General features: G+C 53.4%; 47 protein-coding genes and 1 riboswitch. Of the genes, 28 read left to right on the top strand and 19 right to left on the bottom strand.

Annotated elements, in window-relative coordinates:
- Positions 1-44: 44 nt before the first annotated feature.
- Entirely contained in the window at positions 45-2405 is a 2361-nt protein-coding gene (gene lptD / locus FDX19_RS17865) for an LPS assembly protein LptD (protein ID WP_137383750.1), read from the bottom strand.
- Positions 2406-2855: 450 nt separating this feature from the next.
- Between lptD and djlA the strand changes: the two genes are divergently transcribed.
- Positions 2856-3671, top strand: a complete 816-nt coding sequence (gene djlA / locus FDX19_RS17860; RefSeq protein WP_137383749.1) for a co-chaperone DjlA — start codon at positions 2856-2858, stop codon at positions 3669-3671.
- 84 nt (positions 3672-3755) lie between these two features.
- Here djlA and rluA read toward each other — a convergent pair whose 3' ends face one another.
- The 6 genes from rluA to araB all read right to left on the bottom strand — a co-directional run bounded on the left by rluA (position 3756) and on the right by araB (position 13967).
- Positions 3756-4415 carry a bifunctional tRNA pseudouridine(32) synthase/23S rRNA pseudouridine(746) synthase RluA gene (gene rluA / locus FDX19_RS17855; RefSeq protein WP_137383748.1) on the bottom strand — a complete coding sequence of 220 codons (660 nt, stop codon included), beginning with the start codon at positions 4413-4415 and terminating at the stop codon, positions 3756-3758.
- Positions 4416-4426: 11 nt separating this feature from the next.
- Positions 4427-7333 carry an RNA polymerase-associated protein RapA gene (gene rapA / locus FDX19_RS17850; RefSeq protein ID WP_137383747.1) on the bottom strand — a complete coding sequence of 969 codons (2907 nt, stop codon included), beginning with the start codon at positions 7331-7333 and terminating at the stop codon, positions 4427-4429.
- Positions 7334-7510: 177 nt separating this feature from the next.
- The gene (gene polB / locus FDX19_RS17845; protein WP_137383746.1) at positions 7511-9862 is read right to left on the bottom strand and encodes a DNA polymerase II; all 2352 of its coding nucleotides are present in this window, start codon (positions 9860-9862) and stop codon (positions 7511-7513) included.
- Positions 9863-9952: 90 nt separating this feature from the next.
- Complete coding sequence (gene araD, locus FDX19_RS17840; RefSeq protein ID WP_137383745.1) at positions 9953-10648, bottom strand: L-ribulose-5-phosphate 4-epimerase; 696 nt, start codon at positions 10646-10648, stop codon at positions 9953-9955.
- A 96-nt stretch (positions 10649-10744) separates the two neighbouring features.
- Positions 10745-12247 carry an L-arabinose isomerase gene (gene araA, locus FDX19_RS17835; RefSeq protein WP_137383744.1) on the bottom strand — a complete coding sequence of 501 codons (1503 nt, stop codon included), beginning with the start codon at positions 12245-12247 and terminating at the stop codon, positions 10745-10747.
- A gap of 10 nt (positions 12248-12257) precedes the next feature.
- The gene (gene araB, locus FDX19_RS17830) at positions 12258-13967 is read right to left on the bottom strand and encodes a ribulokinase (protein WP_137383743.1); all 1710 of its coding nucleotides are present in this window, start codon (positions 13965-13967) and stop codon (positions 12258-12260) included.
- Between the two features lie 339 nt (positions 13968-14306).
- Between araB and araC the strand changes: the two genes are divergently transcribed.
- Both araC and FDX19_RS17820 read left to right on the top strand, forming a co-directional pair.
- A complete protein-coding gene (gene araC, locus FDX19_RS17825; protein WP_137383742.1) occupies positions 14307-15152 on the top strand; it encodes an arabinose operon transcriptional regulator AraC in 846 nt (281 codons plus the stop codon).
- Between the two features lie 119 nt (positions 15153-15271).
- Positions 15272-16039 carry a DedA family protein gene (locus tag FDX19_RS17820; RefSeq protein WP_137383741.1) on the top strand — a complete coding sequence of 256 codons (768 nt, stop codon included), beginning with the start codon at positions 15272-15274 and terminating at the stop codon, positions 16037-16039.
- Positions 16040-16083: 44 nt separating this feature from the next.
- Here the strand turns inward: FDX19_RS17820 and thiQ are convergent, their stop codons facing one another.
- The 4 genes from thiQ to sgrR all read right to left on the bottom strand — a co-directional run bounded on the left by thiQ (position 16084) and on the right by sgrR (position 21417).
- Positions 16084-16782: a thiamine ABC transporter ATP-binding protein ThiQ gene (thiQ, locus tag FDX19_RS17815; RefSeq protein WP_137383740.1), complete on the bottom strand. Its 699-nt coding sequence runs from the start codon at positions 16780-16782 to the stop codon at positions 16084-16086.
- Positions 16766-18376 (bottom strand): thiamine/thiamine pyrophosphate ABC transporter permease ThiP, encoded by a 1611-nt coding sequence (gene thiP / locus FDX19_RS17810; protein WP_137383739.1) that lies wholly within the window; start codon positions 18374-18376, stop codon positions 16766-16768. Before thiP ends, thiQ begins: the two co-directional genes overlap by 17 nt.
- The gene (gene thiB, locus FDX19_RS17805) at positions 18352-19335 is read right to left on the bottom strand and encodes a thiamine ABC transporter substrate binding subunit (RefSeq protein WP_137383738.1); all 984 of its coding nucleotides are present in this window, start codon (positions 19333-19335) and stop codon (positions 18352-18354) included. The genes thiP and thiB overlap by 25 nt, the downstream gene beginning before the upstream one ends.
- 157 nt (positions 19336-19492) lie before the next feature.
- Positions 19493-19715, bottom strand: a riboswitch (TPP riboswitch).
- Between the two features lie 46 nt (positions 19716-19761).
- Positions 19762-21417 (bottom strand): HTH-type transcriptional regulator SgrR, encoded by a 1656-nt coding sequence (gene sgrR, locus FDX19_RS17800; protein ID WP_137383737.1) that lies wholly within the window; start codon positions 21415-21417, stop codon positions 19762-19764.
- A 99-nt stretch (positions 21418-21516) separates the two neighbouring features.
- On the opposite strand from sgrR, the gene sgrT reads away from it, so the two are divergent.
- Complete coding sequence (gene sgrT, locus FDX19_RS17795) at positions 21517-21639, top strand: glucose uptake inhibitor SgrT (RefSeq protein WP_137383736.1); 123 nt, start codon at positions 21517-21519, stop codon at positions 21637-21639.
- 115 nt (positions 21640-21754) lie between these two features.
- Positions 21755-22933 (top strand): sugar efflux transporter, encoded by a 1179-nt coding sequence (locus FDX19_RS17790; protein ID WP_137383735.1) that lies wholly within the window; start codon positions 21755-21757, stop codon positions 22931-22933.
- Between the two features lie 90 nt (positions 22934-23023).
- Here FDX19_RS17790 and leuD read toward each other — a convergent pair whose 3' ends face one another.
- The 5 genes from leuD to leuL form a co-directional block, all read right to left on the bottom strand.
- Entirely contained in the window at positions 23024-23629 is a 606-nt protein-coding gene (gene leuD, locus FDX19_RS17785; RefSeq protein ID WP_137383734.1) for a 3-isopropylmalate dehydratase small subunit, read from the bottom strand.
- A 10-nt stretch (positions 23630-23639) separates the two neighbouring features.
- Positions 23640-25040 carry a 3-isopropylmalate dehydratase large subunit gene (leuC, locus tag FDX19_RS17780; protein WP_137383733.1) on the bottom strand — a complete coding sequence of 467 codons (1401 nt, stop codon included), beginning with the start codon at positions 25038-25040 and terminating at the stop codon, positions 23640-23642.
- Between the two features lie 2 nt (positions 25041-25042).
- Positions 25043-26134 (bottom strand): 3-isopropylmalate dehydrogenase, encoded by a 1092-nt coding sequence (gene leuB / locus FDX19_RS17775; RefSeq protein WP_137383732.1) that lies wholly within the window; start codon positions 26132-26134, stop codon positions 25043-25045.
- Positions 26134-27705, bottom strand: a complete 1572-nt coding sequence (leuA, locus tag FDX19_RS17770; protein WP_137383731.1) for a 2-isopropylmalate synthase — start codon at positions 27703-27705, stop codon at positions 26134-26136. Before leuA ends, leuB begins: the two co-directional genes overlap by 1 nt.
- 89 nt (positions 27706-27794) lie before the next feature.
- Entirely contained in the window at positions 27795-27881 is an 87-nt protein-coding gene (leuL, locus tag FDX19_RS25710; RefSeq protein WP_075551415.1) for a leu operon leader peptide, read from the bottom strand.
- A 641-nt stretch (positions 27882-28522) separates the two neighbouring features.
- On the opposite strand from leuL, the gene leuO reads away from it, so the two are divergent.
- From leuO to mutT, 23 genes are all read left to right on the top strand, one after another.
- Positions 28523-29470 carry a transcriptional regulator LeuO gene (leuO, locus tag FDX19_RS17760; RefSeq protein WP_137383730.1) on the top strand — a complete coding sequence of 316 codons (948 nt, stop codon included), beginning with the start codon at positions 28523-28525 and terminating at the stop codon, positions 29468-29470.
- A 319-nt stretch (positions 29471-29789) separates the two neighbouring features.
- Positions 29790-31514, top strand: a complete 1725-nt coding sequence (gene ilvI / locus FDX19_RS17755; protein WP_137383729.1) for an acetolactate synthase 3 large subunit — start codon at positions 29790-29792, stop codon at positions 31512-31514.
- 2 nt (positions 31515-31516) lie between these two features.
- Positions 31517-32008 (top strand): acetolactate synthase small subunit, encoded by a 492-nt coding sequence (gene ilvN, locus FDX19_RS17750; RefSeq protein WP_003829566.1) that lies wholly within the window; start codon positions 31517-31519, stop codon positions 32006-32008.
- Positions 32009-32272: 264 nt separating this feature from the next.
- A complete protein-coding gene (cra, locus tag FDX19_RS17745) occupies positions 32273-33277 on the top strand; it encodes a catabolite repressor/activator (protein ID WP_137383728.1) in 1005 nt (334 codons plus the stop codon).
- A gap of 611 nt (positions 33278-33888) precedes the next feature.
- Positions 33889-34347 (top strand): division/cell wall cluster transcriptional repressor MraZ, encoded by a 459-nt coding sequence (mraZ, locus tag FDX19_RS17740; protein ID WP_005124560.1) that lies wholly within the window; start codon positions 33889-33891, stop codon positions 34345-34347.
- Between the two features lies 1 nt (position 34348).
- Positions 34349-35290, top strand: a complete 942-nt coding sequence (gene rsmH / locus FDX19_RS17735; protein ID WP_137383727.1) for a 16S rRNA (cytosine(1402)-N(4))-methyltransferase RsmH — start codon at positions 34349-34351, stop codon at positions 35288-35290.
- Positions 35287-35652, top strand: coding sequence for a cell division protein FtsL (gene ftsL / locus FDX19_RS17730; protein ID WP_000625651.1), 366 nt, complete (start codon positions 35287-35289; stop codon positions 35650-35652). Before rsmH ends, ftsL begins: the two co-directional genes overlap by 4 nt.
- A 15-nt stretch (positions 35653-35667) precedes the next feature.
- Positions 35668-37434, top strand: coding sequence for a peptidoglycan glycosyltransferase FtsI (gene ftsI, locus FDX19_RS17725; RefSeq protein WP_016151691.1), 1767 nt, complete (start codon positions 35668-35670; stop codon positions 37432-37434).
- Positions 37421-38908 carry a UDP-N-acetylmuramoyl-L-alanyl-D-glutamate--2,6-diaminopimelate ligase gene (gene murE / locus FDX19_RS17720; RefSeq protein ID WP_137383726.1) on the top strand — a complete coding sequence of 496 codons (1488 nt, stop codon included), beginning with the start codon at positions 37421-37423 and terminating at the stop codon, positions 38906-38908. Before ftsI ends, murE begins: the two co-directional genes overlap by 14 nt.
- Positions 38905-40263, top strand: a complete 1359-nt coding sequence (gene murF, locus FDX19_RS17715) for a UDP-N-acetylmuramoyl-tripeptide--D-alanyl-D-alanine ligase (protein WP_137383725.1) — start codon at positions 38905-38907, stop codon at positions 40261-40263. The genes murE and murF overlap by 4 nt, the downstream gene beginning before the upstream one ends.
- Positions 40257-41339: a phospho-N-acetylmuramoyl-pentapeptide-transferase gene (mraY, locus tag FDX19_RS17710; protein ID WP_137383724.1), complete on the top strand. Its 1083-nt coding sequence runs from the start codon at positions 40257-40259 to the stop codon at positions 41337-41339. Before murF ends, mraY begins: the two co-directional genes overlap by 7 nt.
- Before the next feature lie 2 nt (positions 41340-41341).
- Positions 41342-42658 (top strand): UDP-N-acetylmuramoyl-L-alanine--D-glutamate ligase, encoded by a 1317-nt coding sequence (gene murD / locus FDX19_RS17705; RefSeq protein ID WP_137383723.1) that lies wholly within the window; start codon positions 41342-41344, stop codon positions 42656-42658.
- Positions 42658-43902, top strand: coding sequence for a cell division protein FtsW (ftsW, locus tag FDX19_RS17700; protein ID WP_137383722.1), 1245 nt, complete (start codon positions 42658-42660; stop codon positions 43900-43902). The genes murD and ftsW overlap by 1 nt, the downstream gene beginning before the upstream one ends.
- Positions 43899-44966, top strand: coding sequence for an undecaprenyldiphospho-muramoylpentapeptide beta-N-acetylglucosaminyltransferase (gene murG / locus FDX19_RS17695; RefSeq protein ID WP_137383721.1), 1068 nt, complete (start codon positions 43899-43901; stop codon positions 44964-44966). Before ftsW ends, murG begins: the two co-directional genes overlap by 4 nt.
- A 51-nt stretch (positions 44967-45017) precedes the next feature.
- Entirely contained in the window at positions 45018-46493 is a 1476-nt protein-coding gene (murC, locus tag FDX19_RS17690) for a UDP-N-acetylmuramate--L-alanine ligase (protein WP_137383720.1), read from the top strand.
- Positions 46486-47406: a D-alanine--D-alanine ligase gene (locus tag FDX19_RS17685; protein WP_137383719.1), complete on the top strand. Its 921-nt coding sequence runs from the start codon at positions 46486-46488 to the stop codon at positions 47404-47406. Before murC ends, FDX19_RS17685 begins: the two co-directional genes overlap by 8 nt.
- Position 47407: 1 nt before the next feature.
- Positions 47408-48241, top strand: a complete 834-nt coding sequence (ftsQ, locus tag FDX19_RS17680) for a cell division protein FtsQ (protein WP_137383718.1) — start codon at positions 47408-47410, stop codon at positions 48239-48241.
- Positions 48238-49500, top strand: a complete 1263-nt coding sequence (gene ftsA, locus FDX19_RS17675) for a cell division protein FtsA (RefSeq protein ID WP_003018755.1) — start codon at positions 48238-48240, stop codon at positions 49498-49500. The genes ftsQ and ftsA overlap by 4 nt, the downstream gene beginning before the upstream one ends.
- A gap of 185 nt (positions 49501-49685) precedes the next feature.
- The gene (ftsZ, locus tag FDX19_RS17670) at positions 49686-50837 is read left to right on the top strand and encodes a cell division protein FtsZ (protein WP_003018753.1); all 1152 of its coding nucleotides are present in this window, start codon (positions 49686-49688) and stop codon (positions 50835-50837) included.
- A gap of 100 nt (positions 50838-50937) precedes the next feature.
- On the top strand, positions 50938-51855 hold the full coding sequence (gene lpxC, locus FDX19_RS17665; protein ID WP_048212691.1) for a UDP-3-O-acyl-N-acetylglucosamine deacetylase: 918 nt from the start codon (positions 50938-50940) through the stop codon (positions 51853-51855).
- Between the two features lie 283 nt (positions 51856-52138).
- Positions 52139-52645, top strand: coding sequence for a secA translation cis-regulator SecM (secM, locus tag FDX19_RS17660; RefSeq protein WP_061067247.1), 507 nt, complete (start codon positions 52139-52141; stop codon positions 52643-52645).
- A gap of 60 nt (positions 52646-52705) precedes the next feature.
- Complete coding sequence (secA, locus tag FDX19_RS17655; RefSeq protein ID WP_137383717.1) at positions 52706-55411, top strand: preprotein translocase subunit SecA; 2706 nt, start codon at positions 52706-52708, stop codon at positions 55409-55411.
- 56 nt (positions 55412-55467) lie between these two features.
- The gene (mutT, locus tag FDX19_RS17650; protein WP_137383716.1) at positions 55468-55857 is read left to right on the top strand and encodes an 8-oxo-dGTP diphosphatase MutT; all 390 of its coding nucleotides are present in this window, start codon (positions 55468-55470) and stop codon (positions 55855-55857) included.
- 166 nt (positions 55858-56023) lie between these two features.
- Here mutT and yacG read toward each other — a convergent pair whose 3' ends face one another.
- Genes yacG through coaE form a run of 3 tightly spaced genes read right to left on the bottom strand, consistent with a single transcriptional unit; the run spans position 56024 to position 57591 of the window.
- Positions 56024-56218 (bottom strand): DNA gyrase inhibitor YacG, encoded by a 195-nt coding sequence (yacG, locus tag FDX19_RS17645; RefSeq protein ID WP_005124648.1) that lies wholly within the window; start codon positions 56216-56218, stop codon positions 56024-56026.
- Positions 56219-56227: 9 nt separating this feature from the next.
- Complete coding sequence (gene zapD, locus FDX19_RS17640; RefSeq protein ID WP_137383715.1) at positions 56228-56971, bottom strand: cell division protein ZapD; 744 nt, start codon at positions 56969-56971, stop codon at positions 56228-56230.
- Positions 56971-57591 (bottom strand): dephospho-CoA kinase, encoded by a 621-nt coding sequence (gene coaE / locus FDX19_RS17635; protein WP_137383714.1) that lies wholly within the window; start codon positions 57589-57591, stop codon positions 56971-56973. Before coaE ends, zapD begins: the two co-directional genes overlap by 1 nt.
- Positions 57592-57671: the final 80 nt, after the last annotated feature.

Genomic DNA, 57671 nt, shown 5'->3' with positions numbered 1-57671 from the left:
ATTTCAATTAACCGCAATGCGGATTACGTTGTAAATCAATCAGATCATAAAGAGCTTTGATACGGCAAAATGTTCGAACGCAGCATCTGGTTGGTGCCAAGGCCATAGTTAGAGCTCAGGCCGCGCAGTTCGATATTAAAGCCGATCGAGTTGTCATATACCGCGTGTTTCTGGGTGTCATCCCAACCATTCAGCTTACGTTCGTAGCCGACGCGAATGGCATAACAGCAGGAGTTGTACTGCAGGCCCAGCATGGAATCCGCCACTTTGTTCACATTGGTATCGAAGTAGTAAGCTCCGACGATTGACCAACGCTCAGCGATCGGCACGCTCGCCACTGCACCCACCTGAGAAATCCCGTTTTTATACTGATCTGCCGTAGAGTAATACGACGGCAGGGTCGCCTGGATATATTCCGGGCTGGCATAGCGGTAGTTCAACTGCAGCATACGGTTTTCGTCGCGACGGTACTCGATGCTGCTGCTGCTGGTGGCGATACTGTCCAGACGTGTGTCGTATTGTATCCCACTGCGTAAACCCCAACGATCGGAGATGCGCCAGTAGGTATCGCCAGCCCATACCAGTGAACCGGTTTTGTCGTCATTCTCCCATTTAATGTTGTCATCGCCAGTGCGAGACTCGGTGAAATAGTAGATTTGACCCACAGAAATATTAAAACGTTCAATGGCCGCGTCATCATAAACGCGAGATGTGACACCTGTCGTTACCTGGTTTGCGGAGGCAATACGGTCCAGGCCGCCATAGGTGCGGTCACGGAACAGGCCGCTGTAGTCAGATTGCAGCAGGGAAGAGTCATAGTTATAGATATGACTTTGGTTGCGATACGGCACATATAAATACTGCGCACGCGGCTCCAGTGTCTGGGTATAGCCTGGCGCCAGCATTTCCATATCACGTTCGAAGACCAGCTTACCGTCAACTTTGAACTGCGGCATGACGCGGTTAGCGGAATCGTCGAGTTTATTTACGTTACTCGGATTGTTGTTATACCAGTCCAGATTGGTCTGCTGGTAGTGCGTCGCCATCAGTTTCGCTTCAGTGTTGATACTCCCCCACTGATTGGATAGCGGCAGGTTGATGGTCGGCTCAAGGTGAACACGCGTCGCTTCTGGCATGTCGTCATTGGTATTGACGAAATGCACCGCCTGTCCATAAATACGGGTATCAAATGGACCAACGTCATTCTGATAGAAGTTGACGTCTAACTGTGGCTGAGCGGAATAACTGCTGTTGTTCTGATCGTCAAAGACCTGGAATTGTTTAGTTGAGAGCGTTGCATCAAAGTTTTGCACCGCATAGCCGACGCTGAATTTCTGTGTCGCATAACCGTCGGTACTGGAACCGTACTTATTGTCAAAATCATTAAAGTAGCTGGAGTCGCTGACTTTGGTATAGTCGACGTTGAAACGCCACACCTGGTCCATCACACCGGCGTGTTGCCAGTAAAACAGCCAGCGGCGTGAATTATCATCATTCGGATGTTCGTCGTCGTAGACCCGGTCGGAATTCAGGTAGTCGAGTTCCATCAGACCTGCGCCCGCCTGGGTCAGGTAACGGAATTCGTTCTCCCACATCACGCCGCCACGGCGATGCATATAATGCGGCGTAATGGTGGCGTCCATGTTGGGCGCGATATTCCAGTAATACGGCAGGTAGAACTCAAAATAGTTCTTGGTGGAGTATTTTGCGTTCGGGATCAAGAAACCGGAACGGCGCTTATCGCCGACAGGTAGCTGCAAATAGGGGCTGTAAAACACCGGAACCGGGCCCAGTTTAAAACGGGCGTTCCAGATTTCAGCGACCTGTTCTTCACGGTCATGGATCACTTCACTACCGACGACGCTCCAGGTATTGGAACCCGGAAGACAGGAGGTAAAACTGCCGTTTTCCAGAATGGTATAGCGATTCTCACCGCGCTGTTTCATCAGGTCCGCTTTCCCGCGCCCCTGGCGTCCCACCATCTGGTAGTCACCTTCCCAGACGTTGGTGTCTTTCGTATTCAGGTTTGCCCAACCCTTTGGTCCCTTCAGAATGACCTGGTTGTCATCATAATGGACGTTGCCCAGCGCATCGACGGTACGAACGGGAGCGGGTTGACCTTCGGCCTGCTTCTGATGAAGTTGCACTTCGTCGGCTTGTAGGCGGCTGTTACCCTGCGCAATATCCACGTTGCCGGTAAACACGGCGTCATCAGGGTAGTTCCCTTTCGCGTGATCGGCATTGATGGTGACAGGTAACTCATTGGTATCGCCCTGCACCAGAGGACGGTTGTAGCTTGGCACGCCCAACATGCATTGTGAGGCGAGATCGGCTGCCAGACCCTGTTGACTATAGAGGGCGGTGGCAATCATGGTGGCCAGAAGAGTGGGAATACGTTTTTTCATACGTTGTATTTATTGTTCCATCATCAGTAGCGTCGCGCGTGACAAACGGTCACAGCCTAACTTATCTCATCTTCACTTCGCTAGTATTAATCCTGCCCATTTTATACCCGCCACCTTTCAAGCTGCATATTCGTTGTCTTCCTCGTTTTCCCCAGTTACCTGCACTGTAAAGCGCCAGGGGATGCCGTGAGGGCCATCTTGAACCCTCTTTGGAGGCTGTCTGCAGTTGTGCAAATTCGTTCCAGACGAATTTGTCCCTGCGTAGTCGCCTTGTCGTAACTCGAAATCCAACGGGTATAGCGTTTGTGGTGTTAGGCACGGCATTGAATGACAGGTATGATAATGCAAATTATAGGCGATGTCCCACAATTGACCGCAGCCGTAAAACGGTAAAAGCACCTTATATTGTGGGACATAGCCTGGCCAAGAGCATAAAGATTTGGGGAATGTATGCAGTATTGGGGAAAGATTATTGGTGTGGCCGTGGCCTTAATGATGGGCGGCGGCTTCTGGGGTGTGGTGTTAGGCCTGTTAGTTGGCCATATGTTCGACAAAGCCCGCATGCGCAAAATGGCATGGTTCGCCAACCAACGAGAGCGTCAGGCGCTGTTTTTTGCCACCACTTTTGAGGTGATGGGGCATCTGACTAAATCCAAGGGACGTGTTACTGAGGCGGATATTCATATCGCCAGCCAGTTAATGGACCGCATGAATTTGCACGGTGATTCGCGTACTGCGGCGCAGCATGCTTTCCGCGTGGGAAAATCAGACAATTACCCATTACGTGAAAAGATGCGTCAGTTTCGTAGCGTCTGTTTTGGCCGCTTCGATCTGATCCGCATGTTTCTGGAAATTCAAATTCAGGCCGCGTTTGCCGATGGTTCTCTGCATCCTAACGAGCGTGAAGTGCTGTACGTCATCGCTGAAGAACTGGGGATTTCGCGTACCCAGTTTGATCAGTTCCTGCGTATGATGCAGGGTGGTGCGCAGTTTGGCAGCGGATATCAACAGCAATCTGCGGGCGGCGGCTGGCAGCAGGCGCAACGCGGACCCACGCTGGAAGATGCCTGTAACGTGTTGGGGGTAAAAGCAACAGATGATGCAACCACCATTAAGCGCGCCTATCGTAAACTGATGAGCGAGCACCATCCGGACAAGCTGGTCGCAAAAGGCCTGCCGCCAGAAATGATGGAAATGGCGAAGCAAAAAGCGCAGGAAATTCAAAAAGCTTACGAGCTAATTAAAGAACAGAAAGGCTTTAAATAATCGTTATGCCGCGCCTTATCCGGCCTACGTTAATAACTGTAGGCCGGGCAAGCGAAGCTCCCCCGGCATAAATGGGAACTGAATTTAAAAATCCGCCGGGACTTTAAACGTCATACTGTTGCCGTATTCGGGATGGGTGATGGTTAACATCTCTGCATGCAGCAGCAGTCTCGGTGCCATTGCCAGCGCCTCCGGTGGCGCATAGAAGCGGTCACCCAGAATCGGATGTCCTAACGCCAGCATATGCACGCGTAGCTGATGGGAACGTCCAGTAATGGGTTTGAGCACGACCCGGGCGGTATTATCCGCGGCAAACTCCACAACTTCGTATTCTGTTTGCGCGGATTTTCCGGTCTCATAACACACCTTTTGCTTTGGCCGGTTGGGCCAGTCACAAATCAGTGGTAAATCAACCAGGCCCTCGGCAGGTGCGGGATGTCCCCACACCCGCGCCACGTACTGCTTCTTCGGCTCACGCTCGCGAAACTGGCGTTTAAGTTCGCGCTCTGCTGCTTTGGTCAGCGCTACTACAATCACGCCGCTGGTGGCCATATCCAGACGATGTACGGATTCGGCTTGTGGATAATCGCGCTGAATACGTGTCATCACGCTGTCTTTGTGCTCATCCAGGCGACCCGGTACGGACAACAAGCCGCTTGGCTTGTTGACCACCATAATGTGCTCATCCTGGTACAGGATAACCAACCAGGGTTCCTGCGGCGGATTGTAGTTTTCCATCCCCATTTTCAGCTCCGTTACTGATGCGTCACGACGATCAGGCGTAGCGCATCCAGTCGCCAGCCAGCCTGATCGAGGCTTTCCATCACCTGCTGACGGTTGCTTTCTATGGCTGCAAGCTCGTCATCACGGATGTTCGGGTTCACGGCTCGTAGCGCTTCGAGGCGCGACAGTTCCGCAGTCAGTTTCTCATCTGCTTCTTTACGTGCAGCATCGATCAGCGCTCGGGCCGATTTTTCTACCTGCGCTTCACCGAGTTGCAGAATGGCATGAACATCCTGCTGCACGGCGTTGACCAGTTTGCTGCCGGTGTGGCGGTTAACGGCGCTGAGCTGACGGTTAAAGGTTTCGAATTCAACCTGGGCGGCAAGGTTATTGCCGTTTTTATCCAGCAGCATGCGTACCGGCGTTGGCGGCAGGAAGCGGTTTAACTGCAACTGTTTTGGCGCTTGCGCTTCAACAACGTAGACCAGTTCAACCAGCAGAGTGCCGACCGGTAATGCTTTGTTTTTCAGCAACGAAATGGTGCTGCTGCCGGTGTCGCCGGAGAGGATAAGATCCAGGCCGTTGCGGATCAGTGGATGTTCCCAGGTAATAAACTGCGCGTCTTCACGCGACAGAGCGACATCACGCTCAAACGTAATGGTGCAGCCATCTTCCGGCAGTCCTGGGAAATCAGGCACCAGCATGTGATCGGACGGCGTCAGCACGATCAAATTGTCGCCACGGTCATCCTGATTAATACCAACGATATCAAACAGGTTCATGGCGAAGGCGATCAGACTGGTATCGTCGTCCTGTTCTTCAATACTTTCAGTAAGCTGCTGAGCTTTTTCACCACCGTTAGAGTGGATCTCCAGCAGACGGTCACGCCCTTGCTCCAGCTGTGCTTTCAGTGCGTCGTGTTGTTCGCGACAGGTTTTGATCAGATCGTCAAATCCATCGGTATTTTCAGGCTCAGCCAGGTAGCCGATCAGATGGTTATAAACCGTATCATAGATGGTACGACCGGTCGGGCAGGTGTGTTCGAACGCATCCAGACCTTCGTGGTACCAACGCACCAGCACGGACTGCGCGGTTTTTTCCAGATAAGGGACGTGGATTTGAATATCATGCGCCTGGCCAATACGATCCAGACGGCCGATACGTTGTTCCAGCAGATCCGGGTTAAACGGCAGGTCAAACATCACCAGATTGCTGGCGAACTGGAAGTTACGGCCTTCTGAGCCGATTTCAGAACACAGCATCACCTGGGCACCGCTATCTTCTTCGCTAAACCAGGCCGCAGCACGGTCGCGCTCAATGATCGACATCCCTTCATGGAACACGGCGGCGCGGATACCTTCGCGCTCGCGCAGCACTTGCTCAAGTTGCAACGCGGTGGTGGCCTTCGCGCAGATCACCAGTACTTTCTGTGAACGGTGGCTGGTCAGGTAACCCATCAGCCATTCAACGCGCGGATCAAAGTTCCACCAGGTACCGGTATCACCTTCAAATTCCTGATAAATCTGTTCCGGGTAGAGCATGTCGCGAGCGCGATCTTCCGCGCTCTTACGTGCGCCCATAATGCCCGATACTTTGATGGCTGTCTGGTATTGGGTTGGCAGCGGCAGCTTGATGGTATGCAGTTCGCGTTTCGGGAAGCCTTTCACACCATTACGGGTGTTACGGAACAGCACGCGGCTGGTGCCGTGTCTGTCCATCAGCATCGAAACCAGTTCCTGACGCGCGCTTTGGGCGTCATCACTGTCACTGTTCGCAGCCTGTAATAGCGGCTCAATATCCTGTTCGCCAATCATGTCGCCGAGCATGTTTAGCTCATCGTTACTCAGCTTGTTGCCAGCCAGCAGCATGGCAACCGCATCGGCAACCGGGCGATAATTTTTTTGTTCTTCAACGAACTGGGCAAAATCGTGGAAGCGGCTTGGGTCCAGCAGGCGCAAACGCGCAAAGTGACTTTCCATGCCGAGTTGTTCCGGCGTTGCGGTCAGCAGCAGGATACCCGGCACGCGCTCTGCCAGCTGTTCAATGGCCATATACTCGCGGCTGGGCGCATCTTCGCTCCATACCAGGTGATGGGCTTCATCGACAATCAACAGGTCCCATTCCGCATCACACAGATGCTCCAGACGTTGTTTACTACGACGGGCAAAGTCCAGAGAGCAGATAACCAGTTGCTCAGTTTCAAACGGGTTGTAGGCGTCGTGCTGCGCTTCTGCATAGCGTTCGTCATCGAACAGCGCGAAACGCAGGTTGAAACGGCGCAGCATTTCGACCAGCCACTGGTGCTGTAAAGTTTCAGGAACGATGATCAGTACGCGCTCGGCAGCACCAGACAGCAGTTGCTGATGCAGGATCATCCCGGCTTCAATGGTTTTGCCTAGGCCAACTTCGTCTGCCAGTAACACGCGAGGCGCATGGCGGCGGCCGACATCGTGGGCGATGTTAAGCTGGTGTGGGATCAGGCTGGTGCGCTGACCGCGCAGGCCACTCCACGGCATGCGGTACTGCTCGCTTTGAAATTTACGCGCACGATAGCGCAGTGCGAAGCGGTCCATACGGTCAATCTGGCCAGCAAACAGGCGATCCTGCGGTTTACTGAACACCAGCTTGCTGTCGAGCAGCACTTCACGCAGCATGACGCCAGTTTCTTCGGTATCGAGGCGAGTTCCGATATAAGCAAGCAGGCCGTTTTCTTCTTTTACTTCATCGACATGCAGTTGCCAGCCTTCATGGCTTGTTATCGTATCGCCAGGATTGAACATCACGCGGGTCACGGGGGAATCACTGCGCGCATACAGACGGTTTTCGCCCGTCGATGAGAAAAGTAAAGTGACGGTTCGCGCATCCATGGCGACAACGGTACCAAGTCCCAATTCGCTTTCTGTATCGCTGATCCAGCGTTGACCAAGTGTAAAAGGCATATGTGTTCGGCTCTATATCTTTAATTGCAGGCAATGCTCGTCATTTTTCGGGCTAGCCCGAGGTTTTGAGAGCATACGACCCCGCTACCAGGCTAATAAATCAGTGGTAGTGGTGTTAAATGGGTCCAGGAATGGAAAGGGCGCTATGGTACTGGATGGCGGCGGTTTCGTCACGCGTCAAAATAACCCCAGTTGTCCTGTGAGTAGTGTAGCAAAATTATCATCAATAAAGGGAAGAATTCCCTCGGCAACCGGCTGGATTTGGCGAGTCAGATAGTGCTCGTAATCGAGTGCAGATTGCTGATAATCAACAGGTTCTGGGCCATTTGTCGTCCAGACATATTTAATCGTTCCACGATTCTGATACTGCGGCGGACGCCCCAGTTTGACATTCTGCTCATCGGCGAGACGTGCGGCGCGAACGTGCGGCGGAACATTCCGCTGATATTCGCTCAACGGGCGGCGCAGACGCTTACGGTACACCAGTTGTTCATCCAGTTCACCCGCCATCAGACGGCTGATAGTCTCGCGAACGAACTCCTGATAGGGCTCGTTACGAAAAATTCGCAGGTACAACTCCTGCTGAAACTGCTGGGCCAGCGGTGTCCAGTCGGTTCGTACCGTTTCCAGTCCCTTAAACACCATTCGTTGCTCAGCACCATCCTGAATCATCCCGGCGTAGCGTTTTTTGCTGCCGGTATCGGCACCGCGAATGGTCGGCATTAGGAAGCGACAAAAATGGGTTTCAAACTCCAATTCCAGCGCGCTGGTCAGATTTTGCTGCTTCAGCGATTGCGCCCACCAGTTATTGACATAGCTCACCAACTCACGACCAATTCTGGCGGCATTCTCTTCCGTGTGCGCACCTTTGAGCCAGACAAAGGTCGAGTCAGTATCGCCATAGATGACATCGTAACCCTGTGCTTCTATCAGCGCTTTAGTCTGGCGCATGATCGCATGGCCGCGCATGGTGATCGACGAGGCCAGCCGCGGATCAAAGAAGCGACAAGCTGTGGTGCCAAGTACGCCATAAAACGCATTCATGATGATTTTTAGCGCCTGCGAGAGCGGTTTATTGCCGTGGCGTTTCGCTTCGTCGCGCCCGTGCCAGATTTGGGTAACAATCTCCGGCAGGCAGTGCTTTTCGCGGGAGAACCACGCGTCGAGGAACCCTTCGGTGCTGTACAACGGGTCCGGATGTGCCATCCCTTCAATAAGTCCCACGGGGTCGATCAAGAAAGTACGGATAATTGAGGGATACAGGCTTTTGTAATCCAGCACTAATACAGAGTCGTACAAACCCGGGCGCGAGTCCATCACGTAGCCGCCGGGGCTGGCATGAGGGGGAACTTCCCCCAGATTGGGCGCAACGTAACCGGCGCGGTGCATCCGCGGCAAGTAGAGGTGTCCGAAAGCGGCAACCGAACCGCCGTGCCGGTCGGCAGGCAGACCGTTTACCGTCGAACGTTCCAGCAGAAACGGCATGATCTCGGTTTTATGAAAAATACGCGTGACCAGCTCACAGTCTTTGAGGTTGTAAGTGGCAAGAGCGGGCTTATCCTGAGCAAAACGGCGGTCAATTTCGTCCATTCTGTCCCAGGGATTATCGATCGACTTCCCTTCGCCAAGGAGTTCCTGCGATACCGTTTCCAGCGAGAATGACGAGAAATTCCAGAATGCGGATTTGAGTGCCTCAATGCCGTCAATAATCAGACGCCCTTTGGCCTGCGCGAAAAAAACACCGTTTTTAAAACCGTGTTCACGCCACTCCAGTTCGCTGTTGTCGCGACCAAAACGCAGTGGGATACGATAACGTTCAGCATGATTTTGCAGGACGCGTAAATCGAACTGCACCACGTTCCAACCGATTATCACATCGGGATCGTGACAGGCAATCCAGTCGTTAAGTTTTTCCAGCAACAGCGGGCGGCTGGCGACGTACTCAAGTTCAAAATCTAGCCGGGAGGCATCGCCATTCGGCGGGCCGAGCATATAGACATTACGCTGCCCGCAACCTTCAAGGCCAATGCAGTACAGCTCGCCGTGACGCGTTGTTTCGATATCCAGCGATACCCATTTTAACGGTGGTCGGTAGTCCGGGTTCGGCTTCAGCCGCGCATTAATCAGCGTTCCGTCATGCTTGTCGCCTTCGACCCAAACCGGGGAGGTAATAAAGCGTTCCATCAGATAACGTTCTGGTGGACGCACATCGGCCTCGTAAACCGTCACACCATTTTCACGCAGCAGTTTTTCCAGCCGCATAAGCTGGCGGTGCGAACGGCAATACAGGCCCGAAACGGGCTGGCGGTGGAAATCTTGTAACTGAAGTGGCGTCAGACGATAGCCGTTCTCTGTACGTAATAATGACGTTATGCGAGGCGTCTGGTGTGTGGGGACAAACGCGACGGATTCCTGTGGCGCAAGCGTAACCCGCAGTGGCCCATTGTCTGTTGCCAGCCAGAATGAAACCTCTGTCCCCTGCGGGGTATCCCGCCAGTGTCGGGTTAAAATAAAACCAGCCTGCGCCACGCTGCGTATCCGTCAAAAAACCAGGCATTATTATAGCCTGGTTCTGATAGATTGGCTGTGATTTTATACAGTTGTCATGTTCGACAGTGGTTACTGTCCGTAATACGCTTTAGCGCCATGTTTACGCAAGTAATGTTTATCCAGCAACGTTTGTTGCATATCCGGTAACTGCGGTGCGAGTTGGCGACAGAAGATGCCCATATAGGCGACTTCTTCCAGCACAATCGCGTTATGTACTGCATCCTCGGCATTTTTTCCCCACGCAAACGGACCGTGAGAATGCACCAATACGCCAGGCATCTGTGCTGCGTCAATCCCTTGTTTCTCAAAGGTTTCGACAATCACATTCCCGGTTTCCCACTCGTATTCACCGTTAATTTCTGCATCGGTCATTTTTCGCGTGCAGGGGATGGCGCCATAGAAATAGTCCGCATGCGTTGTACCCGTGGCCGGGATTGACTGGCCCGCCTGCGCCCAGATGGTTGCGTGACGAGAATGGGTGTGAACAATGCCGCCAATCGTCGGGAATGCCTGGTATAGCAGACGGTGCGTTGGTGTATCAGAAGAGGGTTTTTTCTGGCCTTCCACCACTTCGCCTGTTGCGATACTGACAACGACCATATCGTCGGCAGTCATGACGCTGTAATCGACACCGGATGGTTTAATCACAAATACGCCGCGTTTGCGATCGACGGCGCTAACGTTGCCCCAGGTCAGGGTGACCAGATTGTGCTTAGGCAGCGCCAGATTGGCTTCCAGTACCTGACGTTTAAGATCTTCTAACATGTTAACTCCTGAATGCCGGATAGTGTTCGCTTATCCGGCCTACAGCGGTTTGCAGGCCCGGTAAACGAAGTGCCACCGGGCAATCCGTTTCGACAATTAACGTTTGAACCCGTAATACACTTCGTTCCAGCGCAGCGCGTCCTTAAAGGCCGGCAGGCGGGTGTCGTTATCGATCACTGCGATCTCGATATCGTGCATTTCAGCAAACTGACGCATATCGTTCAGATCCAACGCGTGGCTAAAGACGGTGTGATGTGCGCCGCCGGCGAGGATCCAGGCTTCAGATGCGGTTGGTAGATCCGGCTGGGCTTTCCACAGTGCGTTTGCCACCGGCAGTTTCGGCAGGTCGTGCGGCGTTTGCACCGTGTCGATGCAGTTAACCAGCAGACGATAGCGATCGCCGAGATCGATCAGGCTGGCAACAACAGCAGGGCCGGTTTTAGTATTGAAGATCAGGCGGGCTGGATCGTCTTTACCACCAATGCCGAGGTGTTGTACGTCGAGGATCGGTTTCTCTTCCACCGCGATAGACGGGCACACTTCCAGCATGTGCGAGCCGAGCACCAGATCGTTGCCCTTCTCGAAGTGGTAGGTGTAATCCTCCATAAATGAGGTGCCGCCCTGCAGACCGGTTGACATCACCTTCATGATGCGAAGCAGAGCGGCAGTTTTCCAGTCGCCTTCGCCCGCAAAGCCGTAGCCCTGCTGCATCAGACGCTGTACGGCCAGACCCGGAAGTTGTTTCAGGCCGTGCAAATCTTCGAATGTTGTCGTAAAGGCGTGGAATCCGCCCTGTTCCAGGAAACGCTTCATGCCGAGTTCAATACGCGCCGCTTCCAGCACGTTTTGACGTTTGTCACCGTGGATCTGAGTGGCCGCTGTCATGGTGTAGGTGCTTTCGTACTCGTCGATCAGCGCGTTGATTTCGCCGTCGCTGATTGCGTTCACCACCTGTACCAGATCGCCCACGGCCCAGGTATTTACTGAAAAGCCGAATTTAATTTGCGCCGCCACTTTATCGCCGTCAGTGACCGCAACCTCACGCATATTGTCGCCAAAGCGGCACACTTTCAGGTGACGGGTGTCCTGTTTGGAGACGGCCTGGCGCATCCAGGAACCGATACGTTCGTGTGCCTGTTTATCCTGCCAGTGACCGGTGACCACGGCATGCTGCTGACGCATACGCGCGCCGATGAAACCGAACTCACGGCCGCCGTGCGCGGTCTGGTTCAGGTTCATAAAGTCCATATCAATGCTGTCCCATGGCAGAGCAGCGTTAAACTGGGTGTGGAACTGCATCAGCGGTTTATTGAGGATCGCCAGGCCGTTGATCCACATTTTGGCCGGGGAGAAGGTATGCAGCCAGACCACCATCCCTGCGCAGCGATCGTCATAGTTGGCGTCACGACAAATAGCGGTGATTTCGTCAGGCGAGGTACCCAGCGGTTTTAAGACCAGTTTGCAGGGCAGTTTAGCTTCAGTATTCAGTGCGTTAACGACGTGCTCGGCATGTTGGGTTACCTGACGCAGTGTTTCAGGGCCATACAGATGCTGGCTACCAATCACAAACCACACTTCATAGTTATCAAAAATCGTCATTGTCGTGTCCTTAATGTGTCAGGGTTGCCTGGTTTACCGGTGTTTTTTGCGCCGGCATGGCAGTCGGAAGGTATTGTTGTTCAGCGCTTACTGCCCATTGCTGGTAGCGGCGGTAAAGCTGTTCAAAACGTTGAGCCTGTTCTGGGCGAGGTTGCATCGTCTTTTCTACGGCGCTCGCCATTTTTTGTTGGGCGGCGGGAATATCTGCGTGGACCTTAGCGGCAACGGCGGCGAAGATTGCGGCACCGAGTGCGCAGCACTGGTCGGAAGCAACGATTTGTAGCGGACGGTTCAGCACGTCGCAGCAGGTCTGCATGATGACCGGGTTTTTACGCGCGATACCGCCCAATGCCATGACGTTGTTGACCGCAATGCCTTGTTCGGTAAAGCATTCCATGATGGCGCGTGCGCCAAACGCCGTGGCGGCAATCAGACCACCAAACAGGGCCGGAGCATCGGTCGCAAGGTTCAGGTCGGTGATAACCCCTTTCAGACGCTGGTTCGCGTTTGGCGTACGGCGGCCATTGAACCAGTCAAGCACCACCGGCAAATGATCCAGCGATGGGTTTTTTGCCCACGCTTCGGTCAGTGCAGGCAGCAGCTGTTTTTGGCTGGCTTTAATCTGGGTTTTCAGTTCCGGATGTTGTGCCGCAAGCTGATCCAGCGGCCAGCTCAAGACACGGCTAAACCAGGCATAGATATCGCCGAAAGCAGACTGACCCGCTTCCAGGCCGATAAAGTGTGGGACGACGCTGCCATCAACCTGGCCGCAAATCCCTTTCACCGCGCGTTCACCCACGCTTTGCTTGTCGGCAATCAGAATGTCGCAGGTCGAGGTGCCGATGACTTTTACCAGCGTATTGGGTTGTGCACCGGCGCCTACGGCGCCCATATGGCAGTCAAATGCACCGCCTGAAATGACGACACTTTCCGGTAGTCCCAGACGCTGTGCCCACTCGGCGCACAGGGTGCCAACCGGCAGGTCAGCGGTGACGGTGTCGGTAAACATCGGGTATTGCAGATGGCGGTTGATGACGGGATCGAGTTCATCAAAGAAACTGGCTGGTGGCAGTCCGCCCCAGCTTTCATGCCACAGTGATTTGTGTCCGGCGCTGCAGCGTCCGCGGCGAATATCCTGCGGGCGTACGGTATTCGAGAGCAGGGCTGGAACCCAGTCGCACAGCTCAATCCACGAGACCGCTTCCTGTGCGACAGCGCTGTCCTGACGGGTAACGTGCAGGATTTTTGCCCAAAACCATTCGCTGGAATAAATGCCACCGATATAACGGGAGTAATCGACTTTGCCCGGTGTGTGGCACAGGCGGGTAATTTCTTCAGCTTCTTCGACTGCGGTGTGATCTTTCCACAGCACAAACATGGCGTTCGGGTTGTCAGCGAATTCAGGACGCAGCGCCAGCACGTTGCCGTCGGCATCAATGGGTGCCGGAGTCGAACCGGTGCTGTCAACGCCAATCCCGACCACTTCCGCACGTTGCTCAGCGCTCAGTTCGGCCAGCACGGTTTTCAGTGCCGCTTCCATGGATTCGATGTAGTCGCGCGGGTGATGGCGAAACTGATTGTTTGGGCCGTCGCAATATTGCCCTTCCTGCCAACGCGGGTACCACTCTACGCTGGTGGCGATTTCTGCGCCGGTGGCACATTCCACCGCTAAAGCACGTACTGAATCACTACCAAAATCGAGGCCAATTGCAATCGCCATCGTCTTACTCCATCCAAAAATACGGGTATGGATAAACAGTAGATAGTGGGGATAAAAACCGTCAGGCAGGATCCGCTAATCTTATGGACTAAAATGCTGTGACATTAGAAAGTGTGACGCCGTGCAAATATTCAATGTGGACATTTCTGCCGTACTTATAGACACTTTTGTTAGCTGTTTTTGTCGTTGGCATCGTACAGGTTTTTAACAAAGTGCTTTTCACAAGCGGGGTTGATGGTCCATTGCTGATGTCATAGCGGCGTGCAGGGACGGCGGTGATGAAGTCTCACACAATATGGACAAATTGTTTCTTATCAGAACAGAGGGAGTATTGAAATTATGGCTGAACCGCAAAACGATCCCCTGCTGCCTGGGTATTCGTTTAATGCGCATTTGGTGGCGGGTTTAACCCCCATTGAGGCGAACGGGTATCTGGATTTTTTTATCGACAGGCCGTTGGGTATGAAAGGTTATATCCTGAACCTCACCATCCGAGGTGAAGGGGTCATCAATAATCAGGGGAAGCAGTTTGTCTGTCGACCTGGCGATATTTTGCTGTTCCCACCCGGCGAGATTCACCACTACGGACGCCATCCCGATGCCAGTGAATGGTACCACCAGTGGGTCTACTTCCGACCACGTGCCTACTGGCAGGAGTGGCTGGCCTGGCCGGCAATCTTTGCCCAGACCGGTTTTTTCCGCCCGGACGAGGCGCACCAGCCGCATTTTAACGAACTGTTTGGACAAATCATTCATGCCGGACAGGGGGAAGGACGCTATTCCGAACTGCTGGCGATAAACCTGCTGGAGCAATTATTGCTCAGACGTATGGACGCGATTAACGAATCACTGCATCCGCCGATGGATAACCGCGTGCGCGATGCCTGCCAGTACATCAGCGATCATCTGGCGGACAGTAATTTTGATATTGCCAGCGTTGCGCAGCACGTCTGCCTGTCGCCGTCCCGGCTGTCGCATCTCTTCCGCCAACAGCTTGGAATTAGTGTACTAAGCTGGCGCGAGGATCAGCGTATCAGCCAGGCCAAGTTATTGCTGAGCACCACACGTATGCCTATTGCCACGGTGGGTCGCAATGTTGGCTTTGACGACCAACTCTATTTCTCCCGCGTTTTCAAAAAATGTACCGGTGCCAGTCCGAGTGAGTTTCGCGCTGGATGTGAATAAAAAGTGAATGATGTGTCCTGAAAGTTGTCATAACTCGCAATCTATTCAGACAATTGATGGCTTGACGAAGTTGAGAAGGGTTTGCAGAATCCCTGCTTCGTAAATCTGACGGACACATTATGCAAGCATTGCTGGAACACTTTATTCTCCAGTCCGCCATGTACTCTTTGATAGCTGTGCTTCTGGTGGCTTTTCTAGAGTCTCTGGCGCTGGTTGGCCTGATTCTACCTGGCACCGTGATGATGGCGGGGTTGGGCGCCTTAATTGGCAGTGGTGAACTGAATTTCTGGCATGCCTGGCTTGCGGGCATCGTTGGCTGCTTGTTGGGAGACTGGATCTCCTTCTGGCTGGGCTGGCGCTTTAAAAAGCCGTTGCACCGTTGGTCCTTCATGAAAAAGAACAAGGCGTTGCTGGACAAGACCGAACACGCGCTACACCAGCACAGCATGTTTACTATTTTGGTGGGGCGTTTTGTGGGCCCGACGCGTCCACTGGTACCGATGGTGGCAGGCATGCTGGATCTGCCCGTCGCCAAATTCATCGTCCCCAATATCATCGGCTGTGTGCTGTGGCCTCCGTTCTATTTCCTGCCGGGGATTCTGGCGGGCGCGGCAATCGATATTCCTTCTGATATGCAGAGCGGAGATTTCAAATGGCTGCTGCTGGCGACTGCACTGCTGCTGTGGGTGGGTGGCTGGCTGTGTTGGCGACTGTGGCGCAGTGGCAAAGCGGCTGTCGATCGCTTAACCGCATATTTACCGCGTGGCCGCCTGCTGTATCTGGCGCCGCTGACGCTGGGGATTGGCGTAGTCGCGCTGGTGGCGTTATTGCGTCACCCACTGATGCCGGTGTATCTCGATATTTTGCGCAAAGTGGTGGGTTACTGACGATTCCTTTGCCGGATGGCGGCTTCGCCTTATCCGGCAACGCATTATGCTTTAATGCCCAATAGCGCCGAGGCGCTGGCGTTGCCGCTTAACAGATCGTCCGTTTTGCCCTGCCATGCAATGCGCCCATCGGCGACCACAATTGAACGTGGTGCAATGCGTGCCGCATCTTCAACGCTATGGGAGACCATCAGCATCGTCAGTTGTTTGTCACGACAAACCTCGGCAACCAGCGATAGCATCTCCTGGCGCAACGCCGGGTCGAGTGCAGAGAACGGTTCATCAAGCAGTAAAACAGGTTGCTCGCGAACCAGACAACGCGCCAGCGCCACACGTTGCCGTTGACCGCCGGAAAGCTCGCCGGGAAGCCTGTCCAGCAGGTTATCAAGACCCATTTGTTGGGCGATGTGCTGTAGTTTCTCATGCTGAGACGCGTTCAGTTTTAATCCCGGATTCAGACCCAGGCCGATGTTTTGCTGCACGTTCAGATGGCTGAACAGGTTGTTTTCCTGAAACAGCATGGAAACAGGACGACGAGAGGGCGGTGTGGCGGTGTGATCTTCGCCTTCAATCATCATTGTGCCGCTGGCAGGCGTCAGAAAGCCGGCAATCAGATTCAATAGCGTGCTTTTCCCGGCGCCGCTTGGCCCGAGCACCGCGATCTGCTCACCGCGCGCTACCGATAATGTGAAACGCATGGGTAAGTGGTGATAAAGCCATGTAATATCAATCAGTTTTAACATTTCGTCCCGGCAATTTCTCAATAACGGTAAACAGCGTGAAGCATAGGATCAGCAGCAATAACGCCGTAACCGCGCCATCCTGACTGCGGTAAGATCCAATCTGCTGATACAAATAAAACGGCAGGGTGCGGAAATCTTCATTACCGAACAGGGCGACTACGCCAAAATCACCAATCGACAGGACACAGGCAAAGGCCATCGCCTGCGCCAGCGGGCGCTTCAGGGCGCGTAGTTCAACCACTTTCAGCCGTGACCATCCTTCAATACCCAAAGACTGACACAACATACTGTAGCGTGCGGTCACATCGCGCATCGGGTTTTCCAGCACCTTCAGCGCGTAAGGGATCGCCATCAGCGCATTGGTGAAAATCACGATGGCGTCAGCCGATTCCGGTAACCCAATGCTGTTATTGAGCAGCAAAAAGAACCCGGTAGCCAGCACGATACCCGGCATGGCGAGTATCATCATACCGCTCAGTTCCAGCGCCTGACCTGCCAATACCTGCTGCCGGGCGCGCAGTTCGCGGCTACTCCACAGCAGCATCATCGTCAGAATGACGCACAATATGCCTGCCGCCAGCGCGATGCGCAGTGACGTCCCCAGTGCTTGCCACAGCACTGGCTGCGTAAGCACATCCAGTACATTGCGGTTTAAACCATCGACAATCACCGCCAGCAACGGCGGTAGCAACAGCAACAGCGCGAGAACAATCAGAATTAAGTCAGCCAGTCGGCTGTGTAGGCGATCGTCAGGATCGCGCCAGCCTTGTACCAGCGTCGTGCCGGGCGCAATGGCGCGACTCAACCGTTGGCTGAGCAGTACCAGCGCTAAACAGCAAACCATTTGGATCAGGGCCAGCATAGCCGCCCGCGCGGGATCGTAATCAAAGCTTAGTGCCTGATAGATAGCCAGCTCGATAGTGGTTGCCTGCGGTCCGCCGCCGAGCGACAGCACGGTGGCGAAGCTGGCGAAGCACAGCATAAAGATAAGTGCTGCTACGGGAAGGATCTGACGACGCAGCCACGGCCATTCAACAAAACGGAAGAAATGCCAGCCGCGCATCCCTAACTGCGCCGCGAGCTGGCGTTGCTCGCCGGGGATGTTTTCCAGCGATTGCAGCAGTAAGCGACTGGCCATCGGCAGGTTGAAAAAGACATGCGCCAGCAGAATACCCTGTAAGCCGTAGGGCGAAAACGTCCACTCCAGCCCGAATGTGTGCCAGAGCGAGGCCAGCCAGCCCTGACGACCATATACGCTAAGGATGCCGAATACAGCGACCAGCACTGGTAAGATCAGCGTCATCGCGCACAGGCGCAACAGGGCCAGACGTCCGGGAAAGCGCCGGCGATAGAGCGCTCTGGCGAGGAAAATCGCCGGGATAACGGATAACGCTGCGGATAAAAATGCCTGCCAGAAAGAAAAGCGCACCACATGCCACAGGTAGCTATCCTGCCAGAGCGATACCCATTCTCCCTGCGGTGCGTTAAACCACAGCGCCAGAAATGCGGCCAGCGCGACAGCCACCATCAATGTGGCAGCTGAAAGCCCTGGGATTAGCCAGCCGGGAATTAACGGCTGACGGCGCGTTGCCATTCGCTAATCCATGCCTGACGTTGGGCCGCAACTTGCTGCGGGGTAAATTCCAGTGCGTTACCCGGTTTTTCCAGTTGCTCAAATCCTGGCGGCAAGGTGACCTGCGTCACCGGATACATCCAGTTGCCCGTTGGGATCGCACTCTGGAATGCCGGAGATACCATAAATTTCAGGAATTTTTCCGCCAACTCCGGTTGCTTGCTGGCTGCGGTACGTGCGGCAACTTCCACCTGCAGATAGTGACCTTCGCTAAAGTTAGCGGCGGCGTAGTTACCCTTTTTCTCTTCGATGATGTGATAGGCCGGCGAGGTGGTGTAGCTCAACACCAGGTCGCTTTCACCCTTCAGGAACAGGCCGTAGGCCTCACTCCAGCCTTTGGTGACGGTGACGGTTTTGGCTGCCAGTTTCTGCCACGCCTCCGGCGCTTTATCGCCATAGACTTTTTGCATCCACAGCAGCAGCCCCAGACCCGGCGTGCTGGTGCGCGGATCCTGGTAGATTACGCGCCATTTCTGGTCGCTTTCTACCAGTTCCTTCAGGCTCTTCGGCGGGTTTTTCAGCTTGTTTTTATCATAAACGAAGGCGAAATAACCGTAATCAAATGGGACAAAGGTGTCGTTTTTCCAGCCGCCAGGCACACTGACTGCATTCTCCGGCACGTTGCTTTTAGCGAACAGCCCGGTTTGCGTCGCGGCTGCCAGAAGGTTGTTGTCCAGCCCCAGTACGACGTCAGCTTTGCTGTTTTTTCCTTCCATACGCAGGCGGTTCAGCAACGATACGCCATCCTCTAACGCGACCAGTTTCAGCTCGCAGTTGCAGTCAGCTTCAAAGGCTTTTTTGATTGTCGGGCCCGGGCCCCAGTCAGCAGCGAACGAGTCGTAGGTATAGACGGTCAGTACAGGTTTAGCGAAGGCAGGCGCTGCGCACAGCAGTACAAGCGGAAGACATTTTTTAAACACTTTGCACCTCATAAAGTAAAACTCTAAATAATTCGAGTTGCAGGAAGGCGGCGACGCAGCACATCCCCAGGAGCGTACAGGTAGTACGTGACAGGGGTGAGCGAAGAAAGCCAACGCGTCTGCAGCTTGAAGTATGACGAGTTAGGTGGCAAAGGACTTGAGCTACAGCCTCAAATCCCTTCGCCGGCATTATCCGGATCAGGTTCGACGGGTATCTCTCAGCCCATACACTTCATCATTCACGCTGCCTCTGTGTTGGCTGCGCTCGCTCACCCCAGTCACATAGTTATCTATGCTCCTGGGGACTCACTTGCTTGCCGCCTTGATGCATCATGAATGATCTTGTGTATGTTTTTTATTTAGCACCCCGTTGAGAACGGCGTTAGTGTAATGATTTTGTTGCTATGCGGCAATCAAGTGCCGGATCTAAGGATCCGGCGGCGCAAACCACGCCGATTTAAAATCAAACCAGCCGAGGGTATTCATGCGCAGCCCGCGCATACTGCGCTGTCCCTGAATGATCAACCAGTGGTGGATCAATGGCACAATGGCCTTTGTGGCGAGCAGCTGTTGGCACCATGCCGCCAGGCTCATTTCACCGGTTCGCCAGCGGGCGGCATCGTTTTCCCAGTCCCGCGAGATACAGTTTTGCAGCAACGGGACTTCGCACAAATGGGCGAACAGCGAGAAGTCCAGCGGTAGAGTAAAGTTGGCGCTGTTTAGCCAGATATCGCTGACTATTTCACCCGCATGCCATTGATCGTAGTCGATCTCCTGAATATTCAGTTGCACCTGATGCTGCGCCAGCAACGTCTTCATGATCTGCGCGATAATCCGGTGTTCGATATGATCGCGATAGTAAGTGAGCGTCAGCGTTTCCAGTCCGGCTGGTTTTTCACCATGGCCGGGTTTGGCGTGGTGCCAGCGGGGGAGTAAACCATAGGCGGGGAACCACAGTCGCTGGTACTGTTCGTCGGCGTGGCAGATTAAATGGGTTGGCGAGAGTACGCGACTAGCCCACTCGCGGACCTCCTGATTAGCGCCGCGGTGGGTACGCGTATCAAACAGCAGGTAGTAGCAGCCTTCTTCGAGGCGGCTCTCGATCGCCTTTTCATCCTCCGTGGGACCTTTTAGCGTCAACCCGCCGCCTGGTTCTTCGCCGATGTCGGGTAACACCCAAACGTTAACTTCGTCGATCAGCGCCCGGTAGCCAAAGTAATCATCAAATGCGTGAATCTTCAGTTGGTTATTGGTATTACGTATCACCGCATACGGGCCAGTCCCAATCGGGTGGCTGGAGAAGTTATTCAGCGTTTCCCATTCTCGCGGCAGGATCATGGCGGGGACTTGCCCCAATAACCAGGGAAGCCAGCGGTCGGGCTGGGACAGATGGATATCCAGCGTCCAGGCCGTGGGAGAGACGATCTGGGTAATATGTGAGTACAGCGGCAACGTATTAATGCGGGTCAGTGAGGCGATCACATCGTCCATTTCCAGCTCACGACCGTGGTGAAAATGGATCCCCGGGCGTAGAAAGAATCGCCAGTGTAAAGGTGATATCTGCTGCCAGTGATGGGCAATATCCGCTTCCAGTTCCCCATTTTCCTCATTTACCCGAATTAAGGCGCTGAAGATTTGCCGGGCGATATGGGTTTCGGAACGACGTAATGCCGTACCGGGCAGCAGGTTGCGCATCGGTCGATAATACAGGACGCGCATGATGTGCCGCCCCTGGCGAAAGCTACGGCCGAGGTGGGAAACCAGCATCTGCCGTACGGCGGTTTTGTCGCCGACCAGCTGTACCAGTTGATCGATGCGATCCTGTTCCAGCAGGTCTTCTGCCCGCTGCTGCTGGAGCGCCAGCCCGGTATAGAGGAATGTCAGGCGTGAGCGTTTACCCCGACCGACCTCCGCTTCCCACGTTAACCAGCCGCGTTCCTGCATGGTGTTGAGCAGGGTTCGCATATGGCGGCGCGAGCAGCTAAGCAGCTCCGCCAGCTCGTTCAGCGTCGTGTCTTGCGTTTTGCCGTCACAGCATTGCCACAGACGGATGAACTGTTGTTGCAAACGACCAGAAGACATAAAAGGGGAACTCCTGCAAAAAACTCAGCAATTTTATTATCCCTATATTAAGCCAATAATAGATTCCGATGAAGCGATGAGACAACGAAGGGGTCATCTATGCGTCAGTTCTATATGAAGTACTTTACCGCGACAGAGAAATCGTCCTGGTTGGCTTGCCTGAGCGCACCGCAGCGCTTAAAGATGCTCGAAGATCTGATGCAGTGGGAGGTGACAGCCTGACTCCTTAATTGGGAATTGCAGACATCATGTGTGACTGAGTATTGGTGTTAATCGCCGCGCCAGCAGGTATTATCTGCTGGCTTTTTTCGTATCAGCCCAGCCAATAGGGATAACAATGCTCTGGATTATGACCATGGGACGGCGCCTCAACGGCGTTTACGCGGCATTTATGCTGGTCGCTTTTATGATGGGCGTGGCGGGGGCATTGCAGGCACCCACGCTGAGCCTGTTCCTGAGCCGTGAAGTCGGGGCGCAACCATTCTGGGTCGGGTTGTTTTATACCGTCAATGCGATTGCCGGGATCGTGGTTAGCCTCGGGCTTGCAAAACGTTCCGACAGCCAGGGCGATCGGCGCAAGCTGATCATGTTTTGCTGCTTGATGGCAATTGGCAACGCGCTGCTGTTTACCTTTAATCGTCACTATCTCACGTTGATCACCTGCGGTGTGTTGCTGGCCTCGCTGGCGAATACCGCGATGCCGCAGTTGTTTGCGCTGGCGCGGGAGTATGCGGATAACTCAGCGCGTGAAGTGGTGATGTTTAGCTCAGTGATGCGCGCACAGCTTTCGTTGGCGTGGGTTATTGGGCCACCGCTGGCCTTCATGCTGGCACTGAATTACGGTTTCACGGTGATGTTCTCTATTGCGGCTGGCATTTTTGCGATAAGCCTGCTGCTGATTGCGCTGATCCTGCCCTCTGTTGCCCGGGTGGAGCAACCTGTCGATGTGCCGCTGGAACAGGCTGGCGGTTGGCAGGACAAAAATGTACGCATGCTGTTTATTGCCTCCACGTTGATGTGGACCTGCAACACGATGTACATCATCGATATGCCGCTGTGGATAAGCCTTGAACTGGGCTTACCCGACAAGCTTGCTGGGATCCTGATGGGGACGGCTGCCGGGCTGGAAATTCCGGCGATGATTCTGGCGGGCTATTACGTGAAGCGCTTTGGTAAACGACGAATGATGATTACCGCCGTGGCGGCCGGTGTGCTGTTTTACCTTGGTCTTATTTTCTTTCACAGCCATACTGCGCTGCTGGTGCTGCAACTGTTTAACGCCGTATTCATTGGTATTGTCGCTGGGATAGGGATGCTGTGGTTTCAGGATCTGATGCCGGGACGGGCAGGTTCAGCCACCACATTATTCACCAACAGTATTTCCACGGGTGTCATTTTGGCAGGGGTGATTCAGGGGGCTGTCGCGCAAAGCTACGGACATTTTGCCGTTTACTGGGTAATCGCGGTGATTTCTGTGGTTACGCTGGTGATGACCGGACGGGTGAAAGACGTTTAATCATGTTGCCGGATGCGCTGCGCTTATCCGGCCTACAGTTGGAATGCGTTTGTAGCCCGGATAAGCGCAGCGCATCCGGCGTCACAATGACTAGCGCATAAATGCGGGTTGCTTGTGTTCGTATTCGGTAATCGCCGCTTCGTGCTGCAGCGTCAGTCCGATGCTGTCCAGACCGTTCAGCATGCAGTGACGGCGGAAGTCATCGATTTTAAAGCTGTAGGACTTATCGCCTGCTTTCACCACCTGCGCTTCCAGGTCCACTTCAAATTTAATGCCCGGATTGGCTTTCACCAGGGCAAACATTTCATCGACCTGTGCGTCACTCAGGGTCACCGGCAGCAGCTGGTTGTTGAAGCTGTTGCCGTAGAAGATGTCGGCGAAGCTTGGCGCGATCACCACTTTAAAGCCGTAATCAGTCAGCGCCCACGGCGCATGCTCACGTGAAGAGCCGCAGCCAAAGTTTTCCCGCGCCAGCAGAATTGATGCACCTTTATATTCCGGGAAGTTCAGCACGAACTCTGGATTAGGCTGTTGCCCCTTTTCGTCGAGGAAACGCCAGTCGTTAAACAGATGAGCGCCAAACCCGGTGCGTGTTACTTTCTGCAAAAACTGTTTGGGAATAATGGCATCGGTATCGACGTTGGCGGCATCCAGTGGGACAACCAGGCCGGTATGCTGGGTAAATTTTTCTGCCATGGTAGTTTCCTTATTTGATGCTGCGAATGTCGGCAAAATGACCGGTGACGGCGGCAGCGGCGGCCATGGCCGGGCTGACTAAATGCGTGCGACCACCGCGGCCCTGACGACCTTCAAAGTTACGGTTGCTGGTGGATGCGCAACGCTCGCCAGGGTTCAGGCGGTCATTGTTCATGGCCAGGCACATGGAGCAGCCTGGTAAACGCCATTCAAAACCGGCTTCAATGAAAATCTTATCCAGACCTTCCGCTTCCGCTTGCGCTTTTACCGGACCAGAACCTGGAACCACCAACGCCTGAACGCCCGGGGCGACTTTACGGCCTTTGGCGATTTCCGCCGCGGCGCGTAAATCTTCAATACGCGAGTTGGTGCAGGAACCGATGAACACTTTATCGATAGCCACTTCTGTTAACGGAATACCCGGTTTCAGCCCCATATATGCCAGCGCTTTTTCAGCCGATGCGCGCTCAACGGGATCGGCAAATGAAACCGGGTCGGGGATATTATCGGTCACAGAGATGACCTGACCCGGGTTCGTTCCCCATGTCACCTGCGGCGCAATCTCTTCTGCCTGCAAGGTGACGATGGTATCAAACGTTGCGCCATCGTCGGTTTTCAGCGTTTTCCAGTACGCAACCGCATTGGCAAAGTCGTCACCTTTCGGGGCGTGCAAACGGCCCTGCACATAGTTGAACGTGGTTTCATCCGGTGCGACCAGGCCCGCTTTAGCACCCATTTCAATGGCCATGTTGCACAGCGTCATACGGCCTTCCATGCTCAGTGCGCGAATGGCTTCGCCACAAAATTCAACGACATGTCCGGTACCGCCTGCGCTACCGGTTTTCCCGATAATCGCCAGTACGATATCTTTAGCGGTAATGCCAGGCGCTGCTTGACCGTTGACTTCAATCTTCATGGTTTTGGCGCGCCCCTGTTTCAGGGTCTGCGTCGCCAGAACGTGTTCAACTTCAGAGGTGCCAATACCAAACGCCAGCGCGCCGAACGCACCGTGGGTGGCGGTATGCGAGTCACCACAAACGATGGTCATGCCCGGTAAGGTTACGCCTTGTTCTGGCCCCATCACGTGGACGATACCCTGATACGGGTGGTTCAGATCGTACAGTTCCACGCCAAATTCATTGCAGTTTTTGATCAGCTCCTGCATCTGAATACGCGCCATTTCGCCCGAGGCGTTAATGTCTTTCGTTTGCGTCGAAACGTTGTGGTCCATCGTGGCAAAGGTTTTACCCGGCTGGCGAACCTGGCGACCATGCGCACGCAAACCATCAAACGCCTGCGGAGAGGTCACTTCATGCACCAGATGTCTGTCGATATATAACAGTGGGGTTTCGTTTTGCGCCTCAAAGACAACGTGCGCATCAAACAATTTTTCGTATAACGTCTTGGCCATGATTACACCCCTTCAGCGACGTAGCGAGCGATGATGTCGCCCATCTCATCGGTACTAACTGCGGCAGCGCCACGGGCTAAGTCACCGGTGCGAATACCTTCTTCTAATGCGCGGTTGATAGCGCTCTCAATTGCGGTTGCCGCATCATTGGCATCCAGGCTGTAACGCAACAGCAGGGCCAGTGACAAAATTTGGGCGATAGGGTTTGCAATATTCTTCCCTGCGATATCGGGTGCAGAACCGCCAGCCGGCTCGTACAGGCCAAAGCCCTGCTCATTCAGGCTGGCAGATGGCAACATGCCCATTGAGCCCGTGATCATGGCGCACTCATCAGACAGAATGTCACCAAACAGGTTTGAGCACAGCAGTACGTCGAACTGGGACGGGTCTTTGATTAATTGCATTGTCGCGTTGTCGATATACATATACGCCAGTTCAACATCCGGGTATTCGTTGGCGATTTCATTGACGATTTCACGCCACAAGATGGATGTTTGCAGCACGTTGGCTTTATCAATCGACGTGACTTTACGGCGACGCTGGCGCGCAGACTCAAACGCGATACGGGCAATACGCTCGATCTCGAAACGGTGATAAACCTCAGTATCAAAGGCTTTTTCATGCTGCCCGCTGCCTTCGCGGCCTTTGGGTTGACCGAAATAGATCCCACCCGTCAGTTCACGTACGCACAGGATGTCGAAACCGTTCGCGGCGATATCGGCGCGCAGAGGACAAAAGGCTTCCAGCCCCTGGTACAGCTTAGCCGGGCGCAGGTTGCTGAATAATTTGAAGTGCTTACGCAACGGCAGCAGCGCACCGCGCTCAGGCTGCTGGTTGGGCGGCAGATGTTCCCATTTCGGGCCGCCAACGGAGCCAAACAGAATGGCGTCGGCTTGCTCACAGCCTTCAACCGTCGCCGGTGGCAGCGGCTGACCGTGGTTATCGATAGCGGCACCGCCCACGTCATAGTGGCTGGTGGTAATGCGCATGCCAAAACGGTTGCGAATTGCGTCCAGTACTTTCAATGCTTGCGCCATCACTTCCGGGCCAATACCGTCACCCGGCAAAACAGCAATATGATAATTCTTCGACATCACACGGTTTCCTTGTTGTTCTCGTTGTTCTGAGCTTTGCGTTGCAATTCTTTTTCGACTTCTTCAGCGCGCCAGATATTGTTCAGCACATGCACCATCGCTTTGGCGGAAGACTCGACGATATCTGTTGCCAGCCCGACGCCGTGGAAGCGGCGACCGTTATAGTTGGCGACGATATCCACCTGACCCAGCGCATCTTTACCGTGGCCTTTAGCGGTCAGGCTATATTTGACCAGTTCGACGTTGTATTCCGTCACGCGATTAATGGCCTGATAAATGGCATCGACCGGGCCGTTACCGTTAGCCGCTTCGGCTTTGACGTCTTCGCCACAGGCCAGCTTGACGGAGGCGGTGGCAATATCATTAGAGCCAGACTGCACGCTGAAATAGTCCAGACGGAAGTGTTCTGGCTCTTCCTGCTGTTTGTTAATAAAGGCCAGTGCTTCCAGGTCGTAATCGAATACCTGACCTTTTTTATCTGCCAGCTTCAGGAACGCGTCATACAGATTGTCCAGGCTGTATTCGCTTTCTTTATAGCCCATCTCGTCCATACGGTGTTTCACCGCGGCGCGTCCGGAACGGGAGGTCAGGTTCAACTGTACCTGGTTCAAACCGATGGATTCAGGCGTCATGATTTCGTAGTTTTCACGGTTTTTCAGTACGCCGTCCTGATGGATACCGGAGGAGTGAGCAAAGGCACCACTACCGACAATCGCTTTGTTGGCAGGAATCGGCATATTACAGATTTGGCTGACTAACTGGCTGGTACGCCAGATTTCCTGGTGATTAATGCGAGTCTGTACGTTCAGGATATCTTTGCGCACTTTGATCGCCATGATCACTTCTTCCAGCGAGCAGTTACCCGCTCGTTCGCCGATACCGTTCATCGCGCCTTCCACCTGGCGAGCACCGGCGTGAACGGCCGCCAGTGCGTTACCGACGCCCAGGCCTAAGTCATCATGGGTGTGTACGGAGATGATGGCTTTATCGATATTCGGTACGCGTTCATACAGACCAGAAATGATTGCGCCAAATTCGAAAGGCATGGTGTAGCCAACGGTATCGGGGATATTGATGGTTTTGGCACCCGCATTAATCGCCGCTTCAACCACGCGGGCCAGGTCGGCGATAGGGGTTCGACCTGCGTCTTCGCATGAGAACTCCACGTCATCGGTGTAATTACGCGCTCGCTTAACCATGTAGACCGCACGTTCAATCACCTCATCCAACGTACTGCGTAATTTCGTCGCGATGTGCATCGGTGACGTGGCAATGAATGTGTGAATGCGGAAAGCTTCAGCCACTTTCAGCGATTCAGCAGCCACATCGATATCTTTTTCCACACAGCGAGCTAACGCGCAAACACGGCTGTTTTTAACCTGACGGGCAATGGTCTGTACTGATTCAAAGTCACCCGGTGAAGAAACAGGAAAACCCACTTCCATCACGTCAACGCCCATACGCTCGAGGGCCAGAGCTATCTGCAGTTTTTCTTTCACACTCAGGCTTGCCTGTAACGCCTGTTCACCATCGCGTAAGGTGGTATCGAAAATAATGACTTGCTGGCTCATGGTTTAGGTCCTTGGTGTTTAGGGCGCCTTGCTTCGAGCATAAAAAAACCCGCGCAATGGCGCGGGTTTTTGTCTTAACTGGAGCTGACTTAATGCTGAATGTCGTCCACCAGTCTACCGCGCAATGAGAATGCGTTTAGTAGTAGTAGACCGTTAAAACGAGCAATGTAAGTCATCAATCAAGCTCCAGGCGAATGCGATATGCTTTTAGTGGTACTGGATATGAAGATTGATGTCAACCCCATCCCCCTACTCGGCGGAAAAAATCTCCGGAACTTTGAGCGAATTGTGCTGAATTTTTATGGTTGTATAAAATAAATCAGCGTGTGGATTACATACTTTTCACGATTTGACATATTTGAGCATATTTGTTTTCAGCTATTGTAACGGCATATTGAAGAGATAATGTGCGGATGAATTTTTTATCTTTATGATTTATCGGTTTTTTATACTAACTTTGAATAGATTTGGGGTGCCGTGGGGAAAATGATTGATAAATAAATGTTAAGCATCGCGGTGTTAATGATATAAACATTTAATTAAAACTTAAACATATATTCACTTCGTGCATGATTGTGTATTCGCCATGGTTATGGTTATATTGTTTTCGACATTTAAACGTATGAATCATCGTGCAGTGACCTCTGCCACACTGCGCTCGCATTTTTTTTGTTCATTCAGGCCAGGGCCTTTATGTTTTCCTAATTTTAATGCTTTCCCTTTTTCTTATTTTATATGCATGGTAAATCATATTAGCGGAGGTTATTTCTGAGCTCCGTCTGGGAAAAGGGAGTTTTGAGTGACAGTGGAGTTAAATATGCCAGAAGTAAAAATAATAGATAAACCTAATCTTTTAGATATGGGGAAGCCGCAACTGCGCATGGTTGACCTTAATTTATTAACCGTTTTTGACGCGGTGATGCAAGAGCAGAATATTACTCGTGCAGCGCATTCTCTGGGGATGTCGCAGCCTGCAGTCAGCAACGCAGTCGCGCGTCTGAAGGTTATGTTTAATGATGAGCTCTTTGTGCGCTATGGCCGAGGCATCCAGCCAACAGCACGGGCTTTTCAGCTATTTGGCTCTATTCGTCAGGCGCTGCAATTGGTGCAGAATGAACTGCCAGGGTCTGGTTTTGAACCCGCCAGCAGCTCACGTGTATTTAATCTCTGCGTCTGTAGCCCATTGGATAATATCCTCACGTCCTTGATTTACAATCGCGTTGAGCAAGTCGCACCTAATATTCATGTTGTATTTAAATCATCGCTCAACCAAAATACAGAACATCAATTACGGTATCAGGAAACAGAGTTCGTTATTAGTTATGAAGAATTCCGCCGCCCTGAATTCACCAGTATTCCGTTATTCAACGATGAGATGGTGTTAGTCGCAAGTAGAAAACACCCGCGCATTAGCGGTCCATTACTGGAGAGTGATGTCTATAATGAACAACATGCCGTGGTTTCGCTCGATCGCTTCGCATCTTTCAGCCAGCCGTGGTATGACACACCAGATAAACAATCCTGCGTGGCTTATCAGGGAATGGCATTAATCAGCGTACTGAATATCGTATCCCAAACTCATTTGGTTTCTATTGCGCCACGCTGGTTAGCTGAAGAGTTCTCCGAGGCTTTAGAGCTGCAAATATTACCGCTACCGTTAAAACTGAATAGCCGGACTTGTTATCTTTCCTGGCATGAAGCCGCAGGTCGGGATAAAGGACATCAATGGATGGAAGAGCTGTTAGTCTCCATCTGTAAGCAGTGACCTATGGCAGAGTAAATCCGATGATGCGTCTGGTTTATTCTGCTTTTTTATTTTTATTTGAAATTTTATGCTGAAATCTGCTTTCGGTTTTTGCCTGGGAGGGTGAAAAAATAGAGTAATCGCTGTAAGTGCTCATTTTTAAGCGATTATTTGTCATTTCATTTGCTTATACTGGTTTAATTCTCCGTTTATTCGATTCTTTCCTCCGTTTTATTCTTATCCGCTGTTACACCACCACTTCGGTGTCAATTGCCATGCCTTATCGTCAGCGGTTAATGTGTTGTTAAACCGTTATTCATTATAAGAGTGGAGGCAAGCCATGGAGATGTTGTCTGGAGCCGAGATGGTCGTCCGATCGCTCATCGATCAGGGTGTGAAGCAGGTATTCGGGTATCCTGGGGGCGCAGTCCTCGATATTTATGATGCTTTGCATACGGTCGGTGGTATTGATCATGTGCTGGTCCGCCATGAGCAGGCAGCGGTCCATATGGCCGATGGTCTGGCACGTGCGACGGGAGAAGTGGGCGTTGTGTTGGTCACCTCAGGGCCGGGAGCAACCAATGCGATCACGGGTATCGCAACGGCGTACATGGACTCCATCCCGCTGGTGATCCTCTCCGGGCAAGTGGCTACCTCTCTGATTGGCTACGATGCCTTTCAGGAGTGCGACATGGTGGGGATTTCTCGTCCGGTGGTAAAACACAGCTTTTTGGTCAAGCAAACGGAAGATATACCTCAGGTGCTGAAGAAAGCCTTCTGGTTGGCCGCAAGCGGTCGCCCTGGTCCTGTGGTTGTGGACTTGCCGAAGGATATTCTGAATCCAGCTAAGAAACTGCCTTATAGCTGGCCGGAGTCGGTGAGCATGCGTTCGTATAATCCGACGACAACTGGACATAAAGGGCAGATAAAACGTGCTCTGCAGACGTTAGTCGCGGCTAAAAAACCGGTTGTGTACGTGGGTGGTGGCGCCGTTAATGCCGCCTGCCATGAGCCGTTGGGCCAGATCGCTGAAGCACTTAATCTGCCAGTTGTTTCCTCGCTGATGGGGTTAGGCGCGTTTCCGGCAACGCATCGTCAGGCGCTGGGCATGTTGGGCATGCACGGTACTTATGAAGCAAACATGACCATGCATCATTCCGATGTGATCTTTGCCGTCGGCGTGCGCTTTGACGATCGTACAACCAATAATCTGGCAAAATATTGCCCGAATGCGACCGTGTTACATATCGATATCGACCCCACCTCTATTTCAAAAACCGTGACTGCGGATATTCCAATCGTAGGTGATGCTCGCCTGGTGCTTGAGCAGATGCTGGAGCTGCTGGAGCAGGAGAAATCTCAGCAGCCGCTGGATGATAACCGTGACTGGTGGCAACAGATTGAGCACTGGCGCGCCCGGCAGTGCCTGAAATATGACACCCAGAGTGAGAGCATTAAACCGCAGGCCGTCATTGAAACTATCTGGCGTCTGACGAAAGGCGATGCGTATGTCACTTCGGATGTGGGCCAACACCAGATGTTTGCTGCACTTTACTATCCGTTTGATAAACCTCGTCGTTGGATTAACTCAGGCGGTCTTGGCACCATGGGATTCGGTTTACCCGCAGCGTTAGGGGTGAAGATGGCACTGCCGAATGAAACGGTAGTCTGCGTTACCGGTGATGGCAGTATTCAGATGAATATCCAGGAGCTGTCGACGGCGCTGCAATATGAGCTGCCGGTGCTGGTACTCAACCTTAACAACCGTTATCTCGGCATGGTGAAACAATGGCAGGACATGATCTATTCCGGGCGTCATTCGCAGTCTTATATGCAGTCGCTACCCGATTTTGTCCGTCTTGCTGAAGCCTATGGGCATATTGGTATCCAGATAAATCATCCGGATGAGCTGGAAAGCAAACTGGGAGAAGCACTGGAACATGTGCGCAACCACCGGTTGGTGTTTGTTGATGTCACCGTCGATGGCAGTGAGCATGTCTACCCGATGCAAATTCGAGGGGGCGGTATGGATGAGATGTGGTTAAGCAAAACGGAGAGGACCTGATTATGCGCCGGATATTATCAGTATTACTGGAAAACGAGTCTGGGGCATTATCGCGTGTGATAGGCCTCTTCGCCCAGCGAGGTTACAACATTGAAAGCCTGACCGTCGCGCCGACTGACGATCCGACCTTATCGCGGATGACGATTCAGACCGTAGGCGATGAAAAGGTCCTCGAACAAATTGAAAAACAACTGCACAAGCTGGTGGATGTCCTGCGGGTAAGTGAGTTAGGGCAGGGCGCACACGTTGAACGAGAGATCATGCTGGTGAAGATCCAGGCCAGTGGTTATGGCCGGGAGGAGGTGAAACGCAACACGGAAATTTTCCGTGGGCAGATCATCGATGTCACGCCGTCTATCTACACCGTACAACTGGCGGGCACCAGCGATAAACTGGATGCGTTTTTGGCAACCTTGCGTGAAGTCGCCAAAATTGTGGAAGTTGCCCGTTCCGGCGTGGTAGGACTTTCTCGCGGCGATAAAATTATGCGCTAATAGTCGACTGTAGGCCTGATGAGCACAGCGCCATCAGGCATCATCGTGGAGGTCATGCCGGATGGCGGCGTAAACGCCTTATCCGGCCTACAGGTAACGTCCCCGTTTTCGCTGATACCACCTGTTGCGCTTTTTTTTGCGAAATCAGCAGTAACCAGAGACAAAAGCGGTTGCCGCAGTCATTATTCTGCGCTTAGATGTTAATAAATTTAACCCATGCCATCTAAAAGGTTATGGTTTGTACATTTTACGCAAGGGGCAATTGTGAAACTGGATGAAATCGCTCGGTTGGCCGGCGTTTCGCGAACGACTGCAAGCTACGTTATTAATGGCAAAGCAAAGCAATACCGCGTAAGCGACAAAACGGTCGAAAAAGTCATGGCGGTGGTGCGCGAACATAATTACCACCCTAATGCTGTGGCGGCCGGGCTCCGTGCTGGACGCACACGTTCTATCGGGTTGGTGATCCCGGACCTGGAGAATACGAGTTATACCCGCATTGCAAACTACCTGGAACGCCAGGCGCGTCAGCGCGGGTATCAACTGCTGATTGCCTGCTCTGAAGATCAGCCAGATAACGAAATGCGCTGTATTGAGCATCTTTTACAGCGTCAGGTTGACGCCATAATTGTGTCTACCTCATTACCGCCGGAACATCCGTTCTATCAGCGCTGGGCGAACAGTTCATTCCCGATTGTCGCGCTGGATCGTGCGCTGGATCGTGAACACTTCACCAGTGTGGTCGGCGCAGATCAGGATGATGCCCAAATGCTGGCGGAGGAATTGCGTAAATTCCCTGCTGAAACTGTGCTCTACCTGGGGGCGCTCCCTGAATTATCGGTCAGTTTCCTGCGTGAACAGGGTTTCCGTACCGCGTGGAAAGACGATCCACGTGACGTGCACTTCCTGTATGCCAATAGCTATGAGCGGGAGGCCGCAGCGCAGCTGTTTGATAAATGGCTGGAAACGCATCCGATGCCTCAGGCGCTGTTCACCACCTCATTTGCGCTATTGCAGGGGGTGATGGATGTGACATTGCGTCGCGATGGGCAACTGCCGTCCGATTTAGCCATTGCCACCTTCGGCGATCATGAACTGCTCGACTTCCTGCAATGCCCGGTGCTGGCAGTGGCACAGCGCCACCGTGATGTGGCTGAACGTGTGCTGGAGATCGTCCTTGCAAGCCTTGATGAACCGCGTAAACCAAAACCAGGATTAACGCGCATTCGGCGTAATCTGTACCGCCGCGGCATCCTTAGCCGTAACTAAGTGGTTGCTATTGATGGCATTGGAGAGAATGCTTCGATGCCATCAACTATTTTATTCTCAGAAATAACCTCATTATATTTAAGAATATTCTTTAGAATTATCTGAAATTCATTCTTTAATTATCCTAATTTAAAAATGCAACTATCCTTTTTTGGGTTATTGGTACGTAACGACGCGTTACGTTTGTATTATTTTGTTACATGCTTGTGTGGATTTGCCGAATTAACAAACACTTTGCTGCCGAATTGCGGCAATCTCTCGCCTTCCTTGGCCGTACGGGCCGTACAGACCGATCAACTGGTACTGTTATCTCGCCGCATATTGTCCTAAAATGCCGCTCGCGTCGCAAACTGACACTTTATATTTTCTTTTGATGATATTCAGTTGTTTTAAACAATGATGAGTTGTTGGATTTTTTTCTTACAAATATTCATAACGTTAATTTGCTTCGTTTGCTGTATGGAATTTGCTCAACACTGATATTAGCCGTAAACATTGGGTTTTTTGCTCCGCTGAGCGCCGTGACTTGCTTGACAAGGTTTTCCTCCGCTCCGTAAACTCCTTTAAGTGGGATTTTGTGGGATAAAGTGGTGATTGGGGGTGAGACTGGCATGTTCCGGGGAGCAACGTTAGTTAATCTCGACAGTAAAGGGCGCTTATCGGTGCCTACCCGTTATCGGGATCAACTGCTTGAGAGCGCTACCGGTCAAATGGTTTGCACCATTGACATCCATCACCCGTGCCTGCTGCTGTACCCCCTGCCTGAATGGGAAATTATCGAGCAGAAGTTATCGCGTCTGTCGAGCATGAATCCAGTTGAGCGTCGCGTACAGCGCCTGTTGTTGGGTCATGCCAGCGAATGTCAGATGGATAGCGCTGGTCGATTATTGATAGCGCCCATTCTGCGGCAACACGCAGGGTTAACGAAAGAAGTGATGCTGGTTGGGCAGTTCAATAAGTTTGAGCTGTGGGATGAAACGACCTGGTATCAACAGGTCAAGGAAGATATCGACGCTGAGCAGTCTGTGACCGGCGCGCTGTCGGAACGATTGCAGGACTTGTCTCTATAAGATGATGGAAAATTATAAACACACCACGGTGTTGCTGGATGAAGCCGTAAATGGCCTGAATATTCGTCCAGACGGCATCTACATTGACGGGACATTTGGTCGCGGTGGTCATTCACGTCTGATCCTCTCACAGCTTGGTGAAGAGGGACGTTTACTGGCCATCGATCGCGATCCGCAGGCTATTGCCGTTGCCCAGACGATTACCGATCCCCGTTTCTCCATCATTCATGGACCTTTCTCTGCGCTGGCTGATTATGTCGCCGAGCGTGGACTTACCGGCAAGATCGATGGAATCCTCCTTGATCTTGGTGTGTCTTCTCCGCAGCTTGACGATGCCGAACGCGGCTTTTCATTCATGCGTGACGGTCCGTTAGATATGCGTATGGACCCCACCCGCGGTCAGTCTGCCGCCGAGTGGCTGCAAACCGCCGATGAAACCGATATCGCCTGGGTGATTAAAACCTTTGGCGAGGAGCGCTTCGGCAAACGTATTGCTCGCGCCATTGTCGAGCGCAACCGCGTTGAACCGATGACCCGCACCAAAGAGCTGGCGGAAGTCATTGCAGCGGCAATGCCGGTAAAAGACAAATTTAAACATCCCGCGACCCGTACCTTCCAGGCGGTGCGCATTTGGGTAAACAGTGAACTGGAGGAGATAGAGCAGGCGCTAAAAAGCTCGCTCAGCGTGCTGGCACCAGGTGGTCGCCTTTCGATAATCAGTTTCCATTCGCTTGAAGATCGCATTGTGAAACGCTTTATGCGCGAACAAAGCCGTGGTCCTCAGGTTCCGGCTGGAATACCGATGACCGAAGCGCAGATCAAAAAACTGGGCGGTCGTGAGTTGAGAGCACTAGGCAAGTTGATGCCGGGTGAAGAAGAGGTAGCTGAAAATCCTCGTGCCCGTAGTTCAGTTCTGCGTATTGCAGAGAGGACGAACGCATGATCAGCAGAGTGACAGAAGCCCTCAGCAAAGTTAAAGGATCGATAGGAAGCAACGAGCGCCATGCTTTGCCTGGCGTGATCGGTGACGATCTTTTGCGGTTCGGGAAGCTGCCACTCTGCCTGTTCATTTGCATTATTTTGACGGCGGTTACCGTCGTGACAACAGCACACCATACGCGGTTACTGACCGCGCAGCGTGAGCAGCTGGTTCTGGAGCGAGATGCGCTGGATATCGAATGGCGTAACTTGATCCTTGAAGAGAACGCGCTCGGTGATCATAGCCGTGTTGAACGGATCGCAACGGAAAAGCTGCAAATGCAGCATGTTGATCCCTCACAAGAAAATATCGTAGTACAAAAATAAGGATAAACGCGACGCATGAAAGCAGCGGCAAAAACGCACAAACCAAAACGCCAGGAAGAACAAGCCAACTTTATCAGTTGGCGTTTTGCGTTACTGTGCGGCTGTATTTTGCTGGCGCTGGGTTTCCTGCTGGGGCGTGTTGCCTGGCTGCAAATCATTGCGCCAGACATGCTGGTGCGTCAGGGAGACATGCGTTCTCTGCGCGTCCAGGAAGTGTCTACATCACGCGGGATGATTACCGACCGCTCAGGTCGTCCGCTGGCGGTGAGCGTTCCGGTGAAGGCGATTTGGGCCGACCCGAAAGAGGTGCATGACGCAGGCGGCGTGAGCGTTGGCGAACGCTGGAGAGCGCTGTCGACTGCGCTGAACCTCCCGCTCGATCAACTGGCTTCCCGCATTAACGCCAACCCGAAAGGGCGTTTTATCTATCTGGCGCGTCAGGTAAACCCTGACATGGCCGACTACATCAAGAAGCTGAAGCTGCCAGGCATTCATCTGCGCGAAGAATCCCGCCGTTACTATCCTTCCGGGGAAGTGACCGCTCACCTCATTGGTTTTACCAACGTCGACAGCCAGGGGATTGAAGGCGTTGAGAAGAGCTTCGACAAATGGCTCACCGGGCAACCGGGCGAACGTATTGTACGTAAAGACCGCTATGGCCGCGTCATTGAAGATATCTCCTCTACCGACAGCCAGGCGGCGCACAACCTCGCGCTGAGCATCGATGAGCGCTTACAGGCGCTGGTCTACCGTGAACTGAATAACGCCGTGGCGTTCAACAAGGCGGAGTCAGGCAGTGCGGTCCTGGTGGATGTGAACACCGGTGAAGTGCTGGCGATGGCGAACAGCCCGTCTTACAACCCGAACAATCTCACCGGTACGCCGAAAGACGCGATGCGTAACCGGACCATTACCGACGTGTTTGAGCCGGGTTCTACCGTCAAACCGATGGTGGTGATGACCGCGCTGCAGCGTGGCGTGGTACGTGAAAATACCGTACTTAACACCATTCCTTACCGAATTAATGGCCACGAAATTAAAGACGTGGCGCGTTATAGCGAATTGACCCTTACCGGGGTTTTGCAGAAGTCGAGTAACGTCGGTGTTTCCAAACTGGCGTTAGCGATGCCGTCCTCAGCGTTAGTAGATACTTACTCACGTTTTGGGCTGGGAAAAGCGACCAATTTGGGGTTGGTCGGAGAACGCAGTGGCTTATATCCTCAAAAACAACGGTGGTCTGACATAGAGAGGGCCACCTTCTCTTTCGGCTATGGGCTAATGGTAACCCCGTTACAGTTAGCGCGAGTCTACGCAACTATCGGTAGCTATGGCGTTTATCGCCCGCTGTCGATTACTAAAGTTGACCCTCCCGTTCCGGGCGAGCGTATCTTCCCGGAGTCGACCGTACGCACTGTGGTGCACATGATGGAAAGCGTGGCGCTGCCGGGCGGTGGCGGCGTGAAGGCGGCGATTAAAGGCTATCGCATCGCGATTAAAACCGGTACGGCGAAAAAAGTCGGGCCAGATGGCCGCTACATCAATAAATATATTGCTTATACCGCAGGCGTTGCGCCTGCGAGTCAGCCGCGCTTCGCGCTGGTTGTTGTTATCAACGATCCGCAGGCGGGTAAATATTACGGTGGCGCCGTTTCCGCGCCGGTCTTTGGTGCCATCATGGGCGGCGTACTGCGCACCATGAACATCGAACCGGATGCGCTGACAACGGGCGATAAAAATGAATTTGTGAATAATCAAGGCGAGGCAACAGGTGGCAGATCGTAATTTGCGCGACCTTCTTGCTCCATGGGTGCCGGGTGCACCGGAGCGAGCACTGCGAGAGATGACACTCGACAGCCGTGTGGCTGCATCGGGCGATCTCTTTGTCGCAGTAGTGGGTCATCAGGCGGACGGGCGTCGATATATCCCGCAGGCGATAGCGCAAGGTGTGGCTGCCATTATTGCAGAGGCAAAAGATGAGGCCGCAGACGGCGAAATCCGTGAAATGCACGGCGTTCCGGTCATCTATCTCAGCCAGCTTAACGAGCGTTTATCTGCACTGGCAGGCCGCTTTTACCACGAGCCATCTGAAAATATGCGTCTGGTCGGTGTGACCGGAACCAACGGTAAAACCACCACTACCCAACTGCTTGCACAGTGGAGCCAACTGCTTGGCGAAACCAGCGCGGTAATGGGAACGGTAGGTAATGGCCTGCTGGGTAAAGTGATCCCGACGGAAAATACCACTGGGTCAGCCGTTGACGTTCAGCATGTACTGGCGGGTCTGGTTGAACAGGGAGCGACCTTTGGCGCGATGGAAGTTTCATCGCATGGCCTGGTTCAGCACCGCGTGGCGGCGCTGAAATTTGCGGCCTCAGTATTTACCAATTTAAGCCGTGACCATCTCGATTATCACGGCGATATGGAACACTACGAAGCCGCGAAGTGGTTGCTGTATTCCACGCATCACTGTGGGCAGGCTATCGTCAATGCGGATGACGAAGTCGGTCGCCGCTGGCTGGCGAAGCTGCCGGATGCGGTAGCTGTCTCGATGGAAGACCATATCAACCCCAACTGCCACGGTCGTTGGCTGAAAGCCGTTGAGGTGAACTATCACGATAGCGGCGCAACGATTCGCTTTGCCTCTTCCTGGGGAGAAGGTGAAATTGAAAGCCGCCTGATGGGCGCGTTTAACGTCAGCAATCTGCTGCTGGCGCTGGCCACACTGCTGGCGCTGGGATATCCGTTAGCGGATTTACTTAAAACGGCGGCACGACTGCAGCCGGTCTGCGGGCGCATGGAAGTGTTCAGCGCGCCGGGCAAAACCACCGTGGTGGTTGATTATGCTCATACGCCGGATGCGCTGGAAAAAGCGCTGCAGGCGGCCCGTCTGCATTGCACCGGCAAGCTGTGGTGCGTCTTTGGCTGTGGCGGCGATCGCGACAAAGGCAAACGCCCGTTGATGGGGGCCATTGCCGAGCAGTTTGCCGATGTCGTTGTGGTTACGGATGACAACCCACGCACCGAAGAGCCTCGCGCCATTATCAATGACATTCTGGCGGGTATGCTGGATGCCGGGCAGGCAAAAGTAATGGAAGGCCGTGCTGAAGCGGTCACTAGCGCCATCATGCAGGCAAAAGAAAATGACGTGGTGCTGGTCGCTGGCAAAGGCCATGAAGATTACCAGATTGTCGGCGCCCACCGTCTCGACTACTCCGACCGCGTGACGGCAGCACGTTTGCTGGGGGTTATCGCATGATTAGCGTAACGCTCAGCCAACTGGCGGAAATCCTCGGCGGCGAACTGAAAGGGGGCGATCTGACCCTTGATGCGGTCACGACCGATACGCGTAAAGTCACCCCTGGCTGTTTATTTGTCGCATTGAAAGGTGAACGCTTTGATGCCCACGATTTTGCCGATACGGCAAAAGAAAATGGCGCGGGCGCGCTGCTGGTCAGCCGTCTGTTGGACACCGATCTGCCGCAGTTGATCGTTAACGATACGCGTCTGGCGTTTGGCGAGCTGGCGGCGTGGGTTCGCGCTCAGGTTCCTGCTCGCGTGGTGGCGCTTACCGGCTCGTCCGGTAAAACGTCCGTCAAAGAGATGACGGCATCCATTCTGAGCCAGTGTGGTAACACCCTGTATACCGCGGGCAACCTGAATAACGACATCGGCGTCCCGATGACGCTGCTGCGGTTAAACAACGATTACGACTATGCCGTGATTGAGCTTGGCGCCAATCATCAGGGCGAAATCGCCTGGACCGTTGGCCTGACGCGCCCGGAAGCGGCGCTGGTGAACAACCTGGCCGCCGCGCATCTGGAAGGCTTCGGCTCTCTGGCTGGCGTTGCGAAGGCAAAAGGTGAGATTTTTACCGGCCTGTCAGCGAACGGTGTCGCCATTATGAATGCCGACAACAACGACTGGTTGAACTGGCAGAGCATCATCGGCGATCGCAAAGTCTGGCGCTTCTCGCCGAATGCGGCTAACAGCGACTTTTCGGCGGCTAACGTTCATGTGACCTCACACGGCACAGAGTTTTCGCTGCAAACGCCAACCGGAAGCATTGATGTTCTGCTGCCCCTGCCGGGTCGTCACAACATTGCTAACGCCCTGGCGGCGGCTGCGCTCTCTATGGCGGTAGGCGCGACGCCAGAGGCCGTGAAAGCGGGTCTGAAGGATCTGCAAGCGGTGCCGGGGCGTCTGTTCCCGGTTCAACTGGCAGAAAATCAGCTGCTGCTGGACGACTCCTACAACGCTAACGTCGGCTCAATGACCGCAGCGGTACAGGTGCTGTCCGAAATGCCCGGCTACCGCGTGCTGGTGGTTGGCGATATGGCAGAGCTTGGCGCGGAAAGCGAAGCCTGCCACGTACAGGTAGGTGAGGCTGCAAAGGCTGCAGGTATCGACCGTGTGCTGAGTACAGGGAAACTGAGTCAGGCAATTAGCCATGCCAGCGGCGTTGGCGAGCATTTTGCGGATAAAACCGCGCTGACCGCGCATCTTAAGGCGCTGATTGCAGAACATCAGATCATGACGATTTTAGTGAAGGGTTCACGTAGTGCCGCCATGGAAGAGGTAGTACGCGCATTACAGGAGAATGGAACATGTTAGTTTGGCTGGCCGAACATTTGGTCAAATATTATTCCGGCTTCAACGTCTTTTCCTATCTGACGTTTCGCGCCATCGTCAGCCTGCTGACCGCGCTGTTCATCTCTTTGTGGATGGGCCCGCGTATGATCGCCCGCTTGCAAAAAATGTCATTTGGCCAGGTCGTGCGTAACGACGGCCCGGAATCACACTTTAGTAAACGCGGTACGCCGACCATGGGCGGGATTATGATCCTCACCGCGATTGTTATCTCCGTACTGCTGTGGGCCTACCCATCCAACCCATACGTTTGGTGCGTGCTGGTGGTATTGGTCGGTTACGGCATTATTGGTTTTGTCGATGACTACCGTAAAGTGGTACGCAAAGACACCAAGGGCCTGATTGCGCGCTGGAAGTACTTCTGGATGTCGGTGATTGCGCTGGGCGTGGCTTTTGCGCTGTATCTGGCAGGAAAAGACACCCCGGCAACTGAACTGGTGGTGCCGTTCTTTAAAGATGTCATGCCGCAACTGGGGCTGTTCTACATCCTGCTGGCGTACTTCGTGATTGTCGGTACTGGCAACGCGGTCAACCTCACCGACGGCCTGGATGGTCTGGCGATTATGCCGACCGTGTTCGTGGCTGCGGGTTTTGCGCTGGTGGCCTGGGCGACCGGTAACATGAACTTCGCCAACTATCTGCACATTCCTTATTTACGCCATGCCGGCGAACTGGTGATCGTCTGTACGGCGATTGTCGGCGCGGGCTTAGGCTTCCTGTGGTTTAACACCTATCCGGCTCAGGTCTTTATGGGCGACGTCGGATCGCTGGCGCTGGGCGGCGCGCTGGGCATTATTGCCGTACTGCTGCGTCAGGAGTTCCTGCTGGTGATCATGGGCGGTGTCTTCGTGGTGGAAACCCTGTCGGTCATTCTGCAGGTGGGGTCCTTTAAGCTGCGCGGACAGCGCATCTTCCGTATGGCACCGATTCACCATCACTATGAACTGAAAGGCTGGCCGGAACCGCGCGTGATTGTGCGTTTCTGGATTATTTCGCTGATGCTGGTCCTGATTGGCCTGGCAACGCTGAAGGTACGTTAATCATGGCTGATTACCAGGGTAAAAAAGTCGTCATTATCGGTCTGGGTTTGACCGGGTTGTCCTGCGTGGATTTCTTCCTGGCACGCGGCGTCACGCCGCGCGTCATGGATACCCGCGCAACGCCGCCGGGTCTGGACAAATTACCGGAAGCGGTTGAGCATCATGTTGGCAGCCTGAATGATGACTGGCTGCTGGCCGCCGATCTCATCGTCGCCAGCCCCGGTATTGCCCTGGCGCATCCTTCGCTGAGCGCCGCCGCCGATGCGGGAATTGAAATTGTTGGCGACATTGAGCTGTTTTGTCGCGAAGCGCAGGCACCGATCGTTGCGATCACCGGTTCCAACGGGAAAAGCACTGTGACTACGCTGGTAGGTGAGATGGCGAAAGCGGCCGGAGTGAACGTGGGTGTCGGCGGTAATATCGGCCTGCCCGCGCTGATGCTGCTGGATGACGAACGTGAGCTGTATGTTCTGGAACTGTCGAGCTTCCAACTGGAAACGACCTCCAGCTTACAGGCCGTCGCCGCCACCATTTTGAACGTCACTGAAGATCATATGGACCGTTATCCGTTTGGACTGCAGCAGTACCGTGCAGCCAAACTGCGCGTTTACGAGAATGCGAAAGTCTGCGTGGTCAATGCGGATGATGCGCTGACCATGCCGGTTCGTGGTGCCGATGAGCGTTGCGTGAGCTTTGGTGTCAACATGGGGGACTATCACCTTAATCGTCAGCAGGGCGAAACCTGGTTGCGGGTGAAGGGTGAAAAAGTTCTGAACGTGAAAGAGATGACGCTTACCGGCCAGCATAACTATACCAACGCCCTGGCAGCGCTGGCGCTGGCGGATGCTGCGGGTCTGCCGCGGGCGTCGAGCCTGAAAGCGCTGACCACCTTTACCGGCCTGGCGCATCGTTTCCAACTGGTACTGAATCATAACGGTGTGCGTTGGATTAACGATTCAAAAGCGACCAACGTGGGCAGTACCGAAGCGGCGCTGAATGGCCTGCACGTTGATGGCACTCTGCACCTGCTGTTGGGCGGCGATGGGAAATCAGCCGATTTTTCCCCGCTAAGTCGTTACCTGAACGGCGATCGTATTCGTCTGTACTGTTTTGGTCGCGATGGCGCGCAGCTTGCCGCGTTGCGACCGGAAGTGGCGGAACAAACGGAAACCATGGAGCAGGCGATGCGCCTGCTCGCGCCGCGTGTGAAGTCGGGTGATATGGTGCTGCTGTCGCCGGCTTGCGCCAGCCTCGACCAGTTTAAAAACTTTGAGCAACGTGGCGATGTCTTTACCCATCTGGCGAAGGAGTTGGGTTGATGCGATTATCTCTCCCTCGTCTGAAACTGCCGCGCGTACCGGGACTCGGAATCCTGGCGTGGATCTTTGCGGCACTTAAAGGCTGGGTGATGGCTTCGCGTGATAAAGACGCGGACAGCCTGATCATGTATGACCGCATGCTGCTGTGGCTGACTTTTGGTCTGGCAGCGATTGGTTTTGTGATGGTGACATCGGCGTCAATGCCGGTAGGGCAACGTCTGGCGGGCGATCCGTTCCTGTTCGCCAAACGTGATGCGCTGTATATCTTCCTGGCGTTCTGTCTGGCGATGGTCACGCTGCGTCTGCCGATGGAGTTCTGGCAAAAATACAGTACCACGATGCTGATAGCCTCGATCATCATGTTGCTGATCGTGCTGGTGGTGGGTAGCTCCGTTAACGGGGCATCGCGCTGGATTGCGCTGGGACCACTGCGTATTCAGCCTGCGGAGTTTACCAAGCTGTCGTTGTTCTGTTATCTCGCCAACTATCTGGTACGTAAGGTAGATGAGGTGCGTAACAACCTGCGCGGCTTCTTAAAACCGATGGGCGTGATTCTGGTCCTGGCCGTGTTGCTGCTGGCGCAGCCTGACCTGGGTACGGTGGTCGTGCTGTTCGTCACGACGCTGGCGATGCTGTTTTTGGCTGGCGCCAAATTGTGGCAATTCATCGCCATCATCGGGATGGGGATTTCCGCAGTCGTGCTGCTGATCCTCGCCGAACCGTATCGTATTCGCCGTGTAACCTCGTTCTGGAATCCCTGGGAAGATCCGTTTGGCAGCGGCTATCAGCTGACACAGTCGCTGATGGCTTTTGGTCGCGGTGAGGTTTGGGGGCAAGGGTTAGGTAATTCAGTCCAAAAACTGGAGTATTTGCCGGAAGCGCACACCGACTTTATCTTCGCCATTATTGGGGAGGAGCTGGGTTATATCGGTGTGGTACTCGCTCTTTTAATGGTATTCTTCGTCGCTTTTCGTGCGATGTCGATCGGTCGTAAGGCGCTGGAAATTGACCACCGTTTTTCAGGTTTCTTAGCCTGCTCCATCGGGATTTGGTTTAGCTTCCAGGCGCTGGTAAACGTCGGCGCGGCGGCGGGTATGCTGCCAACTAAAGGTCTGACGTTGCCGCTTATTAGTTATGGTGGTTCCAGTTTGTTGATCATGTCGACAGCCATCATGTTTTTGTTACGTATTGATTATGAAACGCGTCTGGAAAAAGCCCAGGCGTTTACACGAGGTGCACGATGAGTGGGCAACCGAAGCGGTTAATGGTGATGGCTGGCGGTACCGGTGGACATGTCTTCCCGGGGCTAGCGGTTGCGCACCATTTAATGGCCCAGGGCTGGCAGGTTCGTTGGCTGGGCACCGCCGATCGTATGGAAGCGGACTTAGTGCCGAAGCACGGCATTGACATTGATTTTATTCGCATCTCCGGTTTGCGCGGAAAGGGCCTCAACGCGTTGCTGGCGGCACCTGTCCGTATTTTTAATGCCTGGCGTCAGGCGCGCGCCATCATGAAGCAGTTTAAGCCCGATGTGGTACTGGGCATGGGCGGTTATGTATCTGGTCCTGGCGGCCTGGCGGCCTGGTCGTTAGGTATTCCGGTCGTGCTGCATGAGCAGAACGGCATTGCAGGGTTAACCAACAAATGGCTGGCGAAGATCGCGACGAAGGTGATGCAGGCCTTCCCCGGCGCTTTCCCGAATGCGGAAGTGGTGGGGAATCCAGTGCGTACTGATGTCCTTGCACTGCCGTTACCCGAAGAACGTCTGGCTGGGCGCGAAGGTCCGGTGCGCGTGCTGGTTGTCGGTGGTTCGCAGGGCGCGCGCGTATTGAACCAGACGATGCCGCAGGTTGCCGCAAAGCTTGGCGACGCGGTGACTATCTGGCATCAGAGTGGCAAAGGCGCACAGCAAACTGTGGAACAGGCTTATGCAGACGCGGGGCAACCACAGCATAAGGTCACTGAATTTATTGATGATATGGCAGCAGCTTACGCGTGGGCGGATGTTGTGGTCTGTCGTTCAGGCGCACTGACGGTGAGCGAGATTGCTGCCGCAGGTTTACCCGCGCTGTTCGTGCCGTTTCAACATAAAGACAGACAACAGTACTGGAATGCGTTGCCGCTGGAGAAAGCGGGCGCAGCCAAAATTCTTGAGCAGCCGCAGTTTACTGTGGATGCCGTCGTCAGCACCCTGTCCGGGTGGTCACGAGAAACTTTATTAACCATGGCAGAGCGTGCTCGCGCCGCATCCATACCGGATGCCACTGAGCGGGTTGCAACTGAAGTGAGCCGGGCTGCCCGGGTGTAATTGTGGTGATGCCTTTTGCATCGCATGAACTGAGAAGTTAATGGCTAAAGAATGAATACACAACAACTGGCAAAACTGCGTTCCATCGTGCCCGAAATGCGTCGCGTTCGGCACATCCACTTTGTCGGCATCGGTGGTGCCGGTATGGGCGGTATTGCCGAAGTTTTGGCCAATGAAGGTTATCAGATCAGCGGTTCTGACTTAGCGCCGAATCCGGTTACGCAGCAACTGACGAATCTGGGTGCCACGATTTTTTTCCACCATCGTCCGGAAAACGTACGTGATGCGAGCGTGGTGGTGGTGTCCAGCGCTATTTCTGCGGATAACCCAGAAATTGTAGCGGCCCATGAAGCGCGTATCCCGGTGATCCGCCGTGCGGAGATGCTGGCAGAGTTGATGCGTTTTCGTCACGGTATCGCCATTGCCGGGACCCACGGTAAAACCACGACCACGGCGATGGTCTCCAGTATTTATGCAGAAGCGGGCCTCGATCCGACTTTTGTGAACGGCGGTCTGGTGAAGGCGGCGGGCGTGCATGCACGTCTGGGTCACAGCCGTTATTTGATTGCGGAAGCCGATGAGAGCGATGCGTCGTTCCTGCATTTGCAGCCGATGGTGGCGATTGTCACCAATATCGAAGCTGACCATATGGATACCTACCATGGCGACTTCGAAAATTTAAAGCAGACGTTTATTAATTTTCTGCATAACTTGCCGTTTTATGGTCGTGCGGTGATGTGCGTTGACGATCCGGTGATCCGCGAGCTGTTACCGCGCGTCGGGCGTCAGACCACGACCTATGGTTTCAGCGATGATGCTGACGTTCGCGTAGAAGATTATCAACAGATTGGCCCACAGGGTCACTTCACGCTGCTGCGTCAGGGGATGGCCGATTTGCGTGTGACGTTGAATGCGCCTGGCCGTCACAATGCCTTGAACGCGGCGGCTGCCGTGGCAGTGGCAACGGAAGAGGGTATTGAAGACGACGCGATCCTGCGCGCGCTGGAAAGTTTCCAGGGTACCGGACGCCGCTTTGACTTCCTCGGTGAATTCCCGCTTGAGCCAGTCAACGGTAAAGCCGGAACGGCGATGCTGGTTGATGACTATGGCCATCACCCAACGGAAGTCGATGCCACGATCAAAGCCGCACGCGCAGGTTGGCCGGACAAAAATTTGGTGATGCTGTTCCAGCCGCACCGCTTCACGCGTACACGCGATTTGTACGACGACTTTGCCAACGTGCTGACACAGGTTGATACGCTGCTGATGTTGGACGTGTATGCCGCAGGTGAAGCTGCGATCCCGGGGGCCGATAGCCGTTCGCTGTGCCGTACGATTCGTGGTCGCGGTAAGATCGATCCTATTCTGGTGTCCGATCCGGCCCAGGTAGCGGAAATGCTGGCACCGGTATTAACCGGTAACGATCTGATTTTGGTGCAGGGCGCTGGAAATATCGGCAAAATCGCGCGTTCCTTAGCTGAAATCAAACTGAAGCCGCAAAACCCGGAGGAAGAACAACATGGCTGATAAAATCGCGGTCCTGTTAGGGGGCACCTCCGCAGAACGAGAAGTGTCGCTGAATTCTGGCGCGGCTGTGCTGGCGGGTTTGCGCGAAGGTGGCGTGGATGCCCATCCGGTTGACCCGAAAGAGGTCGACGTTACGCTTCTGAAATCAATGGGTTTTCAGAAGGTGTTTATTGCTCTGCACGGTCGCGGCGGTGAAGATGGTACGCTGCAGGGCATGCTGGAGCAGATCGGCCTGCCGTACACCGGCAGCGGTGTTATGGCATCGGCTATCTCAATGGACAAGCTGCGCAGCAAGCTGCTGTGGCAGGGGGCAGGATTGCCCGTTGCGCCATGGGTGGCATTGACCCGTGCTGAGTTTGAAAAAGGACTTAGCAATGAAGTGGTTACGAAAATTTCTGCGTTAGGCTTGCCGTTGATTGTGAAGCCAAGCCGTGAAGGCTCCAGCGTAGGGATGTCAAAAGTTGAAGAAGAAAATGCTTTGCAAACTGCATTAGCATTGGCTTTTCAGCATGATGAAGAAGTACTGATTGAAAAATGGCTCAGTGGGCCAGAATTCACAGTTGCGATACTCGGCGAAGAAATTTTACCGTCAATACGTATCCAACCCGCGGGAACCTTCTATGATTATGAGGCGAAGTATCTGTCTGATGAGACACAATATTTCTGTCCTGCAGGTCTGGAAGTTGACCAGGAGGCCGAATTACAGGCGTTAGTCCTGAATGCGTGGAACGCATTGGGCTGTAAAGGTTGGGGGCGTATTGACGTCATGCTGGACAGCGATGGCCAGTTTTATCTGCTGGAAGCGAATACCTCTCCGGGTATGACCAGCCACAGCCTGGTGCCGATGGCGGCGCGTCAGGCGGGCCTGAGCTTCTCGCAGTTGGTGGTTCGAATTCTGGCGTTGGCGGACTGATATGTCGCAGGCTGCGCTGAACACGCGAAACGGTGATGAAGAAGAGGTAGCCTCCTCACGCCGCAATAATGGAACGCGTCTTGCAGGAATTTTGTTTCTGCTGACAGTGCTGTGCACCGTGTTTGTGAGCGGCTGGGTCGTGTTGGGATGGATGGAAGATGCGCAGCGTTTGCCATTGTCGAAGCTGGTATTGACCGGTGAGCGACACTACACGCGCAATGACGATATTCGTCAGTCCATTCTGGCGCTTGGCGCACCGGGAACCTTTATGACCCAGGATGTAAACATCATCCAAAGTCAGATTGAACGCCTCCCCTGGATTAAGCAGGCGAGCGTCAGAAAGCAGTGGCCTGATGAATTGAAGATTCATCTGGTTGAATATGTGCCGATAGCGCGTTGGAATGACCAACATATGGTGGATGCTGATGGAAATACGTTCAGCATTCCAACCGGTCGGGCTAACAAGCAGGTATTACCTATGTTGTATGGCCCGGAAGGCAGCGCGAGTGAAGTGTTGCAAGGGTTCCGCGATATGGGGCAGGTGCTGGCTAAGGATAGATTCACCCTGAAGGAAGCGGCGATGACCGCTCGTCGTTCCTGGCAGTTAACGCTTAATAACGATATTAAGCTGAATCTGGGCAGGGGCGATACGATAAAACGTTTGGCTCGCTTTGTGGAACTCTACCCGGTTTTACAGCAGCAGGCGCAAACCGATGGCAAACGGATTAGCTACGTTGATTTGCGTTATGACTCAGGAGCAGCAGTAGGCTGGGTTCCCTTGCCTCCTGAGGAATCTAATCAGCAACAGAATCAGGCACAGGCAGAACAACAATGATCAAGGCGACGGACAGAAAACTGGTAGTTGGACTGGAGATTGGCACCGCGAAGGTAGCCGCTTTAGTAGGGGAAGTTCTGCCCGACGGTATGGTCAATATCATTGGCGTGGGCAGTTGCCCATCGCGAGGTATGGATAAAGGCGGGGTGAATGACCTTGAGTCAGTGGTGAAATGCGTACAGCGCGCCATTGACCAGGCTGAACTGATGGCAGATTGCCAGATTTCCTCAGTGTATCTGGCGCTTTCAGGTAAACATATTAGCTGTCAGAATGAAATTGGTATGGTGCCCATTTCCGAAGAGGAAGTGACCCAGGAAGATGTGGAAAATGTTGTGCATACGGCAAAATCCGTACGCGTGCGCGATGAGCATCGTGTACTGCACGTTATTCCACAGGAATACGCCATTGACTACCAGGAAGGCATTAAAAATCCGGTCGGTCTTTCCGGCGTGCGTATGCAGGCAAAAGTACATCTGATTACCTGCCACAACGACATGGCGAAGAATATCGTCAAAGCCGTTGAACGCTGTGGCCTGAAAGTTGACCAACTGATATTTGCCGGGTTGGCAGCCAGTTATTCCGTGCTAACGGAAGACGAACGTGAGCTGGGTGTCTGCGTGGTCGATATTGGTGGTGGTACAATGGACATCGCCGTTTATACTGGCGGGGCGTTGCGCCACACCAAAGTAATCCCTTATGCAGGGAATGTGGTCACCAGCGACATCGCGTATGCCTTTGGTACGCCGCCGAGCGATGCGGAAGCCATTAAAGTTCGTCATGGTTGTGCGCTGGGTTCTATTGTTGGTAAAGATGAGAGCGTTGAAGTGCCAAGCGTCGGTGGTCGTCCGCCACGCAGTCTGCAACGTCAGACTTTGGCTGAGGTCATTGAGCCGCGTTATACCGAGCTGCTTAACCTGGTCAACGAAGAAATTTTGCAATTACAGGAACAACTTCGCCAGCAGGGTGTGAAACATCATCTGGCGGCGGGGATTGTGTTAACCGGTGGTGCTGCGCAAATTGAAGGTCTTGCGGCCTGCGCTCAGCGCGTGTTCCATACGCAGGTGCGTATTGGTGCGCCGCTCAATATCACCGGTCTGACAGATTATGCCCAGGAGCCGTATTATTCAACGGCAGTGGGGTTGCTTCATTACGGGAAAGAATCCCATTTAAGTGGTGAAGCTGAAGTTGAAAAACGTGTAACGGCATCCGTTGGCTCGTGGATTAAACGACTCAATAGTTGGCTGCGAAAAGAGTTTTAATTTTTATGAGGCCGGCAATAATTACGGCCTCAGGCGACAGGCACATACACAACGTCATTCAAGTTGCATCGCGACGGCAACTTAGCGAATCTCCTGGAGCATAGTTTACTATGTGACGGGAGTGAGTGAAGGCAGCCAACAAAGAGGCGGCTTGAAGGATAAAGTGTAAAACGGAGAGAGAAACTATGTTTGAACCTATGGAACTGACCAATGACGCGGTGATTAAAGTCATCGGCGTCGGCGGCGGCGGCGGTAATGCCGTTGAACACATGGTGCGCGAGCGCATCGAAGGTGTTGAATTCTTCGCGGTGAATACCGACGCTCAGGCGTTGCGCAAAACGGCGGTTGGACAGACCATTCAGATTGGTAGCGGCATCACCAAGGGTCTGGGCGCGGGTGCAAACCCGGAAGTCGGTCGCAATGCGGCAGACGAAGACCGTGAAGCTCTGCGTGCAGCGCTTGACGGCGCAGACATGGTGTTTATCGCAGCTGGCATGGGCGGCGGTACCGGGACCGGTGCAGCGCCAGTGGTTGCTGAAGTGGCAAAAGATTTAGGTATTCTGACCGTTGCTGTCGTGACTAAGCCTTTCAATTTTGAAGGCAAAAAGCGTATGGCATTTGCGGAGCAGGGTATCACCGAGCTGTCCAAACATGTGGACTCTCTGATCACTATCCCGAACGACAAACTGCTGAAAGTGCTGGGTCGCGGTATCTCTCTGCTGGATGCATTTGGCGCAGCGAACGACGTACTGAAAGGCGCAGTCCAGGGTATCGCTGAACTGATCACCCGTCCGGGCCTGATGAACGTCGACTTTGCCGACGTGCGCACCGTCATGTCCGAAATGGGCTATGCGATGATGGGTTCTGGCGTGGCAAGCGGTGAAGATCGCGCTGAAGAAGCGGCTGAAATGGCTATATCTTCTCCTCTGCTGGAAGATATCGATCTGTCTGGCGCGCGTGGCGTGTTGGTCAACATCACGGCGGGCTTCGACCTGAGGCTGGATGAGTTCGAAACCGTAGGTAACACGATCCGTGCATTTGCATCGGATAACGCGACTGTGGTTATCGGTACTTCTCTGGACCCGGATATGAACGACGAACTGCGCGTTACCGTTGTTGCCACTGGAATTGGTATGGACAAGCGTCCTGAAATCACTCTGGTGACCAACAAGCAGGTTCAGCAGCCGGTAATGGATCGTTACCAGCAGCACGGTATGGCGCCGTTGACGCAAGAGCAGAAGCCGGTAGCGAAGGTGGTTAACGACAATACGCCGCAGACCACTAAAGAACCGGATTATCTGGATATCCCTGCATTCCTGCGTAAGCAAGCTGATTAAGAATTAGCTGGAATTTGGGAATTGTGGCTCTTTGTGCTAAACTGGCCCACCGAATGTATAGTACACTTCGGTTGGATAGGTAATTTGGCGAGATTATACGATGATCAAACAAAGGACTCTTAAACGTATCGTTCAGGCGACTGGCGTCGGTTTGCATACCGGCAAAAAAGTCACCCTGACATTACGCCCTGCGCCGGCCAACACCGGGGTCATCTATCGTCGCACCGACTTGAATCCTCCGGTAGATTTCCCGGCCGATGCCAAATCTGTGCGTGATACCATGCTCTGTACGTGTCTGGTCAACGAGCATGATGTGCGGATTTCAACCGTTGAGCACCTTAATGCTGCTCTGGCGGGCTTAGGTATCGATAACATCGTTATTGAGGTTAATGCCCCGGAAATCCCGATCATGGATGGTAGTGCTGCTCCGTTCGTCTACCTGCTGCTTGACGCAGGTATTGAAGAACTGAACAGTGCGAAGAAATTTGTCCGCATCAAAGAGACCGTTCGTGTCGAAGATGGCGACAAGTGGGCTGAGTTTAAGCCGTATAATGGTTTTACGTTGGATTTCACCATCGACTTTAACCATCCGGCGATCGACTCCAGCACCCAGCGCTATGCGATGAACTTCTCTGCTGATGCGTTCATGCGTCAGATCAGCCGTGCGCGTACTTTCGGCTTCATGCGTGATATCGAATATCTGCAGTCCCGCGGCCTGTGCCTGGGCGGCAGCTTCGATTGTGCCATCGTTGTTGACGATTATCGCGTACTGAACGAAGACGGCCTGCGTTTTGAAGATGAATTCGTTCGTCACAAAATGCTCGACGCGATCGGTGACTTGTTCATGTGTGGTCACAACATTATTGGTGCATTTACCGCGTATAAATCCGGTCATGCATTGAATAACAAACTGTTGCAGGCGGTCCTGGCAAAACAGGAAGCCTGGGAATATGTGACCTTCCAGGACGACGCAGAACTGCCGCTGGCGTTCAAAGCGCCTTCGACTGTACTGGCATAACGACACAAACTGTCGTATAAATTCGACTGGTAAATCTGGCACTCTCTCCGGCCAGGTGAGCCAGTCGTTTTTTTTATCCTCCGATAGCTCACCGTCTTTTCCGATGCGACTTTTTCCCCGCTGTCAGATTAAAATACAGCGCGATCGCTGCTTTCTTAAGCATATTTAACCGCGACTTGCTGTCATTACTGCTGTGGAGTGCACGCTTTAATGATAAGATTTGTGCGCAAAAATCGTTTTGAATTTAAAACCCCAAATGCAGGGTAGATCAGGTGGCACTAACGTGAGTGGAATACTGACGCGCTGGCGACAGTTAGGCAGACGGTACTTCTGGCCGCATCTCTTATTAGGGATGGTCGCGGCGAGTTTTGGCCTGCCCGCGATCGGGAATGCTGCTGAACCGAATACCCCCGCGAAGGCGACCGCCAGCAATCACGATCAAGGCGCCAAAGTTAACTTTAACCAGCTTGCTTTGCTGGAAGCCACTAACCGTCGCCCGAATTTTACTGTTGATTATTGGCATCAACATGCCATTCGTACGGTTATACGTCATCTTTCCTTTGCAATGGCTCCTCAGGCACTGCCCGTTGCCGAAGAACCTTTGCCAATCCAGGCGCATCATCTTGCTTTACTGAATACGCTCAGCGCGATGCTGACGCAGGAAGGCAGACCGCCGGCGACAGTAAGTCGCGTGACATATGCCCATTTCACTTCTCAGGCCGCGTTTAGTGTTCCTGTCTGGATCAGCCAGCAGCAGGGGATCCGCGCTGGCCCTCAACGCCTCAGCTAAAAAAGAACCTTCCAACTTATAATTTTTGACTCCGCACCGCGGGGCGTTTGAGATTCTATTATGCTAATCAAATTATTAACGAAAGTATTCGGTAGCCGTAACGAGCGTACGCTGCGTCGTATGCGCAAAGTGGTCAACGTCATTAACGCGATGGAACCGGAGATGGAAAAACTCTCCGATGATGAGCTGAAAGCGAAGACCGCGGAATTCCGCGCGCGTCTGGAAAAAGGTGCCAGCGTTGAAAGCCTGATCCCGGAAGCATTTGCGGTCGTCCGTGAAGCCAGTAAGCGTGTGTTCGGTATGCGTCACTTTGACGTACAGTTGCTGGGCGGTATGGTCCTCAACGATCGCTGTATCGCAGAAATGCGTACCGGTGAAGGTAAAACACTGACCGCAACGTTGCCGGCTTACCTGAACGCATTAAGCGGGAAAGGTGTACACGTCGTTACCGTGAACGACTATCTGGCTCAGCGTGACGCCGAAAATAACCGCCCGCTGTTTGAGTTCCTCGGTATGACCGTAGGTATCAACATGTCAGGTCTGCCGGCACCGGCCAAGCGTGAAGCTTACAATGCTGACATCACTTACGGTACCAACAACGAATACGGCTTTGACTACCTACGCGACAACATGGCGTTTAGCCCGGAAGAGCGCGTTCAGCGTAAACTGCACTATGCGTTGGTGGATGAGGTCGACTCCATCCTGATTGATGAAGCACGTACTCCGCTGATCATTTCCGGCCCGGCTGAAGATAGCTCGGAAATGTACAAGAAAGTGAACAAAATCATTCCAAACCTGATCCGTCAGGAGAAGGAAGATTCTGACACGTTCCAGGGCGAAGGCCACTTCTCTGTCGATGAGAAATCGCGCCAGGTTAACCTTACTGAACGTGGTCTGGTTCTGATTGAAGAACTGCTGGTGAAAGAAGGCATTATGGATGAAGGCGAGTCGTTGTACTCTCCGGGCAACATCATGCTGATGCATCACGTGACTGCCGCACTGCGCGCACACGTGCTGTTCACCCGCGATGTGGACTACATTGTGAAAGACGGCGAAGTTATCATCGTCGACGAACACACCGGACGTACCATGCAGGGGCGTCGCTGGTCCGACGGTCTGCACCAGGCTGTTGAAGCCAAAGAAGGCGTAGAAATTCAGAACGAAAACCAGACGCTGGCTTCTATCACCTTCCAGAACTACTTCCGCTTGTACGAAAAACTGGCCGGTATGACCGGTACAGCAGATACCGAAGCGTTCGAATTCAGCTCTATCTACAAACTGGATACCGTAGTGGTGCCGACCAACCGTCCGATGATCCGTAAGGATTTGCCGGATCTGGTGTACATGACCGAAGCGGAAAAAATTCAGGCCATTATCGAAGATATTAAAGAGCGTACCGCGAATGGTCAGCCGGTGCTGGTGGGGACTATCTCCATTGAGAAATCGGAAGTGGTCTCTAACGAACTGACCAAAGCCGGTATCAAGCATAACGTGCTGAACGCTAAGTTCCACGCTAACGAAGCGGCAATCGTCGCACAGGCGGGCTATCCGTCAGCCGTGACCATTGCCACTAACATGGCGGGTCGTGGTACGGATATCGTGCTGGGCGGTAGCTGGCAGGCAGAAGTCGCCGAGCTGGAAAATCCGACAGAAGAACAAATCGCCCAGATTAAAGCTGACTGGCAGGTGCGTCACGACGCGGTGTTGGCCTCCGGTGGTTTGCACATCATTGGTACCGAACGTCATGAATCTCGCCGTATCGATAACCAGCTACGCGGCCGTTCCGGTCGTCAGGGGGATGCGGGTTCTTCTCGTTTCTACCTGTCGATGGAAGATGCGCTGATGCGTATTTTTGCCTCCGACCGCGTGTCTGGCATGATGCGTAAACTGGGCATGAAGCCGGGCGAGGCAATTGAACACCCGTGGGTAACGAAAGCGATTGCTAACGCGCAGCGTAAAGTAGAAAGCCGCAACTTCGATATTCGTAAGCAGCTGCTGGAATATGATGATGTTGCCAACGATCAGCGTCGTGCCATCTACAGCCAGCGTAACGAACTGCTGGACGTGTCCGACGTTAGCGAAACCATCAACAGCATTCGCGAAGATGTCTTCAAAGCCACCATTGATGCGTACATTCCGCCTCAGTCGCTGGAAGAAATGTGGGATATTCCGGGTCTGCAGGAGCGTTTGAAAAACGACTTCGATCTGGAAATGCCGATTTCAGAGTGGCTGGATAAAGAGCCTGAACTGCATGAAGAGACGCTGCGCGAACGTATCCTGGCCAACGCCATCGAAGTTTATCAGCGTAAAGAAGAAGTTGTGGGCGCGGAGATGATGCGTCACTTCGAAAAAGGCGTGATGCTGCAAACTCTCGATTCCCTGTGGAAAGAGCACCTTGCGGCGATGGACTATCTGCGCCAGGGGATCCACCTGCGTGGTTATGCGCAGAAAGATCCGAAGCAGGAATATAAACGCGAATCCTTCTCCATGTTTGCCTCTATGCTGGAGTCACTGAAATATGAAGTGATCAGCACCCTGAGCAAAGTTCAGGTGCGTATGCCTGAAGAAGTCGAAGCAATGGAGCAGCAGCGTCGCGAAGATGCGGAGCGTTTAGCGCAGATGCAGCAACTGAGCCACAAAGATGATGAGTCTGCTGTTGCAGAAGAGTTGGCTGCACAGACCGGCGATCGTAAAGTGGGACGTAACGATCCGTGCCCTTGCGGTTCCGGTAAAAAATACAAACAGTGCCATGGCCGTCTGAGCTAAGAAAGTAACTCACTGAAAAGGCGCAGAATTCTGCGCCTTTTTTATGGACGATAAATATGAAAGTACTGCAAATCGCGGTTGGAATTATTCGTAATAAGCATAACGAGATTTTTATCACTCAGCGTGCCGCCGATGCTCACATGGCAAATAAACTGGAGTTTCCCGGCGGTAAAATTGAACCAGGTGAAACACCAGAGCAGGCGTTAAGTCGTGAGTTACAGGAGGAGGTGGGGATTACACCCGTTAATTGCTCACTGTTCGAAAAACTGGAGTACCAGTTCCCCGACAGACATATCACTTTATGGTTCTGGCTGGTTGAAAGCTGGGAAGGTGAGCCGTGGGGAAAAGAGGGGCAACCGGCGCAGTGGATTGCGCAAGATGCTCTGAATGCGCAGGATTTCCCGCCCGCGAATGCGCCGGTCATTGAAAAGTTGATTGCTGGCTAATGGTGTAGCAGGCCGGATAAGGCAACGCCGCATCCGGCATTTTATGTTGTTTTGCCTGATGGCGCTGCGCTTATCAGACCTACGAACTAAAACGTAGGGCGGGCAAGCGTAGCGCCCCCGCCATAATTGGCCGGATGCGGCGTTGCCTTATCCCGTTTTGGCAGAATTACTTCTGCTCTTCGCTCCAGTCATCGCTTTCTGACAGATCGCCGGAGCTTGGGATTCGCTTCTCTTCCGCGGCCCATTCACCCAGGTCGATTAACTGACAACGTTTGCTGCAGAATGGACGAAACGGACTGACTTCTGCCCACACGACAGCTTTACCGCAGGTTGGGCAGTTTACGATAGTTTGTTCAGACATCTTAACTCCTTAACAGCACGCCAGATCGAAATCGAGGCGCTCAGGCACCTGACCGTTCTCGCTATCCAGCGGCATAAAACGAATGGCAAAGCGGCTCTTATGGCCCGATATTTGCGGATAAAGCTGCGAAGCGAGCGGCAACTGTAAACGCAGCAGGTCTGCATCATCGCCGTTGTCCTGGTAAAAACCATTCAGGCTGGTTTGCTTACGAAACGGCCCAGAGTTGCGGATTAAATCCAACACCAGAGACAATGCCTGGTTGAGAGGATTCAGGCTGGCAAGCCAGGTCTCAACCTGCGTGTCACGCTGAGTCTGTGGCAGGTGCAGCCAGATATGTAAAGTCGGCAAATCAAAACTGCAGCATCCGCCGGGAATACTTAAACGCTGACGAACAAGGCCAATCAGACGGTCTTCACGCAGGGTTTGTCCGATGCGCGGGGCTGAAATCAGAATGCTGCCCGCACTTTTTAACTGCTGACGTAAAGAGTCGATTCTGCTTTGATCGACGCCGGGAACTTCAACCCAGGCCTGAAGTTTTCGCTGCTGTCTTTCCAGCTCTTTGAGGAGTTCAGTACGGACTTCGCCACGTTCAAATACATCCAGTAAATCCCCCACATTGCGGAAAAAATGCAGTGCACCTGCGTGATCCACAATGGGCAAATTAACGGAGAGTTGCTGGATCAGAAACTCAATGCGCAGCCATGTACGCATCTTCTCATTGAGAGGGTGTTCAAAAAGGACCTGGGTGTGCATTACGGTTTTTCCTGTGAGACAAACTGCGACGCGAGTTGCAAATAGAGCGCGTGCAGGCGGGCGACATCCGAGACGATAGCATCCGGTGCGCCATTATTATCAATAACATCATCTGCTACGGCAAGGCGCGCTTCACGTGTTGCCTGGGCAGCCAAAATTTGTTCAACGTGTTCGCGCGTAACATCATCACGCTGCATGGTTCGCCTGAGTTGAGTCTCAGGGGTGACATCCACGACGAGTACGCGATCGGCTTTTTTATACAGCGCGTTTTCTACCAACAAGGGAACGACCCATAACAGATAAGGGGAGGTCGCTTGCTGAAACTGACGCTGTGTTTCCTGCTGAATAAGTGGGTGGAGCAAGGCATTTAGCCATTTTTTCTCATCAGGATCGGAAAAAATGCGTTCGCGTAAAATTCGCCGCTGTAACGAGCCATCCGCAGCAATAACGTCGGAACCAAAATGTTCTGCAATTGCCTGTAGAGCAGGCATACCGCGTTCGACCACCTGGCGTGCAATGATATCCGCATCAATCACGTTTATTCCGAGGTCAGCGAATGCATTTGCAACGGTACTTTTACCACTGCCAATGCCGCCGGTTAAGGCTACCGTATACCTCATAGATCCAGATCCTGGAGTTTTGGTTTGATTATCAAACAGTTAAAAATTAAGCATGCGAAGGCGAAGCTGATGCAGGATTA

The sequence above is a fragment of the Citrobacter sp. wls619 genome, assembly GCF_005281345.1.
Lineage (GTDB): Bacteria > Pseudomonadota > Gammaproteobacteria > Enterobacterales > Enterobacteriaceae > Citrobacter.
This window is presented reverse-complemented; position numbering and strand designations above follow the sequence as displayed.

Bases quoted from the DNA above. Each gene is read 5' to 3' on its own strand.
- lptD (WP_137383750.1), bottom strand. From the start codon at position 2,405: ATGAAAAAACGTATTCCCACTCTTCTGGCCACCATGATTGCCACCGCC.
- djlA (WP_137383749.1), top strand. From the start codon at position 2,856: ATGCAGTATTGGGGAAAGATTATTGGTGTGGCCGTGGCCTTAATGATG.
- rluA (WP_137383748.1), bottom strand. From the start codon at position 4,415: ATGGGGATGGAAAACTACAATCCGCCGCAGGAACCCTGGTTGGTTATC.
- rapA (WP_137383747.1), bottom strand. From the start codon at position 7,333: ATGCCTTTTACACTTGGTCAACGCTGGATCAGCGATACAGAAAGCGAA.
- araD (WP_137383745.1), bottom strand. From the start codon at position 10,648: ATGTTAGAAGATCTTAAACGTCAGGTACTGGAAGCCAATCTGGCGCTG.
- araA (WP_137383744.1), bottom strand. From the start codon at position 12,247: ATGACGATTTTTGATAACTATGAAGTGTGGTTTGTGATTGGTAGCCAG.
- araB (WP_137383743.1), bottom strand. From the start codon at position 13,967: ATGGCGATTGCAATTGGCCTCGATTTTGGTAGTGATTCAGTACGTGCT.
- araC (WP_137383742.1), top strand. From the start codon at position 14,307: ATGGCTGAACCGCAAAACGATCCCCTGCTGCCTGGGTATTCGTTTAAT.
- FDX19_RS17820 (WP_137383741.1), top strand. From the start codon at position 15,272: ATGCAAGCATTGCTGGAACACTTTATTCTCCAGTCCGCCATGTACTCT.
- thiQ (WP_137383740.1), bottom strand. From the start codon at position 16,782: ATGTTAAAACTGATTGATATTACATGGCTTTATCACCACTTACCCATG.
- thiP (WP_137383739.1), bottom strand. From the start codon at position 18,376: ATGGCAACGCGCCGTCAGCCGTTAATTCCCGGCTGGCTAATCCCAGGG.
- sgrR (WP_137383737.1), bottom strand. From the start codon at position 21,417: ATGTCTTCTGGTCGTTTGCAACAACAGTTCATCCGTCTGTGGCAATGC.
- sgrT (WP_137383736.1), top strand. From the start codon at position 21,517: ATGCGTCAGTTCTATATGAAGTACTTTACCGCGACAGAGAAATCGTCC.
- FDX19_RS17790 (WP_137383735.1), top strand. From the start codon at position 21,755: ATGCTCTGGATTATGACCATGGGACGGCGCCTCAACGGCGTTTACGCG.
- leuD (WP_137383734.1), bottom strand. From the start codon at position 23,629: ATGGCAGAAAAATTTACCCAGCATACCGGCCTGGTTGTCCCACTGGAT.
- leuC (WP_137383733.1), bottom strand. From the start codon at position 25,040: ATGGCCAAGACGTTATACGAAAAATTGTTTGATGCGCACGTTGTCTTT.
- leuB (WP_137383732.1), bottom strand. From the start codon at position 26,134: ATGTCGAAGAATTATCATATTGCTGTTTTGCCGGGTGACGGTATTGGC.
- leuA (WP_137383731.1), bottom strand. From the start codon at position 27,705: ATGAGCCAGCAAGTCATTATTTTCGATACCACCTTACGCGATGGTGAA.
- leuL (WP_075551415.1), bottom strand. From the start codon at position 27,881: ATGACTTACATTGCTCGTTTTAACGGTCTACTACTACTAAACGCATTC.
- leuO (WP_137383730.1), top strand. From the start codon at position 28,523: ATGCCAGAAGTAAAAATAATAGATAAACCTAATCTTTTAGATATGGGG.
- ilvI (WP_137383729.1), top strand. From the start codon at position 29,790: ATGGAGATGTTGTCTGGAGCCGAGATGGTCGTCCGATCGCTCATCGAT.
- ilvN (WP_003829566.1), top strand. From the start codon at position 31,517: ATGCGCCGGATATTATCAGTATTACTGGAAAACGAGTCTGGGGCATTA.
- mraZ (WP_005124560.1), top strand. From the start codon at position 33,889: ATGTTCCGGGGAGCAACGTTAGTTAATCTCGACAGTAAAGGGCGCTTA.
- rsmH (WP_137383727.1), top strand. From the start codon at position 34,349: ATGATGGAAAATTATAAACACACCACGGTGTTGCTGGATGAAGCCGTA.
- ftsL (WP_000625651.1), top strand. From the start codon at position 35,287: ATGATCAGCAGAGTGACAGAAGCCCTCAGCAAAGTTAAAGGATCGATA.
- ftsI (WP_016151691.1), top strand. From the start codon at position 35,668: ATGAAAGCAGCGGCAAAAACGCACAAACCAAAACGCCAGGAAGAACAA.
- murF (WP_137383725.1), top strand. From the start codon at position 38,905: ATGATTAGCGTAACGCTCAGCCAACTGGCGGAAATCCTCGGCGGCGAA.
- mraY (WP_137383724.1), top strand. From the start codon at position 40,257: ATGTTAGTTTGGCTGGCCGAACATTTGGTCAAATATTATTCCGGCTTC.
- murD (WP_137383723.1), top strand. From the start codon at position 41,342: ATGGCTGATTACCAGGGTAAAAAAGTCGTCATTATCGGTCTGGGTTTG.
- ftsW (WP_137383722.1), top strand. From the start codon at position 42,658: ATGCGATTATCTCTCCCTCGTCTGAAACTGCCGCGCGTACCGGGACTC.
- murG (WP_137383721.1), top strand. From the start codon at position 43,899: ATGAGTGGGCAACCGAAGCGGTTAATGGTGATGGCTGGCGGTACCGGT.
- murC (WP_137383720.1), top strand. From the start codon at position 45,018: ATGAATACACAACAACTGGCAAAACTGCGTTCCATCGTGCCCGAAATG.
- FDX19_RS17685 (WP_137383719.1), top strand. From the start codon at position 46,486: ATGGCTGATAAAATCGCGGTCCTGTTAGGGGGCACCTCCGCAGAACGA.
- ftsQ (WP_137383718.1), top strand. From the start codon at position 47,408: ATGTCGCAGGCTGCGCTGAACACGCGAAACGGTGATGAAGAAGAGGTA.
- ftsA (WP_003018755.1), top strand. From the start codon at position 48,238: ATGATCAAGGCGACGGACAGAAAACTGGTAGTTGGACTGGAGATTGGC.
- ftsZ (WP_003018753.1), top strand. From the start codon at position 49,686: ATGTTTGAACCTATGGAACTGACCAATGACGCGGTGATTAAAGTCATC.
- lpxC (WP_048212691.1), top strand. From the start codon at position 50,938: ATGATCAAACAAAGGACTCTTAAACGTATCGTTCAGGCGACTGGCGTC.
- secA (WP_137383717.1), top strand. From the start codon at position 52,706: ATGCTAATCAAATTATTAACGAAAGTATTCGGTAGCCGTAACGAGCGT.
- mutT (WP_137383716.1), top strand. From the start codon at position 55,468: ATGAAAGTACTGCAAATCGCGGTTGGAATTATTCGTAATAAGCATAAC.
- yacG (WP_005124648.1), bottom strand. From the start codon at position 56,218: ATGTCTGAACAAACTATCGTAAACTGCCCAACCTGCGGTAAAGCTGTC.
- zapD (WP_137383715.1), bottom strand. From the start codon at position 56,971: ATGCACACCCAGGTCCTTTTTGAACACCCTCTCAATGAGAAGATGCGT.
- coaE (WP_137383714.1), bottom strand. From the start codon at position 57,591: ATGAGGTATACGGTAGCCTTAACCGGCGGCATTGGCAGTGGTAAAAGT.